This is a genomic window from Pseudomonas sp. 10S5 (genome assembly GCF_035019745.1).
In the GTDB taxonomy this organism is placed as follows: Bacteria; Pseudomonadota; Gammaproteobacteria; order Pseudomonadales; family Pseudomonadaceae; genus Aquipseudomonas.
The window spans coordinates 1-57,671 of the sequence record NZ_JASJVL010000012.1; the positions used below are offsets into that span (position 1 = coordinate 1).

Sequence of the window (57,671 nt, forward strand, 5' to 3'; positions counted from 1 at the left end):
AGCGGCTATGTGACGAAAACCTTGACCGCGCTCAAGGAAAGCATTGATGGCGGACCGCTTGAACTGCGTTGAATATTGACCCATGAAAAACACCCCGGTAGTTGGATGGGTGTCCAACATTTGGGGCGCAGTTCAGGATCACAGATTTTCGGTTAGCCGGGATTCTGTGGGAACAGGCGCTCCTGCGAAAGATTGGCATAATCTTCGTGCCAGTCGGCTGTGTGTAAAAACTTTTTGAAACAGCAAGAACCAAACTCGATAAGTTATGTAATACTATAACAAATCGTGTCAGGTTCTCATTCCGTGAAAGCACCTCTTGCTCCTTCCATTGCCAGCTCTGTGCTGGCTCAATCCGCCTGGAAACGTGTGCTTCTGGCGCTGGCCATGCTAGTGCTGTTGTGGGTGGCCATCGTTTGGGCGGTGGCCGTTCCATGAGCGCCGCCATTGTTTTGGACAATCTCACCGTCGCTTACGAGCGTCGTCCAGCTGTGCACCACATCAGCGGGTGCTTCGAGGCAGGCAGCCTGACGGCCATCGTTGGTCCTAATGGCGCGGGTAAATCGACCTTAATCAAAACCATCGCAGGCACCATGAAACCGGCGGCGGGACGGGTCGACCTCGGCAAAGTGGCCACTCGCACGCTGGGTTACTTGCCGCAAGCGGCCGAGATTGATCGCAGTTTCCCGTTAAGCGTCTCTGACACCGTGGCTATGGGAGCGTGGCGCAGCATTGGCCCTTTCCGTGGTCTCAGTCGCGATCAAAGTAAACTCACCCAAGACGCGCTACTGGCGGTTGGCCTGGAAGGGTTTGAGACACGCAGCGTTGGCTCGCTGTCTTCGGGACAGTTTCAACGGGTGCTGTTTGCGCGGTTGCTACTGCAAGATGCTGCGGTAATCCTGCTGGACGAGCCATTCACCGCTATTGATGCTCGTACCACACGCGATCTGTTGGAGCTGGTGCGCGTCTGGCACGGGCAAGGACGTACGGTAATTGCTGTTCTTCACGACCTGGAGCAAGTTCGCCAGCACTTCCCGCAAACATTATTGATGGCTCGGGAGAGCATTGCTTGGGGCGCCACCGCAGAAGTACTTAGCGTCGAAAACCTGCGTAAGGCCCGTAATATGGCCGAATTCTGGAGTGCTGACGCTGACCTGTGCGATACCCATGAAGATAATGCCGCAGGTGGTCGGTCATGATGTTGTACACGACGTTGGTCGAACCCTTTGTTGAGTTCGGTTTTATGCGCCGCGCACTGGTCGCGTGCCTGGCACTGGGAATCGGCTCGGGGCCAGTGGGTGTGCTCTTGATGTTGCGGCGCATGAGTCTGGTCGGCGATGCCATGAGTCACGCAGTGTTGCCGGGAGCGGCGGTGGGCTTTTTATTCGCTGGCCTCTCTTTGCCCGCCATGGGCTTTGGCGGATTAATTGCCGGCTTGGCAGTCGCGTTGTTGTCCGGATTGGTCAGCCGACTTACCGCTTTGCGTGAAGACGCAAGTTTTGCCAGCTTCTACCTGACCTCGCTGGCGGCAGGCGTACTGATCGTTTCCCTCCACGGTTCCAATGTCGACTTACTGCACGTGCTGTTCGGCACCATTCTCGCCATCGACTCCAACGCAATCTACATGGTCGGCGCGATTGCCTCCTTCACCCTTATCCTGCTCGCACTCATCTATCGACCTCTGGTGTTGGAGTGTTTTGATCCCGGTTTCCTGAGGGCGGTGGGCGGTCGAGGCTCGCTTTACCATGTGCTCTTTCTGCTGTTAGTGGTGCTCAATCTAGTCGCCGGATTCCAGGCGCTAGGCACCTTAATGGCGGTGGGAATGATGATGCTTCCGGCCACGGCGGCGCGCTTCTGGGCCACATCCTTGAGCGCATTGATGATGATTTCGACACTGGTGGCGACGCTCTCCGGTCTCATTGGCCTGATCGTGTCCTATCACTTAGGCGTCGCTTCGGGTCCAGCCATCGTGCTGACTGCAAGTGCGTTTTATGGCTTCTCGTTGTTGTTCGGACGCAGCGGTATTCTGCGCCGATTGTTCCCCAAACCTCACTTGGCTAACTAACCCAACGTCCTAACGCTGTTTCTTAACGCACTTCGAGGATCAACATGAAACAACCAATGCTATCGGGCGCCGTGGCAGCCATTATGCTGTCCGTTTTTTCTAGTTTCGTTTCGGCCAAACCGCTAGAAGCGGTGGCTTCCTTCACTGTCATTGCCGATATGGTGCACAACGTTGGCGGTGATCGGGTTCACGTCACTTCGCTGATTGGCCCCAATGGCGACCCGCATGTGTACGAGCCAACCCCGGCCGCCGCTCAGGCACTGAAAAACGCCGATCTGGCGTTCGTCAGTGGTTTGAATCTGGAAGGTTGGCTGGATCGCTTGATAAAAGCGTCTGGTTATCGCGGTGAGCCTGTGGTGCTATCTACCGGCATTAAAACCCGCAGCATGGAAGAAGACGGCAAGCGCGTCACTGACCCGCATGCTTGGAACAGCGCAGCCAATGGTGTGGTTTACGCACGCAATATCATTGCTGCGCTGAAGAAGGCAGACCCTGATGGCGCCAGTGTGTATCAAGCCAACGGCGACCGTTATATCGCCCAATTGCAAGAGCTCGATGCCTACGCTCGCGCTCAAGTCCGAGCGATTCCTCCGGCTCAGCGCAAAGTTCTGACTTCCCATGACGCATTCGGTTATTTCGGCGATGCGTACGGCGTGACCTTCCTTTCACCAGTGGGTTTTTCAACCGAAGCGGAGCCGTCGGCGGCCGACGTTTCAAAGTTGATTCGTCAGATCAAGAGCGAGCACGTCAGCGCTTATTTCTTCGAAAACTCTGGTGATCCGCGCCTAGTCAAACAAATCGCAGCCGCCAGCGGCGCCCAACCCGGCGGTGAGCTTTACGTCGAAGCACTATCCCCTGCGGATGGCCCAGCGGCGACTTATGCACAGATGTTTCGCTACAACGTGGATAAATTAACGGCGGCTATGCGGGGCAAATAACCTGCACAAAATCGACCCTCGCGGGCTACGGTTTCACACAGTCGGCGTAGGGTCTCGCTCATTGGCTTCGAAAATTTTGTCATCCGCAAAGTGGATACGCGCGACGATAGCTGGATGCGGTGCCGCTTTTAAAATATTAAAAACGAATGTGCTTATACCTGCTGCTCAACTTTTGGAAACAGCGCATTGCCGCAACGAGCGCAGAACGACGCTTCATTTTCGTGGTTGGATTTGGCACACACCGGGCATTGATGTTCAAGGTCGCCACCGCGCATGGCGTTGGCCAGTTCGGCAGTGAAAATGCCAGTGGGCACGGCAATGATTGAATAACCGGTAATCATCAACAGCGACGCTAACATTTGTCCTGCTGGCGTCTTCGGTACGATATCGCCGAAGCCGACGGTGGTCATCGTGACAATGGCCCAATAGATGCCGACCGGAATACTGGTGTAACCATTCTCCGGCCCTTCGATCACATACATCAACGTGCCAAATATGATCACCAAGGTGGAAATCGTGGCGAGAAACACAATGATTTTTTGCTTGCTGCCGCGCAATGCCAGCAGCAAGAAGTTGGCTTGTTTCAAGTAGGGACTAAGCTTGAGCACTCGAAAGATTCGCAGCATCCGAATGATTCGAATGATCAGCAAATATTGTGCATCAGCGTAATACAGCGCAAGGATTCCCGGCAAAATTGCCAGCAGATCGACTAGCCCATAAAAGCTGAAGGCATAACGCATTGGTTTCGGTGAGCAATACAACCGCAGGGCATACTCGATAGCGAATACGATGGTAAAGCCCCACTCGATATAGGAAAAGAAATCGATGTAGTGGCGATGAATGCTGTCGATACTGTCGATGATGACGATGAATAGGCTGCATAAGATGATCAGCAACAAGGCCGTGTCGAAGCGACGGCCCGCGGCAGTGTCTGTGTGGAAAATGATGATGCGTAGCTGTTCCCGCCAGCCGGTGTTGCTGTCCATGGGTCAATTCCAAAGTGAATATTCGCAAAGCCTGGAGCTTTCGGCTCACCAGCGCAAGCGGTGATCGGACGCCGACTGTCGCAGCAAGCGAGCGCTTGCCTGAACCAGCCAGCAGGCAAGCACAAACGGAGCGGTCAAGGTCGGTAGTCCCAACTGTGAAAATCCCGGCTGCAAGACAATCGCCAAAGCGATGGCGAATATAGGCAGCCATGGTCTATTGCGCTGATGACTGAACGCCAGACCGGCCAGTGCCGGGTTATAGCTGGCAAGCCCTAACAGCGCGCTAGAGGGTTCATTTTGTAAAAGCGCGACGGCGATTCCACCGATGCAGCCAAGCAAGGCCCAAAAGGCTGCGCGTCGATCAGCAATGAGCAGTCCAGCGCCGATCATCAGCCCTGCCAGTGGCTGATCGAGCAAAAATACTTGGCCCAGGCCCTGAGGCACGGCGTTTAGTAATGTGCTGCCAGTGTTTTCTGCGGGTATATGCGGCATCACAAAAGCGAGTAGCAGCCAGCTGATCAGCACAAACGGCGTGGTGTAAACCTTCAGGCAGTGCGCCTGCTTGGTGTGCTCCAGCCAGTGGTGCATGAACATTGCGCTCAAACCGCCGCAGGCAATAATCAGCAATGGCACCAGGGGTGACCAAGGCAGTTGATGGCACAGCAACACGCCTATCAACACTCCGTTATAACTGTAGAGCCCGGCCTGGCGCTCGGCTTTATCATAGCCGCGCTGTTGTGCGGTGAGTAAACCAGCTATCGCACCGAGTAACGCGCCGCCGAGCAACGCGGGTGCGGTGAGAAGAATTGCAAGGAGGCAAAGCAGTCCGCAAGAAGGATGACGTTGTAGTAGAACTTGGCTGAAGCCATTGAGGATGGCTTCAGCCCAGTCCGGGCAAGAAATTTGGTTCATGAGATATTTTTTTGTGATCAATTATTTTTATAGTTGTATACAATATTTGTCGTGGGCGAAGTGTATTCACGACCAGTCACCTTGGTCAAACCATTTTTCTGTCTGTGAAAATGCTGCCCCGCCTGCAACACCGCGTGTTCACGCAGTAAACACAAGGCCTCGAATCTTAGCCGTCGGCAGCTCCTACAAAATTATCTTTTAATCAATAAGCCTATTTGTCGAGCTCACAACCCTTGAGCACCAACCTGATGATGGTCTCGGCGGCGGCGTCATAGTCGCTGTCTTCGAGTTTTGGTTTGCCGGTAACCGTGGAGATTTGCCAGTCGAAGTCGGCGTAGGTTTGGGTCGCCGCCCAGATGGTGAACATCAGGTGGTGGGGGTCCAGCGGGGCAATTTGGCCGCTGTCGATCCAGGACTGGATGCATTCGATGTTGTACTTTGCCTGCTCGTTGAGCTGCCCGACTTGTTCGGCGGTCAAGTGCGGGGCGCCATGCATGATTTCGCTGGCAAATACTTTTGAAGCGTGGGGCAGGTCGCGGGAGATCCGAATTTTCGAGCGGATGTAGCCGCTGAGTACCTCGGCCGGCACACCGTCCCGATTAAAGGGCGTTGAAGCTTGCAGGATAGGCTCAATGATACTTTCGAGCACCTCGCGGTAGAGGTTTTCTTTGGATTTGAAGTAGTAGTAAACATTGGGCTTTGGCAGCCCGGCCTTAGCCGCGATGTCGCTGGTTTTAGTGGCGGCGAAGCCCTTGTCGGCGAACTCTTCACTGGCTGCGTTAAGGATCAGTTCTTTGTTTCGCTCGCGAATGCTGCTCATAAACCAGAAAATTCCTTGCCAGTGCCGACGGTTGCGCATGGTAGCACCGGCTTTACGGCAGTCTCAAGAATGCCCGGCACTGCGCGTCGCTCCCAACTTAGAATTTCCCACAGTTTGCGTAATGGCACGCATCCTGTGGGAGTCGGCTTACCTGCGAAATGGCGTCAGGAATCAGAACATCACTTTAACCAATAAGCTCGCTGTGTTTTGGTTAGTATCGAAATTCTTGCTATTTTCAATCCCGTATTTGTTGCTCCAATAGTCATATTCGACACCGACATACAGCTGCTTTTCGCCCAGGCTCATGGCTTTACCCAAGTCATATTTAATCTGCGGATTGAAGTGCAAGTTAGCGTGGTAAGTACCGCGAGCGTTGTTGTCGTTATCCACGACCCAGTCCATGAAACCATCAATTAGTATGTCCGACCCGCGTACTGGAATGGTGTAGGACCAAACAGGCGTTATCTGCCACACATTGTTCCCCGGCCGCGTACCGTCAGGATGACGCTGGAAGAAGTTCAGTTGAAAGTAGTCGAAGCCCGGAATCGCCAGGTCGAAACCCGGACCTATCAGATAGGACTCGACGTTGCCTTTGCCAAACTCATACGTCATCGCTAGCAGCACGTCTTTGATCGGACCGAACTCGAATTTCTGACCAAAAATCTTGCCCAGTGACAGGCGCGGGGTGAACTCGCCATACATCCCGAAATGACCGACTTGGCTGTCCGGTTTGCCGTTGTAAAACGTGTTGTCGACAAACAGAAAGTTATCGCCGTACTTCCAGCCGTCAGCATGTTCGAAGGTGAAGGTCTGTTGTGTTTCCGGGTTGACGGCGTAGTTCTGGCCCCACAGATACGTCAGGCTGTTGCTTTGCCATTGCACAAGGTCGCCGGCCATGGTTTGGCCGGCAGCGAACAGGATACCGGCAGCGATCAGGCTGCTGGCGACCAGGCGAGAAAAAATAAGAGTCATGCGGGTTGCTCCCAGGGGTTGAGTGGCTTGGTTTTTATTAAGTAGCGCTCTGTGACGGCGCTTTTTTTCCGCTGTTTCAAGGGTGAATTTTTGACATGGCTTCGCCATGACCGACGGACAAGCAACGGTCCGTCAGCCGAGGCGATCTGTTTCAGGTGGTTTAGCTAGAGGCGATCAATGCGGGTGCGCAGCCTTGTTCATGGCTTCGCGCTCAGCCCCCCCGAGTACGTTGAACAGCAAGTTCAACAACACTGCACTGAGTGCGGCGAGGGCGATGCCGCTGTGGGTAATCGGCCCCATCCATAATGGCAGGTGCGCGAAGAACTCCGGTCGTACCACTGGGATCAAGCCCATGCCGATGCTGACGGCGACCAGTAATTGGTTACGTCGGTCACCGATGTCGGCTTCTTGAAGGATCTTAATCCCTGTCGCAGCCACCATGCCAAACATGGCGATGGCCGCGCCGCCTAGCACCGCAGGTGGAATGGATGCCACCAGAAACGCCGCTTTCGGCAGCAAGCTCAAACTGATCAGGAAGCCGCCCGCCACCACCGTCACGTAGCGGCAGCGCACGCCAGTCATTTGCACCAGACCGATGTTTTGGGCGAACGACGAGTGGGTGAAGGTATTAAGAAAACCAGCGAGAAACGAGGCCGCCGCGTCGCACATCAGGCCGCGTCGAAGCATGCCGGGGGTGACTTCGCGGTCGGTGATTTTGCCCAGCGCGAGAAACATTCCAGTGGACTCGACGAAGATAATTACCACCACCAGGCACATGGACAAGATCGGTGCGAGGTGAAATTCCGGCATGCCGAAATGCAGCGGTGTGACCACCCTGACCCATGGCGATTGAGCCAGGCCCGTGAGGTCGACCATGCCAATCAAACCCGAGATCACATAACCCATGCCCATACCGATCAGCACCGAAATGTTGACCCAAAAGCCCCGCATGAAGCGGTTGATCAGCAGGATAGTCGCCAGCACCAAGGCCGCTACCGCGAGGTAGACCGGTTCACCGAAGCTCACCGCTTTGCTGCCACCCCCGGCCCAGTTTACGGCGACCGGGAACAAGGACAAGCCGATGGAGGTAATGACGGTACCGGTCACCAGCGGCGGAAAGAAGCGCACGATTTTCGACATGAACGGGGCGATCAGCATCCCGAAAAAACCGGCGGCGATGGTCGCGCCGAAGATCCCGGTGAGGCCAACGCCGGGCATGCCCGCCATGGCTACCATGCTGCCGACGGCGGCGAAACTGGCGCCCATCATGATCGGCATGCGAATCCCCAACGGCCCAATGCCCAGCGACTGCACCACCGTGGCAATACCGGCAACCAATAGGTCGGCGTTGATCAAAAAGGCGATTTCTTCACGGGACAGACCAGCCGCCTGGCCGATGATCAACGGCACCGCAACAGCGCCGCCGTACATCAATAAGACGTGTTGCAAGCCCACCAGAATCATTTGCAGCAGGGGCAAAGGCTGTCGTGGCGGCGCGGTTGGAATCCGCGCGTGATTTGACTCGGACATGCAACACCTCGTTATTTTTATTTTGGGGAGTGGCGGGGTAGCGGAGCGCTAAGCGGCAAGCGTTCCAATCTGTAGCGCTCTTGCCGCTTGCAGCTTAAAGCCTAGTGCTCCTTCAGTTCGTCCTTGCTCCCTGATCGATCCACGCGCCGAGCAGATCGCGTTCTTTTTGGGTCATTTGCGTGATGTTGCCCAGCGGCATGACTTGCGAAATAACTGCCTGAGCTTGAATGCGCGGGGCCATTTGCTGGATTTGTTGTGCGGTGTCGAACATCACTCCGGCCGGTGCCGCGCTGAACAACGGGCTGGTGGGGTTGGCAGAGTGGCACACGGCACAGCGCTCTTTGATCACGCTGTGAACAGCGTTGAAATCGGGTCCAACTGCTTGGGTCGCGACGGGTGCTGCGGCGACGGCTGCAGCAGGATCGGCTCTATGGCCCCCCAACGCGGTTTCTGGTAGAGGTTGGTATTCGATTTTTGCCGGACCCGCCACGTCTGGGGCTTTCGATATCGGCGTCGGCCCCGTGACATAGGCCATGCAGATCATGCCCAGCGCCGCTACCGGTAAGGTCCAGGCAAATTTATGGCTGTTGTGACGGGTGTTGAAATAGTGACGCACTAACACCGCCATCACCGCGATACCGGCCAGGATCAACCAGTTGTACTGGCTGCCGTAGGTGCTCGGAAAGTGGTTGCTGATCATGATGAACAGCACGGGCAAGGTGAAATAGTTGTTGTGCCGCGAGCGCAGCAAGCCTTTGGCTGGCAGGGCAGGGTCCGGGGTGCGGTTCTCGGCGATGGCCGCGACCAATGCTCTTTGCACCGGCATGATGACGCGGAACACGTTACCGACCATGATCGTGCCGATGATGGCGCCGACGTGCAGATACGCACCGCGTCCGCTGAATATTTTGCTGAACCCGAACGCAGCAGCAATCAGCAGCACGAACAGCACTAGGCCGAGCAGGGCAGGGCGTTTGCCCAACGCAGAATCACACAGCGCCTCATAAATGAACCAACCGGCGATCAGCGAACTGATGCCGATAGCCACGCCTTCAATGCCCGTCAGGCCACTGCCGGGGGCCAGCAAATACAGGGTCGGGTTGGCGTAAAACACCACGCACAGCAACGCGATTCCGGACATCCAAGTGAAATACGCTTCCCATTTGAACCAGTGCAAGTTATCCGGCATGGTCGGGGGCGCGAGTTTGTATTTTTCCAGGTGGTAGATGCCGCCACCGTGAATCGCCCACAAGTCGCCTGCCAGCCCGTCACGCGGGTTAACCCGGTTCAGGTTGTTTTCCAGCCAGACAAAATAGAACGAGGCGCCGATCCAGGCCACGCCGGTAATCATATGAATCCAACGCACGCTTAGATTCAGCCATTCCATCAAATGTGCTTGCACGGTATCTACCTCTGAATCTTGCCGGCCACCACTACGGGTGTTCAGGCCTTTCTTATTGGTGGGCGAGGATCAATTTCTGACCCTCCTCGAAAAAATGCTCGTCGCAGTTATTGCCTGTTCCACTGCGATCAACCACCAGGAAGTCATCCCGCTTTTCGATCGTCAGCACCGGGTGGTGCCAAACGCCGCGATGGTAATTAATGCCCTGCCTGCCATTACTGACAAAGGCGCGGACCAACTCTGATGCAGGTGCATCGCCAACCGGCGCGACCACGATCAGAAAGGGGTGGCCGAGCAGCGGTATGAACGCTTGGCTGCCCAGCGGATGCCGTTCCAACATGCACACGGTCAACGGCATCGGCAGCGCTTCGGCGCGGAAGATACTGATGATCGCTTTATCCTCCGGCGTGGCGGTTTCGACGTCTGCCAGCCTGTGAAAACGCATGGTCGTGCCGTTGTTGATCATGAAGTGATCGCTGCCATCGGTTTCGATAACATCACCGAATGGGGCGAAAGCTTCTTTGGTCAGGGGCTCGATCACTAAGGTGCGCATGGTGGTTTTATCTCTGAATACGTTGTTGTTTGTTCAATTTATTCGCGGGGCTCGACGCTATTTCGCCACTTTACCCAGCACCCGCAACCGACTCACACCCCCATCCGGGAATACATTCAGGCGGATGTGGGTGATTGGGCCCAGGGCCTTGATCTGTTCGGCAAAGCTGTGTTCGGCGTGCATTTCCAGTTTCTGTGCCGGCAGCAGTTCACGCCAGAACAAGCTCTGGGTTTCGATCTGACTGTCGGTACCGCCTTTGACGAATGCGCCTTGAATCGAGCAGGTGTCCGGGTAATTACCCTTGAAGTGCAGGGTGTCGACAACCACTTGCTCAATCATCCCAGCATGGCCCAAGGCAATGATCACCCAATCGTTGCCCGGTGTCCGACGCCGTGCGGTCTCCCAGCCGTCGCCCATGTTCACGCCACGGCCAGGATTGAGAATGTTGCTCATGCGCCCGAAGTGTTCATCGGAGCAGGCCAGCGCCCGACCGCCGTTCAATGCTGCGGCGAGGTCGATCTGTTCGCTATCACCGACGGTTGACCAATCACGAAACGGCACGCCATACACCCGCAAACGCGCCACACCGCCGTCCGGGTAAATATTGAAACGCAAATGGCTGTACGCCTGATCATTGTTGATGGCGTGGTAGTGATGGCTGTCGCCTTTGAGCTCGACAGCGGGCAGCACTTCAGTCCATTGGGTTTTTTCGTCCGGCTCGCCGGAGGTCAAGAAGCAGGCTTCCAGTGAGGCCGATGGCGGATAATTGCCGGTGAAGAATGCGGTGTCGATGTCCACGCCTTTAATCGAGCCGGGCACACCCAAGCGAATGATCGCGGTGTCGTAACCTTCAAAGCGTTTGCGGCGTGACTCCCAGCCGTCCATCCATTTGCCGTTGTCATCAAACACGCCTTCTTTCCACACCGCAGGGGTGGGCTGGAACAAGCGGTTGGCGTCGGCGAACCAGTCATCGGTCACCGAGACAATGGTGGTGCCCAGACGGGCATCGGCCAGGTTGACGAACTTCTCGAACGGTGCGGCGTAAGCTTTCATTGATCTTGTCTGCCTTTTTTAGAATTGGCGTGGGATAGGCGCGGTCAGAGGGCTTGCAAGCGGAACATCGCGATCTTGTTGATCTCGGCCAAGGCGCAGGCGAACTCAGTCTCGACCGAGTGATGGATGCGCGTTTCGAAGGCGGCGAGGATCTGATGCCGGTCACTGCCTTTCACCGCCATGATGAAGGGAAACGCGAACGAGGCTTTGTAGGCGTCGTTCAGCTCGGTGAAGCGTTGGAACTCTTCGGCCGAGCATTGGTGGATACCGGCGCCAGCTTGCTCGTGGGTGCTGGCTTCGGTCAGTTGGCCTTGCACGGCGGCTTTGCCGGCAAGGTCCGGGTGAGCGTTGATCAGCGCCAGTTGCCGGGCGTGATCAGCACTTAACAGGATGTCGCTCATGCGGGCGTGCAGGGTTTCGATCTGGTCCAGATCGGCGTCGTGACCCAGGTCGTAGGCCATTTCCGCAACCCACGCTGAATGCTCGTAAACGTCAGCGAAGGCGGCGACGAATTCATCGCGGCTCAGGGTCGACGGTGTCAGGGTTTGGAAATGAGTCATTTCGCTGTCTGTCCTTTTTTACAGGCTGTCGCTTGATACGGATGTTCAGCGTGCCAATGGCGCGCGATGTCTACCCGGCGACTGAACCAAACCTGCTCGTGACCTTTGGCGTACTCGAGGAAGCGTTTCAGCGCGCCCAAGCGGGCCGGGCGCCCGATCAGGCGGCAGTGCAAACCGATCGAGAGCATCTTCGGTGCCTCGGCGCCTTCGGCATACAGCACATCGAAAGCGTCCTTGAGGTACTGAAAAAACTGCTCGCCGTTGTTAAAGCCCTGGGCCTGAGTAAAACGCATGTCGTTGGTGTCGAGGGTGTACGGAATTACCAGGTGCGGCTTGTCAGTGGGGTTGTTCGGTTCCCAGTAGGGCAGGTCATCGTCATAGGTGTCCGAGTCATACAAGAAGCCGCCTTCCTCCATGACCAACCGACGGGTGTTAGGACCGGTACGACCGGTGTACCAACCCAGCGGACGCTCGCCGCTGATCTCGGTGAGGATGCGGACCGCTTCAAGCATGTGTTCACGCTCTTGGGCTTGGTCCATGTACTGATAGTCGATCCAACGGTAGCCGTGGCTGCAAATCTCATGACCGGCTTCAACCATGGCGCGGATCACCTCCGGATGACGCTGCGCGGCCATGGCTACGGCAAAAACAGTCAGCGGAATATCGAACGCCTTGAACAGCTTGAGCACTCGCCAGACACCCGCGCGGCTGCCATATTCGTAGAGCGACTCCATGCTCAAGTTGCGCTCGCCCTGCAGCGGTTGCGCCGAGACCATTTCCGACAGGAAGGACTCGGATTCGCTATCGCCGTGCAAAATATTACGCTCGCCGCCTTCTTCGTAATTCAGTACGAACGACAAGGCGATGCGGGCATTCCCTGGCCAGTGGGGATGGGGTGGGTTATTGCCGTAACCGATCAGGTCGCGTGGATAATCAGCACTCACTGCGCTCTTCCTTCTGTACGTGTTGTCAGTGGCAGTGGTTGCCGGGTCAATCCGGGATGAGCCACCGCGATGGATCGATTGTATACAACTTATTGATCGTTTTGTAAGCCCGACTTTTCATCTTTTTCAGAATAATCTGTTTGCAAGAAACTTGCCTAATCGATCAGCTTCTAGTCCTGCGATGCTTGAACCGCTTGATTTAAGGCCAAAACGGCAGCTGTGTCGAAGTAGCAGGCGACTCAGGAAAAGGTGTGGTTTTTATTGTGTACAATTTTTATAAAAAATGTCTTAATTCCACATCGTCGCCCCGGTCAGCGCACTAGAACGGGGCGGTATTTATCCTTTAACAGACCGCGCAGGGCAGACAAACAATGGGACGACTGACGACGCATGTACTGGACGCCGCACACGGCTGCCCCGGCAGCTGCATCAAAATTGAACTGTACCGAGTCGAAGGTGACCGCCTGGAGTCAGTCGCCAAGGCCGTGACCAATAGCGACGGCCGCTGCGATGCGTCGTTGTTGGAAGGTGACGACTATCGCACTGGGGTTTATCAATTGCAGTTCCAGGCCGGTGAATATTACCGGGCTCGAGGTACGACGTTGCCCGATCAAGCCTTTCTCGACGTCGTGGTACTGCGGTTTGGCATCGACGCTACGCAAGATCATTACCATGTGCCGCTGTTGATTTCGCCTTACAGCTATTCGACCTATCGCGGTAGTTAACTACCGCTGGTCAATCTGTTTCATTTCCTCTTGCCCGCCCACACTGCGGGCTTTTTTTGGTGCGAAAAACGGTCACTGGCTTCGAGTTATCGGGCGACGGCTAACAGATCTGCCTTCACCCGATGTCGTGTGCTGCTTACAGGAATACGAACTTGGCGATGAAAATCACACACAGCGCATACAGGCTGACGGAGATTTCCTTGTGCTTGCCGGTGCCGACCTTGAGCACCACGTAGGTGATAAAGCCAAGGGCAATGCCGTCTGCGACCGAGAACGTCAACGGCATCATGATCACGGTGACGATGGCTGGAATGCTGTCGGTGGCTTCGTCCCAGTTGATGTGTGCCATGCCACCCATCATAAGCATCGCGACGTAGATCAGCGCCCCAGCAGTGGCATAGGCGGGGATCATCCCGGCCAGCGGTGCAAAAAACATTGCCACGATAAACAGCACGCCAACGGTAACTGCGGTGAGCCCGGTACGTCCTCCTGCCGCAACACCTGCGGCGCTTTCGACATAGCTGGTAACGGGAGGCACGCCGACCAGGGCGCCAAATACGCTGGAGGCACTGTCAGCCTTCAGCGCTTTGGACAGGTTTTCAATTTTTCCGTCAGGCTTCACCAGTCCTGCGCGCTGAGCAACGCCCATCAAGGTGCCTGCGGTGTCGAACATGTGCACGAACAGAAACGCCAACACCACGCTGATCATGCTGACGTTGAACACGCCCTTGACGTCCATTGCCAGCCAAGTCGGGGCCAAGCTCGGCGGGGTAGAAAAAATGCCGTTGTATTGCACCAACCCCAAACCCCAGCCGGCGAGTGTCACCGCAATAATACTGATCAGAATCGCACCGAAAACGCGGTGGTAGCTCAGCACGGCAATCATCAGAAAACAGATCGCAGCCAATAACGGCCCAGGTTCACGCAGCGAGCCAAGCTTGATCAACGTGCTGGGGCTGGCGACCACGATACCGGCGGTTTTCAAGCCAATGATGCCAAGAAACAAACCAACTCCCGCGCCCATGGCGAAACGCAAACTGATCGGGATGCTATTGAGCAGCCATTCGCGAATGCGCGACAGGGTCAGAAACATGAAGATCAAGCCGGAAATAAACACAGCACCCAGCGCGGTTTGCCAGCTGTAGCCCATGGTGCCGACCACGGTGTAGGTAAAAAAGGCATTCAAGCCCATACCCGGCGCCAAACCTACGGGCCAGTTCGCGTACAACCCCATCAACAGGCAGCCTAGCGCGGCGGCGATACAGGTAGCGACGAACGCTGCCCCGTGGTCGATGCCGGCGTCGGCCATGATATTGGGGTTGACGAAGATGATGTACGCCATGGTGATGAACGTGGTCAGGCCCGCTAGCAGTTCGGTTCTGACGGTTGTGCCATGCACACTTAGCTTGAAGACACGTTCAAGCAAGCCTGTGCTTGGCGGCGTAAGATCCAGCGTTGTTGCTTCGGATTTTCGACTTTCCACAGCAGGGGTACTCCTCAAGACTTTTATTGTTTTTCCCACGCCAGTAATAGCGCAGTGAGGTGGTGCGTTTGAGTTGATGGTTTTTTTGACCATCAAGTCAGGAATTTGCACGAGGCCGATTATGCTTTTGTATACAAAAAAAGCAAATAATGTTTTTTACGCTGTTGGCTAAATATTTAGAACTGTATGCATAACGCTGTCGATATAGCTGTCGCTATTCAACGCCAATGCACTGTGTACAATGTCCCGGTACTTTTCTGTGACTTGCCCTCGAGAACCCATGAACGAACAGTTGCAGCCCCTCAAAAAGCATCCGCGTACCCTCAAGACTGGCCGCACCGGAACCCAGGACGATATCGTTTATGCGCATATCTTTGAGGCTATTTTGGAGCAACGTCTGGCACCCGGTACGAAACTGAGTGAGGAAGCGCTGGGGGAAATTTTCGGTGTCAGCCGCACGATTATTCGTCGTGCGCTATCACGTTTGGCCCACGAAGGGGTCGTGCTGCTACGGCCAAACCGTGGCGCGGTAGTGGCCAGCCCGAGTGTGGAAGAAGCGCGTCAGGTGTTCTTTGCGCGGCGCATGGTGGAGAAGGCGATTACTGAACTGGCCGTCGAGCATGCAACGCCTGAGCAACTCGCCGAACTGCGACAGATGGTCAGCGACGAGCGCGACAGTTTTTCCCGCGGGGATCGCGGCGCGGGGATTCGTTTATCGGGGGAGTTTCACTTGAAATTGGCCGTAGCGGCGAAGAATGCGCCGCTGATCAGCTTCCAGCGCAGCCTGGTGTCGCAGACCTCATTGATCATCGCGCAGTACGAAAGCGGCAATCGCTCACACTGCTCTTACGATGAACACAACCAGTTGATCGATGCCATAGAAGCGCGCGACGCGGCATTGGCGGTGAACCTGATGATGCATCACATGGACCACATCGACAGCAAGCTCAACCTCGACGAAGACAGCGCCTCCGACGACCTGCACGCAGTGTTCTCGCACTTGATGCTGACCAAGAAAAAACCGGGTAGGAATCAGGCGGTTTAAGTCAGGAGTCCCTGTAGGAGCCAACACGTTGGCTCCTACAGATCCGCGCTGTATCAGGAGTTAGCTGAGGAATCGACCGGTTGAAATCCTGTGGGACCGAATTTATTCGGGAAGACCACGCCGCGGTCCTTCAGAAAAATCCGCGTCGGTGACTAGTCGCGCTTGTGCACTCGCTGCCCGGCCGAGTAGGTCTCCAGCACGGTTCGGTCATCCCCCAGGGTGGTCAGCACGAACAACTTCTCCTCGATATCCTTCGCCTGTTTCAAGCGGTAGGCGAGGAGCGGCGTAGCGGTGCAATCAAGCACCACGAAGTCTGCTTCGGTTCCCGGATACAACGTGCCGATCTTGTCTTCAAGACGCAACGCCCGTGCGCCGCCCAACGTCGCCAGGTACAGCGATTTGAACGGGCTCAGTTTGGCGCCCTGGAGCTGCATCACCTTGTACGCTTCGTTCAGCGTGTGCAGCAGCGAGAAGCTCGTGCCCGCGCCGACATCGGTGCCCAAACCGATGTTGAGCTTGTGCTTCTCCGCCATGGGCAAATCAAACAAACCGCTGCCGAGGAACAGGTTAGACGTCGGGCAGAACGCCACCGCCGAACCGGTTTCCGCCAGCCTTGCGCATTCGTCGTCGCACAAGTGCACGCCATGGGCAAATACCGAGCGTTTACCGAGCAATTTGAAGTGGTCGTACACATCCAGATAATTGCTGCGTTCCGGGAACAACGCCTTCACCCACTCAACTTCTTGCAGGTTCTCGCTGATGTGCGTTTGCATATACACGTCTGGGTATTCGTCGAGCAGTTGCCCGGCCAGCGCCAATTGTTCCGGGGTGCTGGTGGGCGCGAAGCGCGGCGTTACGGCGTAGTGCAAACGACCCTTGCCGTGCCAGCGTTCGATCAACGCTTTGCTGTCGACGTAGCTGGACTCTGCGGTATCGGTCAGGTAATCCGGGGCATTGCGGTCCATCATCACCTTGCCGGCGATCATCCTCAAGTTGAGCTTCTCTGCCGCGCTGAAAAAAGCCTCCACCGAGGCCTTGTGCACACTGCCGAATACCAGCGCGGTGGTGGTGCCGTTGCGCAGCAATTCCTTGATGAAAATCTCTGATACTTCGGCCGAATGCGCCGCGTCGGCAAACTGCTTTTCGCAGGGGAAAACGTAGGTGTTCAGCCAGTCCAGCAACTGCTCGCCATAGGACCCGACCATCCCGGTCTGCGGCAAATGGATGTGGGTATCGATGAACCCGGGGGTGATCAACGCGTCCGGGTATTGCGTGACCTCGACATCACTGCCGAGCGTGCCAAGTAAATCTGCAGCGTGCCCAAGGGCGACTATGTTGCCGTCCTCGACCACCAGTAAGCCGTCGGGAAAATACTCATAGGAGGCCTCGATCACAACTTCCGCCGGATCAGCGATGCTGTGCAGAATCGCGGCGCGGTAGGCTTTTTTGATGGTGCTTGCATGGGTACTGACAGACACGGACTTCATAACACTCTCATTTATTGTTGTGCTTGGCTGCGGCGGGAGACCGGCAGCAAGTGGGCAATCGGCACGGCGTCGGCGCTGTGCTGGCCGAAATTAGCGTTGTAGGTGGCGATTACTTCAGCGGCGATGGACACGGCAATTTCGATCGGCAATTTGCCTTTGACTTCGGCCAAGCCCATTGGGCAACGAATGCGTTGCAACAGCGCGGTATCGAAACCGCGTTCACGCAAGCGATGCTCGAACTTGATGCGTTTGGTTTTTGAGCCGATCAAGCCGAAATAGGTGAAGTCGTTGCGCTTTAGGATCGCCGCCGTCAGTTCCAGATCCAGCTGATGATTGTGGGTCATGACGATGCAATAACTGCCCTTGGGCAACTGCTCGACTTCATCCACAGGCTCTTCGTTAACGATGCGTGACACACCTTCGGGAATCTGCGCAGGGAACTCATTTTCCCGGGAATCAATCCAACGTATCCGGCACGGCAGGCTCGCCAACAGCGGCACCAACGCGCGCCCCACATGGCCTGCACCAAACACTGCGATCTGCGCTTGTGGATGGCCCATGGGCTCAAACAGCAACACATTTACCCCACCGCAACACTGGCCCAGACTTGCACCGAGGCTGAAGCGTTCCAGGCGGGTGTGTTGACTGCCGCTGGCGAGCATCTCACGGGCTATTTCCATCGCCTTGTATTCCAGATGCCCGCCACCGATGGTTTCGAAGATCCGCTCGGCACTGACCACCATCTTCGAGCCAGCATTGCGCGGCGTCGAACCGCGCTCATCGATGATGGTCACCAACACACAGGGCTCGCCTTGATTTTGCAAATCGGCGAGGGCACTGATCCAGTTATCCATGTTTCTCTCCTGATCGTCTTTCAACGCCGCCAAACAACCATCTGCGGCGACACAATCGTCTGTAGGAACCAACTTGTTGCGAAGGTTCTGAGCGGTATGTCTGAACCGCCTCGCCAACACGTCCGCTCCTACAGGCAGGTTGGACTCAGATTAATTCGTGCGCGACATCCAATGCTTCCTGAACCGATGCATTCAATTTTCTCATCTGCTCACAGCCCCACAGCACCCGCTCCGGGGTCGCGGGCGCATCAATCTTTGGCTGATGCCGATAATCGGCGACGCTGGCCACGGCGTCTTTGATTGCGCACCAGGCGGCGATGCCGAGCATGAATGGCGGTTCGCCCACGGCCTTGGAGTGGAACACCGTGTCTTCCGGGTTTTTGCGGTTTTCCACCAGCTTCACCCGCAGGTCCAGCGGCATGTCGCTGACCGCCGGGACCTTGTAGCTGGCCGGACCGTTGGTCATCAGTTTGCCCTTGGCGTTCCACACCAACTCTTCCATGGTCAACCAGCCCATGCCTTGAATGAACCCGCCCTCTACCTGACCCATGTCGATGGCCGGGTTCAACGAGGCGCCCACGTCATGGAGGATGTCGGTGCGGAGCATTTTGTATTCGCCGGTCAAGGTGTCGATGATCACCTCACAACAGGCCGCGCCGTAGGCAAAGTAATAGAACGGATGGCCACGGGCCTGGGTGCGGTCGTAGTAGATCTTCGGTGTCTTGTAATAACCGGTACTCGATAGCGAGACCTGGCCAACCCACGCCTGCATCGCCAACGATTCGAACGACAACACAAACTCGCCGACCCGTACATGGCCGTTGCGAAACTCCACCTGGTCTTCAGCGACTTTGTACTGTTTCGCGGCAAATTCGACCAAGCGCTGCTTGAGGATTTCAGCGGCGTTTTGCGCTGCCTTGCCGTTCAAATCCGCACCGCTGGATGCGGCCGTCGGTGAAGTATTCGGCACCTTGTCGGTGTTGGTTGCGGTGATCTGAATTCGGTCGATGTCCACCTGAAACACCTCGGCCACCACTTGCGCGACCTTGATGTTCAAGCCTTGGCCCATCTCGGTGCCGCCATGGTTCAGGTGAATGCTGCCGTCGGTGTAGATATGGATCAACGCACCGGCCTGATTGAGGAAGCTGGCGGTGAAGGAAATACCGAACTTCACCGGGGTCAGCGCCAGGCCTTTTTTCAATACCGGACTGCTGGCGTTATAGGTGCGAATCGACTCGCGGCGCTCGGCGTACTGGCAGCTTTCTTCTAGCTCGGCGGTCATCTCTTCGAGCATGTTGTGCTCGACGGTTTGGTAGTAGTGGGTGACGTTACGCTCGGTCTTGCCGTAGTAGTTAACCTTGCGCACCTCCAACGGGTCTTTGCCGAGGTGACGGGCGATGTTGTCCATGACTTCTTCGATAGCGACCATGCCTTGTGGCCCGCCGAAACCGCGATACGCGGTATTCGACGCCGTGTTGGTCTTGCAGCGATGACCATTGATGGTGGCATCGCCCAGGTAATACGAGTTGTCAGCATGGAACATCGCCCGGTCGACGATGGAGTTGGACAAGTCCGGCGAGCAGCCGCAGTTGCCGGCCAGCTCCAAACGAATCCCGTGCAGGCGTCCGCTGTTATCGAAGCCAACGTCGTACTCGATGTAGAACGGGTGGCGCTTACCGGTCATCAGCATGTCTTCGACCCGTGGCAGGCGCATTTTGGTCGGTTGTCCGGTCAACATTGCCACCACCGCGCACAAGCACGCCGGGCTGGCTGCCTGAGTTTCCTTGCCGCCGAACCCGCCGCCCATGCGGCGCATGTCCACCACGATCTTGTTCATGGAGACACCGAGCACTTCGGCCACCAGTTTTTGCACTTCGGTGGGGTTTTGCGTCGAGCAGTAAACGATCATGCCGCCGTCTTCAGTGGGCATCACCGACGAGATCTGGGTTTCCAGGTAAAAGTGTTCCTGGCCGCCGATGTGCAAACTGCCCTGCAAGCGGTGTTCGGCGCTGTCCAACGCGCTGACAGAATCACCGCGTTTGTGGGTGTGGCTGTCGAGGACGAAGTGCTTATTGCGGAACGCTTCAACCACGTCCAACACCGGCACCAGGTCTTCGTATTCGATGATCGCGGCCATGGCCGCTTTGCGTGCGGTTTCCAGATCACGGGCGGCGACAGCCATCACCGGCTGGCCCACAAACTCAACGGTATCGATGGCCAGCAACGGGTCGCCGGGCAGCAGTGGACCAATGTCCTTGAGGCCGGGAATGTCTTCGTGGGTGATCGCTATACGTACGCCCTCGAAGGCGTAGCACGGCGCGGTGTCGATGCTGATGATCCGCGCATGGGCACGGTCAGACATCCGCGCATACACGTGCAGTTGGTTGGGGAATTCCAGGCGGTCGTCGATGTACACCGCTTCCCCCGACACATGCTTGTCGGCGCTGTCGTGCTTGACGCTGCGGCCGACGCCGGTCTTCAGGTCTTGCTGAAACAGCGCGATCATTTCGGTCTGGGTTTTTTCCGGGGCGTGATTAGACATAAGAAGTCACCCGCGTTTCGATATGAGGCGATTGCAGCTCGATGAAGTACTTACGCAGCAGGTTTTGCGCGCTGAGCAGGCGGTATTCCTTGCTGGCGCGGAAGTCTGAGAGCGGGGTGAAATCATCCGCCAATGCCACGCAAGCGCGCTCCACAGTGGCCGACGTCCACGGCGCACCGATCAGCGCCTGTTCGCAGGCCGCTGCACGTTTCGGAATCGCGGCCATGCCGCCGAAGGCGACGCGTGCTTCAACGATAGCGCCGTTTTCCACCTGCAAGCGGAAGGCGGCACAGACGGCGGAGATATCGTCGTCCAAGCGCTTGGATACTTTGTACGCGCGAAATACCTGCCGGGCGTTGGCCTTGGGCACGATGATTTTCTCGATGAATTCGCTGTCCTGCCGCGCCGTGACCCGGTAATCGATGAAGTAATCTTCCAGCGCCAGGGTTCGACGGGTCTGGCCTTTGCACAGGACAAGTTGGGCGCCGAGGGCGATCAGCAGTGGGGGCGAATCACCAATCGGTGAAGCGTTGCCGATGTTGCCGCCGAGGGTGCCTTGATTGCGGATTTGCAGCGACGCGAAGCGCTGCAACAGCTCGCCGAAGTCCGGGTATTGAGCACTGAGTGCGACGTAACAGTCGGTGAGCGAGGTCGCGGCGCCGATTTCCAGGCGGTCGTCGAAATGTTCAATGCGTTTCATGGCTTCGATGTTGCCGACATAGATCATCACCGGCAGCGTGCGATGGAACTGCGTCACCTCCAGCGCCAGATCGGTGCCGCCCGCCAGCAAACGCGCTTGTGGGTATGAGTCATACAGTTCGGCCAAGTCGCTGACGGTCAGCGGCACCAGGCAACGTTTGTCGCCGCTGTTGAGTTCAGCGGTTTCCTTCGGCGCGATGGCGCGCAGGCGGGCAATGGTCGCGGCCTCGCGCTGATCGAATTGATCAGGTTGGCGTTGATCGCCGCACGCTTGCTCGGCGGCGGCCAGAATCGGGCGATAACCGGTGCAGCGGCACAAATTACCGGCCAGTGCTTCGTGGGCTTGATGACCGTTGGCTTCAGTGCTGTTCTTTTGCAGCGCGAACAGCGACATGACAAACCCTGGTGTGCAGAAGCCGCATTGCGAGCCATGACAATCGACCATGGCTTTTTGCACACTGTGCAGTTGACCTTGATGCTTTAGGTCTTCAACGGTGATCAGTTGTTTACCGTGCAACGAGGCGACGAACGTCAGGCATGAGTTGAGGCTGCGATAACGCAGATGTTCTTGGCCGTCGTCGAGATTCAATTCGCCGATCACCACCGTGCAGGCGCCACAGTCGCCACTGGCGCAGCCTTCTTTGGTGCCGGGTTTACCCAAGTGCTCACGTAAATAATTGAGCACCGTCGAATTCGGGTCCAGGACGTGCTCAGTTCGCAGTTCCTGATTAAGTAAGAATTGGATCACGGAGGCCTCTCTGCACTATTTTTATAATCGAACACAGGGGGTGAATTTATCAGCTCTGACTTTATGGTCAATAAATTTCTGACCTTAAAGTCAAGAAAACCCGAATTTTCCCTATTTGCCGATTAACGGTGTGCCACGCCAGCGGTTAGCTTTTTGACTGCTGTTTAAATAATTGCTTATTTCGTGCCAGATTCAAGTCTTATGGCCGTGCGCCATGCGATACACTGCGCGGCTCGTAGGATTGAGCTGAAGTTGAAGGAAGATCATGACGTTCAAGGCGCCGGACAGCCTCGCCGAGCAAATCGCTCGCCACCTTGCAGAGAGAATCATCCGTGGCGAATTGAAGCCAGGGGAACGCATTCAAGAGCAAAAGGTAACGACCTCACTCAGTGTGAGTCGTGGTTCGGTGCGTGAAGCGTTGCTGATTCTTGAACGCCGCCATTTGATTGTTATCCTGCCGCGCCGTGGTGCCCAGGTGACGGAGATCACCGCACACAATGTTCAAAGCCTCTGCACGCTGATGAGTGAGCTGTACATTCTGCTTGCTCTTGCTGTGGCTGATCGCTGGGAGGCGCCGATTGATCTTGCGCCATTCGTACAGATTCAACAGCGCCTCAAAAACAGCCTTGAACGCCAAGATGTGAAGGCCTTCGTCGAAGACAGCTTTAACGTCATGCGCGCGGCGTATCCATTCGCCGACAACCCATACCTGCAAGAGACTGTTGAAAATCTGCAACCGTCCATGAGCCGTAACTATTACTTGGCACTGGATCAGCGTAAGGCAGAAATGGGGGAATCCTTCAAGCACTTCGGCCAACTGCTCGATGCGGTGGTGGCGCGCGACGTTGTGCAAATTCGCGAAGTACTGGGCAGCTATGGTGAGCGCAGCTGCAAGTTGATTCTGTCCGCACTGGCAGTTGACTGACCTATGCGTCTCAAGTGCATCAAACTGGCCGGGTTCAAATCGTTCGTCGATCCGACCACGGTTAATTTTCCGAGCAATATGGCGGCGGTGGTCGGTCCCAACGGCTGCGGCAAATCCAATATCATTGATGCTGTGCGCTGGGTGATGGGCGAAAGCTCGGCGAAAAATCTACGCGGCGAGTCGATGACCGATGTCATCTTCAATGGCTCCACCACTCGTAAACCGGTGAGTCAGGCCAGCATCGAGTTGGTGTTCGATAACTCAGACGGCACCTTGGTCGGCGAATACGCCAGCTACGCGGAAATCTCCATTCGGCGCAAAGTCACCCGCGACAGCCAGACCAGCTATTACCTCAACGGTACCAAGTGCCGTCGGCGGGACATCACGGACATCTTCCTCGGCACCGGCCTTGGTCCGCGCAGTTACTCGATCATCGAGCAGGGGATGATCTCCAAGCTGATTGAGTCCAAGCCCGAAGACCTGCGCAACTTCATCGAAGAAGCCGCCGGCATTTCCAAGTACAAAGAGCGTCGGCGCGAAACTGAAAACCGCATTCGCCGTACTCACGAGAACCTAGCCCGCCTGACCGACCTGCGTGACGAGCTGGAACGCCAGCTTGATCGACTGCACCGTCAGGCCCAGGCCGCTGAGAAATATCAGGAATACAAAGGTGAGGAGCGTCAGCTCAAGGCGCAACTGTCAGCCCTGCGCTGGCAGGCGTTGAATGAGCAAGTCGGCCAACGCGAAGCCGTCATTGGCACCCAGGAAATCGGATTCGAAGCCTTGGTCGCCGAGCAACGTAACGCGGATGCCGGCATCGAACGCTTGCGCGACGGGCACCATGATCTGTCGGAACGCTTCAATGTGGTGCAAGGACGCTTTTACTCGGTGGGCGGTGATATTGCCCGCATCGAGCAGAGCATCCAGCATGGCCAGCAACGCCTGCGCCAACTGCAAGAAGATTTGCGCGAATCCGAGCGCTCGCGCCTGGAGACCGAATCGCATTTGGGCCACGACCGTACGTTGCTTGCGACCCTCGGCGAAGAGCTGGAAATGCTCGCGCCGGAGCAGGAAATCACCAGCGCAGCTGCTGAAGAATCCGCTGTGGCACTGGAAGAGTCCGAAGCCACCATGCACGGCTGGCAGGAGAAGTGGGACACCTTCAACCTGCAATCCGCCGAGCCGCGACGTCAGGCCGAAGTGCAGCAGTCGCGCATCCAGCAGTTGGACAGCAGCATGGAACGCCTGGGCGAACGGCAACGGCGACTGACCGAAGAGCGTCAATTGCTGGCAGCCGACCCGGAAGACGCAGCGATCTTGCAGCTCAGCGAAGACCTTGCCACCCGGGAAATGACCCTCGAAGAACTGCACGCCAGCGAAGAGCAACTGGTCGAACGCCTGGAGCACCTTCGCAGCGAACTGCATCGCGCCAACCAAGCGCAACAACAGGCCCAAGGTGAGCTGCAGCGTCTGAACGGGCGGCTGGCTTCCCTGGAGGCGTTGCAACAGGCGGCCCTCGATCCGGGCACCGGCACGGCTGAATGGCTGCGTGACCAGCACCTTTCTGAGCGGCCGCGTCTGGCAGAAGGTTTGCGCGTTGAACCCGGATGGGAGCTGGCGGTAGAGACCGTGCTCGGTGCCGACCTGCAAGCGGTGCTGGTGGACGGTTTTGCCGGACTGGATTTAGCCGGTTTTGAGCAAGGCGACCTGCGCCTGATCAGCCCTTCAATAGACGTTGCGCGTATTCCTGGCAGCCTGTTGGACAAGGTCGAAACATCCGTTGATTTGTCCGCTTGGCTGGGCGATGTGCAGCCGGTGGAACAGCTTGAGGATGCACTGGCTTTGCGAGCGCAGCTCGGAGCAGGGCAGAGCTTGATCAGTCGCGACGGCTATTGGGTCGGGCGGCATTTCCTGCGCGTACGCCGGGCGAGTGAAGCGCAAAGCGGTGTGCTGGCCCGTGGTCAGGAATTGATTCGGCTGGGCCTTGAACGCGATGAGCGTGAAGCCAACTTGGCCGCCCTCGAAGAACAGCTCCTCACACAGCGCGAACAGCAAGTTCAGCAAGAGGACGCCCGCGAACAGTTGCGTCGTCGACTCCAGGACGAAACGCGCCAGCAAAGCGAACTCAAGGCTCAACTGTCGGCGAGCAAGGCCAAGGTCGAGCAATTGACCCTGCGCCGTACCCGCCTTGATGAAGAACTGACTGAGCTGGGGGAGCAGCGCGCCATTGAACACGAGCAGTTGGGCGAGTCGCGCCTGCATTTGCAGGATGCGCTGGACAGCATGGCCCTGGACACCGAACAACGTGAATTGCTGCTGGCCCAGCGCGACAGCCTGCGCGAGCGCCTTGATCGGGTGCGTCAGGATGCCCGGCAGCATAAAGACCATGCGCACCAACTGGCGGTGCGTCTTGGCTCGCTTAAAGCGCAGCACGACTCCACTCGGCAGGCCCTTGAACGTCTGGAGTTGCAGTCCGAGCGCCTCACCGAGAAACGCGAACAACTGAACCTCAATCTGGAGGAGGGCGAAGCACCGCTCGAAGAGCTGCGCCTCAAGCTCGAAGAGCTGCTGGAAAAACGCATGGCGGTGGACGACGAAATGCGTCTGGCCAAGCTGGCGCTGGAAGACGCCGACCGCGAGCTGCGTGATGTCGAAAAACGTCGTAGTCAAGCCGAACAGCAATCGCAACTCGTGCGCGGCCAGCTTGAACAGCAGCGCATGGAATGGCAGGCACTCACCGTGCGGCGCAACACCTTGCAGGACCAGTTGCTGGAAGACGGCTATGACCTGCACGGCGTCCTTGCGACACTGACCCGTGACACCAATGAAAAGTCCGCCGAAGACGAACTGGAGCGCATCGCCGGACGTATTCAACGCTTGGGTGCGATCAACCTGGCAGCTATTGACGAGTACCAGCAGCAATCCGAGCGCAAGCGTTATCTGGATGCCCAAAATGCCGATTTGGCGGAGGCCCTGGACACCCTTGAAAACGTGATTCGCAAAATCGACAAAGAAACGCGTAACCGATTCAAAGAGACCTTCGATCAGATAAATAACGGATTGCAGGCCCTTTTCCCAAAAGTTTTCGGTGGCGGCAGCGCTTATTTGGAACTGACGGGCGAAGATCTACTCGATACAGGTGTGACAATTATGGCGCGTCCACCCGGCAAGAAAAACAGCACCATTCATTTGCTCTCTGGTGGTGAGAAAGCCCTGACCGCCTTGGCACTGGTATTTGCCATCTTCAAACTGAACCCGGCACCGTTCTGCATGCTCGACGAAGTTGACGCGCCGCTCGATGACGCTAACGTTGGACGGTACGCGCGTCTCGTGAAAGAAATGTCCGAAACAGTGCAATTCATCTACATCACCCACAATAAAATTGCCATGGAAATGGCGGATCAATTGATGGGCGTGACTATGCACGAGCCAGGGTGTTCGAGGTTAGTGGCGGTAGACGTGGAGGAGGCGATGGCGATGGCTTTGGTTGAAGGCTAGCGTTTTAGGCTGAAGCGATCATATGAGTGGCTATTTGACAGCTAGCGGCGTGCTTGATATCCGTTACAGTGGCCAAGTGGCTGAAACAGACGGTGTAAAGTTATCTTTGGTCGTGCTAGCTTAGTCAACACTTTTCTATTCGCGTGGGTAAAACGCCTGTCAGAACATAGAGTTGGCGCCACGTTTTAAAGGGGTTTCGGCCCTTATTTTCAGCATTTTTATTAGAGGCAAGGGATTACATGGAAATCGGTCTGCGCGAGTGGCTGATCGTCATCGGCATTATTGTCATTGCCGGTATACTTTTTGATGGCTGGCGCCGTATGCGCGGCGGCAAAGGAAAACTGAAATTCAGGCTCGATCGAAGTTTCTCAAACGCCGCAGACGACGACGAAACCTCATCGGCTGAGGTGCTGGGTCCGCCGCGTGTGCTGGACCAGAAAGAACCCAAATTGGACGAGCATGATTTGCCGTCGGTGAGCATGGCGCCGCGTGATGCCAAGCGTAAACGCAAAGACGAACCGCATCAGGGCGACCTCAATCTGAACCTCGACCTCGACGGGCCAAGCCTGTTCACCGGTCGCGATGAAGATTTTCCTGACGATAAGGCCGGACGTCGCTCGGAAGAACCAGCGCGCCGCACTGAAGACTTGCCGGCGGTCGAAGAAGTGTTGGTGATCAGCGTGATTTGTCGTGACGAGAGCGGCTTTAAGGGCCCTGCGTTACTGCAGAATATTTTGGAAAGCGGTTTGCGGTTTGGTGAAATGGACATTTTTCACCGCCACGAAAGCATGGCGGGTAACGGCGAAGTACTGTTCTCCATGGCGAACGCAGTCAAACCGGGCGTGTTCGATCTCGATGACATTGATCACTTCAGCACTCGTGCGGTGAGCTTCTTTCTCGGGTTGCCGGGTCCGCGTCATCCGAAACAAGCGTTCGACGTCATGGTGGCTGCGGCCCGTAAATTGGCCCACGAACTGAACGGTGAGTTGAAAGATGACCAGCGTAGCGTCATGACTGCGCAAACCATCGAGCACTACCGCCAACGCATCGTCGAGTTCGAACGTCGTGCATTGACGCATCGTCGTTGATCGCACAGGCACTGCGCGTCTGATCGCGGACAAGCCCGCTCTTACGGGATTTTGCATTACTGTGTAGGCGTAGGCCTGATCGTGATGGGGCCGTAAGGCCCGCTAAGCCGAACCAATATTGAGCAGCTTCGGCTGCTCTTTTGCTTTTTGAGAGAACACCGTATGAACGCCGCTGAAACCCGCATCCTCGAACTGCGTGCCGAGCTGGATCAGCACAACTACCGTTACCACGTGCTTGATCAGCCGAGCATCCCGGACGTTGAATACGACCGCTTGTTTCATGAACTCAAGGCGCTGGAAGCCGAAAATCCGCATTTGGTCACTCCCGACTCACCGACTCAGCGGGTCGGCAGCGCGGCGCTGTCGGCTTTTACTCAGGTGCGCCACGAAGTTCCTATGCTCAGCCTTGGCAATGCATTCGAAGAAAACGACATGCGCGAGTTCGACCGCCGTGTGACCGAGGGGTTGGATTTACCAGCGGGCGATCTGTTCGGCGAAGGCGCGCAAGTGCAATACAGCTGCGAACCGAAACTCGACGGCCTTGCCGTCAGTTTGTTGTATCGCGATGGCGCGTTGGTACGCGGCGCAACCCGTGGCGACGGCGCCACCGGCGAAGACATCAGTGTCAACGTGCGCACCGTGCGCAACATCCCGCTCAAACTCCATGGCAGCGGCTGGCCAGCAACGCTGGAGGTTCGCGGTGAAGTGTTCATGTCCAAAGCCGGCTTCGAACGGCTCAATGCCAGCCAATTGGAAATCGGTGGCAAGACTTTCGCCAACCCGCGTAACGCAGCTGCGGGCAGCTTGCGTCAGTTGGATTCGAAGATTACCGCTAACCGGCCCTTGGAATTCTGCTGCTACGGCCTGGGCCAGGTCTCTGACGTGTTTGCCGACACCCATATTGGCAACTTGGAAAAGCTCAAGCAGTGGGGCGTGCCAGTCAGTCGTGAATTGAAGCTCGCCAACGGCATTGGTGAATGCCTGGATTACTATCACGACATCGGCGAGCGACGTCTTTCGTTGCCCTATGAAATTGATGGCGTGGTGTTCAAAGTCAATGATTTAGCGTCCCAGCGCGAGCTGGGTTTTCGTGCCCGTGAACCGCGTTGGGCCATCGCCCATAAATTCCCGGCGATGGAAGAGCTGACCGAATTGCTCGACGTTGAATTCCAGGTCGGGCGCACCGGTGCCGTCACCCCAGTTGCGCGCTTGAAACCGGTAAAAGTTGCCGGTGTCACCGTTGCCAACGCTACGCTGCACAACATGGACGAAGTGGCGCGTTTGGGCTTGATGATTGGCGACACCGTTATCATCCGTCGCGCCGGTGACGTGATCCCGCAAGTGGTGCAAGTCGTTCTCGAACGCCGCCCGGACAATGCTCGCCCGGTGCAGATTCCGGAAAAGTGCCCGGTGTGCGGTTCCCATGTCGAGCGCACGCAACTGGTCAAGCGTAGCAAAGGCAAAGAAACCATCAGCGAAGGCGCGGTCTACCGCTGCGTCGGTCGACTGGCCTGCGGCGCGCAACTCAAACAAGCCATCATCCACTACGTCTCACGGCGCGCCATGGACATCGAAGGTCTGGGTGACAAGAGCGTCGAACAACTGGTCGACGAAGGGCTGGTGGCTTCTCCGGCAGACCTTTACACGCTGGCCTTCGAACAAGTCGTCGACCTGGAGGGCTTTGCCGAAGTCTCCAGTAACAAGCTGCTTAAGGCGATCCTCGACAGCAAGCGCCCGACCCTGGCGCGCTTCATCTACGCACTGGGCATCCCCGATGTCGGCGAAGAGACGGCCAAAGTGTTGGCGCGTTCGCTGGCTACACTGGAGCGGGTCAAACAAGCGCAGCCGGAAGTCCTCACCTACCTGCCGGATGTCGGGTTGGAAGTGGCTCACGAAATCCATAGCTTCTTTACCGACGCGCACAACATCACGGTCATTGAGCAACTGCTCGAGCGCGGGTTGGAGATTCAAGAACAGGGTGAGTTGGGCGCGGAGTTCGCAGCCAGCACCACCTTGGGCGGGATGATCGACAAGCTGCACATCCCGGCCATCGGCCCCGGCGCCGCGCAGAAATTGGCCGACAAATTTGGCACCTTGCAGGGCATTCTCGACGCTGACTGGCTGGACATGCGTCAGGCGTTGGCCGAGAAGCAAGCGAAAGCCGTACGTGATTTTTTCGATATCAAAACCAATGCCGAGCGTGCGCTGGAAATAGAGGCGCAGTTGAAAGCGTTCGGCATGCATTGGCACAGCGAGAAAAAGGTCGTCGAAGGTTTGCCGCTGGCGGGTCAGACCTGGGTATTGACCGGCTCGCTAGAATTGATGAGCCGCGACATCGCCAAGGAAAAACTCGAAAGCCTCGGTGCCAAGGTGTCCGGCTCGGTTTCGGCAAAAACCCAGTGCGTGGTTGCAGGTCCGGGTGCCGGCTCAAAGCTGACCAAGGCCAGCGAGCTGGGCCTTAAAGTGCTGGATGAAGAGGCGTTTGTGGTGTTCTTGAACACCCACGGTATCGACGTGAATTGATCAGCGTTTGCGGCCCACGGTAGGTGCCGTAGGCCTCACCCTTGCGCTTGATCAAATACACGGAACCCCCGCAGCGACACGTGATCTAGTGCTGGCACCCACAAGGAGATCGTCATGTTCCGCTTTTTCGAACAACTCAGCTCACGTATCTGCGCGCCATTTGTGGGTGAGACCAAGCGCAACAGCAAGGTTTGGCAGTGTCACTGCGGGCAGTCGATCTTCTTTGCCAATACTCAGTGCCTGGCCTGCTCGGCCGCCTTGGGCTATCTGCCAAAGCAGGGCAGGTTGGTCACGCTGGAGCCCGGCCCGCAGCTCAATACCTGGCGCCTGACCGACGAGCCTCAAGCAGGGCTTTACCGACGCTGTGCCAACGTCGATACGCCGGCGGCCTGTAACTGGCTGTTCCCCGACAGTGAACCGGGCGAATTCTGCATTGCCTGCAGCCTTAACCGGACTATCCCCGATCTCTCGATCCCGGAAAACGCCGGGCGCTGGTGCAAAGTAGAAACTGCCAAACGACGCTTGGTCGCGCAGTTGATATCGTTGGGTTTGAAAGTGATTTCGAAATCCCAAGACGAAGACACCGGCTTGGCGTTTGATTTCGTCGGCGTCGACCTTGAAGGCAAACTGCCCACCACCGGCCATGCCAACGGCCTGATCACCCTTAACATCGAAGAAGCAGACGACGCCCACCGCGAAGCCATGCGCGTCCAGCTGCATGAACCGTATCGCACCTTGCTTGGGCATTTTCGGCATGAAGTCGGCCACTATTATTGGGACCGGCTAATCGCTGACACCCACTGGCAGGACAATTTTCGCAACCTGTTCGGCGATGAACGCGCCAGTTATTCGGACGCACTTGAACATCACTATCAAAGCGGCACTCCAGCGGGCTGGCAACAAAGCTTCGTTAGCGCCTACGCGACCATGCACCCCTGGGAAGACTGGGCAGAAACATGGGCGCATTACCTGCACATGATGGATGCGGTCGACACCGCGCTCGGCTTCGGCATGAGCGCCCGGGACATGGACTTCGATTATCAGCCGTTCACACTGGAAACCCTCTACGACCCCCAGCACCCCGGTGGTCCGGCGTTCCTGTCATTCCTCAACGCCTGGATCGAACTTGCCGGCATGCTCAACGAACTGTCCCGCAGCATGGGTCAACCGGATTTCTATCCGTTCGTCCTGTCCCCTGCGGTGATCACCAAGCTGCATTTCATTCACCTGGTTATTCAACAGGCTGGCGGTAAGGCGGATGAGGCGCTGCAAGCGCAGTAGGTTTGATTAGCAGGCCCCAATCCTGAACCCTAAAGCGTCAACGCCAACCGCCGCTCATATCCAATCCTGCCTCGATACGCTTCGCCGGTATCCACCCAGCCGTGACTCAAATACAAACCTAACGCCGTCGTATTATCTTCATCCACCGACAACATCAGTTGCTTGATATCAGGCCAAACTCGCCGCGTCGTGTTCGGGAGGGCCTGTAGACAAGCCTTGCCCAATCCTTGGCCCTGCTTGCGCCGATCAATCTGTAACGCATGCAACGTTGCCGCATCAGCATCCGCCCACGCCGGTAGATAAATGCCGCGCTTGAGCAGCAAAAAACCCACCGGCACCGCGTTTGTCAGCAACGCAAACCCGCGGATGTCCGACGTGGCGTTGACTAACAGTGAGTTCAATGCCCCGTGGATGTCACCGGAAAACGACCGCTGGGCGTCCATCACCTTAACGTTCGTTAACTGCTGTCGCTGAATGTCTGACAGGTCTTGATAGCAGACCAGTTCAATGTGCATCGATGAAATCCTTCAAAAGCGCGTTACGTTTGCTCAGGACGGGGAGTTTACCGGGATTTTTCGGCAGCTGGTCTACATGCAGGGTGTCTTGGCTCAACCCTTGTCGTACAAGTGCCTGAGCTCCCTCGTATTTTTAATCGCAAGCAACGGTTGTAAGTTACCGCCAGACCGGTACAATGGCGCCGTTCACCGTCAGGTGAGCGTCGTTATGGTGACCCTATCGGTCCCCCCGCAACGATTACCCGTGAACCTGGTCAGATCCGGAAGGAAGCAGCCACAGCGGGAACATTGTGTGCCGGGGTGTGGCTGGTGGGGTTGCCTCCAATCTCCAAGTCCTTGATTCTGCAAGGATTTTTCAGTCAAAAATCTCGAATTGTGACAGCGTCTTGGTACACCTAAGTGGTGCACTTTACTGTGCATTCTAGTCGGCCGATATTTGATCGCCAAGTCTATTCCTTAGAGCCTCGCTTCAATTGCTTGATGCCGTAGCACTGATCTCCTTGGGCTATGGGTCGTATTTGCATGATTAGGGGGCCAACAGGCCCGCTCATGGCGCGTCTTGTCGTCCTTTTCGGTGGGTGTGTAGCTCGTCTCGGACTGTTGAACTGGTCTATAGGAGGGCCAGGTTATTTAATGGTTTCGCTTGGACTTTTCCTAATGACCCCGGTAGTCGTTTACTGAGCATGCAGTCGGTTTCAAGTATATTTCCCAGGCCGGCCCAATCATTATTTTCGGCAAGATTCGCTTGATCGCTCCAAGAGTTGCACTGCGTTTTAGGTGGCGGGGGCGCCCTGGCTAGACGGGTGTGAAGTCGTAATGCCATTATGGTCGAATCCCAACTTGTCCTAGGGTGGGGGGCGCGATTTAATGCCGAAAGGAGATTTTTATGCAGTGGATTTGCGACACGTGTGGTACGCCAATCAGCGAAGTCAAAGATGGTTGGGTTGAATGGCAGACGCGCAACGATGACGGTGTTTGGATCAAGCATTCGCCAAGAATAGTGCATCACCGTCCCGCGTCACCAAGGGCTCATGGCTGTCAGTATGATCAAGATGATATCTATGCGAGCGGCGGGAATATTGTCGGTGATTTGCCGTTAGATCTCCTAGTTGGTGCTGATGGTCTGATCACTCTTTTGAGTTTCGTATCCGATGGCTATTTCGGATTAGAGCCTAGCCTCGACCTTATCCAGAGGTTGCAGGTGCCAGATTACGACTTGGTACGCCGCCACTTCGATGAGGCGATTGGGGAGGGTGTTTTCGAGCCCAACAGTAAACCTGGCTACTATGATGTCCATCAAATTGAAGCGGTAAAGGATTGGCTGAAAACTAGAGGCTGATTCGATTGCTAGCTGATCTAGTGACGTAATTGGTGAGCCACTTAGCTCAATCAGACTTGGTGGTTCGTCGTCAGCTCTTACCGTACAGAGCAGAGTAGAGGCGTTGCATGGCTACTAATCAAGAGCGGGCGGATGAAGTAAAGAAAGAGCATAGGAGAGGGCATCTTGTGTGACTATCACATCAAGCTTGGCATCAATGCAGAGGCCCGCCATGTGTGACTCAGGCGGGGCAACGATTGGACAGTGGATGGAGGTTGAAACGCTTGCGGAGCATCTGACGCCGCTGCTTGCGCTTTATGACGTCAAATGGCGTGGGCATGGGGTCATCTATGTCGACCATGAGCAATACAACATCATCACCGCCCACAGGATCCTTGCGGATTTAAGTGTCAGTCTCGGTGTGCCCATTCAACTGGTCCGCTCCAGGTTGGTCGATTTAGGTTGGTTCAACGATGTCCGCAGTACCTTGCCGGTCCGTGATGGCATCGCGCGCATCATTGATAAACTGCCGTCATGGGAGGCGGATGAACCAGAGGAAGATGACTCTGAAAGGGATGAAGAGTATGACCAGGATTAATCTTTTGATGTGCCTGTTTTGGCTATGAGGTTGCATGCTCCCGGAACATTTTGACTTATCCAGCCCTGTTTTCTTGCCCATTACAGATGAAACCTGTGCGGGCTTGCTGCTTGCCGATGGCGCAAAAGCGCTTAGCGTCCTCACGGATCCAGAGCTGGCAGCAGTGTTGGTCATTCAGAATCTGGCTCAAGCGGCAGAAAAAGATCTTAATGCTGGTGCGGCAGAGAAGGTTCTGTCCAAGCTCATTGCGTGGGCCGTCGATTCCCGACAGTCAGCTGCCGTAGGGTTGTTGTCAGAGGCGCAGCGGCTGTTCGATCCCCGGAAGTTGTACTTCGGTCTAAACGTCATCAAAAATTTGAACCTTCGTTTTCTTCTAGCCGAAGAAGTTTCGGCGCAGGATTACCTGTTACCCGATGGGAAATGGGATGTCGGGTACAGGGTTCGCCACCATTTGGGTAACAACCCATTCAGTCAGCAGATGGTGACGCTCAAGCACCGTGAGCATTGGTTGACCACTGCACAAGACAAGCTGGTCAGAACCTTCCGGGCCAATTTGGACGAAGATCTGCATGTTCAAGGTTACGCGGGGATAGGCAAGAGTCACTTGATAGGTGCCTTGATGGAGTGTCTGCGACCCGGAGGGACGTTGGTGCTGGCATACACGTCTGAAAAGCTGGCGACTCTTCAAAAGCGCATCGGGGTTGCGAGCGACAGGAACACGGGTACGACCTTCGAGGCCTTTGCGAAGGCCCTATTGCACGGTCCTAGGCCTCAACTCGCGACTAAGCTGGTCAGGGTACCGAGCAAGCAGGCACTGTCGCAGGAGCTGAATATTCTCGGTTTTCGTGGCCACGATGCGCAGACGACACTTGAAGCCTGTCTTGGGGTGCTCAAGCGCTATTGCCATTCCAGGGATCACAGCATATCTGCCAAGCATCTACCTCATTTCAAGCAAGCCTTGTCCAGCCTGGATGCCAGGGTGATTCTTGAGTATTCGAGTCGATTGTGGTCTTACCTTGAGGTAAACCCTGCATGGGGTAGTCGGACTGGGTTCGAAGAGTTATTGATGATAAAGCGGGCATGTCTGGCGGGTTGCGTCGTGCCTGCTCGTTATACGCACGTTCTCATTGACGAAAGCCAGGATGTTTCCCCATCGCTGCTACAGATCATCGAGAGGGGCCGCCAGGTGTTGATTACCCTGGGAGATGAGTATCAGCAGGCTAGTGGCGAGATTGTCAAAAGAAAGCGAGAGGTACGGCAAAGCGATGTTAGTTACTCCGTTCGTTCAGGCCGCAATATTGAGCGTCTGGTCAACCCGCTGATCTGCCTGCACTCGGAGAAGAGCAAAGTCCCGTTCGAAGGTGCTCGTGATGCCGACGTCGGTATCGAGCACTATCCGGAGGGCTTCGTTCCGCCCGAGGGCTGCGTGGTGCTGACTGCGTCCCGCTGGGACACGATGAAGTGGATGATCGAGCTGCAAGATGCCCGCTGTCCGTTCAGTTTCTCGGACAAAAAAGCGGAGTCGGATCTCAAGCGCTTCATGACCACTGCCATCGCGCTGTTCAAACCAGAATACTATGATGCCGAGAACAGCACTGATGGGCTTCATCCGTATTTTTGCGAGATGACCGACTGGCAACAGGTGCGTGATGCCAATCAATTCGATGAGTCATTTCTCTGGGTCGAGTCCGAGTTTGAAAAAGGCTTCAAGATCGCCGATGTGACTCGATTGAACAGGATGATTGGTAGCCTCGGCAAGAGCTGCATGCTTATGATGGCAGAAGATGCGGGGGGGATGGAGTTCGACCGCGTGCTGCTGACGCCCGAGCTGCTCACAAATGTGAAGTTCAAAGACGCCTATGAGTTCGATCAGCGGATCTGTGTCGTGTACATCGCTATCTCCCGTGCCAGGCAACAGCTTTACCTTCCTTACGATGTGATCGAATGGGTCGAGTACCATAACTACCAAAAATACCGCGAGTCGCACGGCTACTGATTAATCTCGCCCTGATGGAATCAACATACAATTGTTCTGCGACTACAATCCCATCCTGATTCAGCGCAATGACTTGTGACGAGTCCGTGGATGGAGGGGTTATCTCCTGTCTCTAAGTTGTTGATTTAAAGGTAATTTATTAGCGAAAAACTCTAAGTGTGACGGCGTTTACGTACACATAAGTGGTGCACTGTAGCGATATTTAGCTCGTAAGCTCGTTCCGATTCTGCCTCTATTTTCAATTTCTGAACCTTGCTTCCGTTAATGGCATTTCGGTATCACGATTACGCTGATAGTCTCTTACGAGGCGGGTGCGTGCAGTGCTTAGGCCGCACCTTTTTGTATGGCATAGACGCTACGGCGCGTGGGCAGAGGCATCTGAATGGAATCGGTGGCTTACATACTGGACAGCTCCAGCTGCACAGTTATTCTTTACCAACAAGACCCTGACAAGTATCGGGGAAACATTGCCTGCTCCTGCAAAGAAAAAGCATGGTTCGTGAAGGGTTTCTCTACCGAAAAATTCAACCGTGCACCTTGTTTCGCTGCTCATCACACAGATAATTGCGATTTTAAAATCGAATTGATTCCCGACGAAAGTGGTGAGGTTGCCGTCGCTGATCATACAGCTATCCATATTGATTTGGATAAGCAGCGAAAACAGTCAATTGAAGTGTTAGTACCAGAACAAAACCCAGCGAAGGTCTCGCAATGGGGTACTACCCGAAGACATTCAAGTATCGGTGACTATCCAGAGAATAAATCACTGCGGCAAATTCTAACCAGCCTCTCGCGCAATCCAAATTATCCGCAAGATGAGGCGGCTGTGAAAATGGTAGCTGATGGAGGGCGGATTGTACTTCAAGGCGAGTTGGCCGACCTTCTTATACCCCAGAAAGATATAATGGCAGCCCCGCTTGGTGAGGCGAAAATATTCTGGGGGCGAATTAATAATGTGAATAAAAGCCAAGGAGTGCTATGGCTTAATTGTGGAAATTATAATAGTGAGCCCAGCATCCTGATTGATGATGATGACTTGGAAGCTGATTTGCTGCTGGACTTCAAGTTGAAAGATACAGATGATCTTCAGGGGGCAGATTTTATTGTTGTTGGTGTGCCTTTTAGAGCGAAAAATGGGAAGCCTTATTTGAAGTTTGGATTCACCAAATACATTGCATTTCGTAAATATAAGCTTCAGGATGGTGTAGCGGAATAGCTTGAGTAGTGTTGTATCAGTGCGTATCTTTCAAATAATCTGTTGGTAAGTGCGGCATGTCAGACTTATCTTGTAAGAGCTTCGTTATGATACATGCCTGTTGGCCATTAGCGTGCGGCTAGTTGGTAGGCAGCTTTATCTTGGCAGGCAAGGCATCGTTTCTGAACGACACATGGGGCGCAATTATGGAAGCACGGGCGCTGAAACCCGCACTGGTGTCATTACCAGCGGCTGCCGTCTGACACCTCTAAAACTCCAAGGTTAAACGTATGCAATCCATGAACTCCACATACCGCAAGAGTGCCGGTTCGTTTACCTTGGAACTGCTCACCGGAAATGACACGGTAAACCGTTACCCCATCCTGAAATAGGTATCAGCCGAAGACTGCGATCACTCAGAAGGACCTCCGCCAACACCTTGGCTCCCACGGATAGCCGCGCCCTTATTGATAATCCCCCTGACTCTTCCAATGCGTCGAATCCGAAGGACCACTGGCGTCCAGCTCAGCAAGGCCACGGGCGCCGGCTTGTATTTGCTCGCGGCGGGATTTGGCACTTAAGTTGCCGAAGGTCTGAAGTGCTGCATTGAGCAAGGTTTCGTGTGCTTCGCCGCGTAACAGGTGCGCGGCGACATACCAATGCTGATACAGCTGCTCTTCCAGCGACAGCGGCCCAAGTTCGCTGGCATTCATCACGGCCCAAAACGCCAGCGATTCGCTGTCTTTGGTGTCCAGTTCGAACATCGCTTCCAAGTCCATCCCTGCCTGTTTAAACAGGTTGTGTGCCTTGTGCGTCATCCGGTGAAACTCCGGGGGCGCGAGGCCATTGTCATGTTCAGGCGAGGCGTTGTGCAGAATCGTCGCTGCTGCCCCCACCAGCGTATGGATCGCCACTGGGTCGGCGCTGGCGAATAATAAGCGAATGGCAAGGTTGAGTTGCCGATGGGCGGCGTCGAGTCTGGATACGCGGAAGGAGGCGGTCATGGCGGCAGCGACTACTCGTGGTAAGTGGGGCGTGTGTCGGCGTTTGGTCAGTTTAGGCCAGGCGCCGAAGATGAGAGGATGCTACCGGAATAACTCATCTGACATCCGGCAGGCTGTTGATATGGTGTTTGTCGATTTGTTCGACGTCGATCTGCAGGCATAAAAAGCTGAGCAAGTCGCTGTCCGCATAATCCGGGTTCGCGTCACACATGACAAGACCGCTCTAAGTGGTTACTTATTGCGGTTAAAAAACTTGCGAACGACCCCCACTGCAACCATCAGCCCGACCACCAAGAACTTCTTCGCCGCTAGCAAAAGCACTCCAATTTTGGCGAACAGCCCAGCCTTGGCGGCTAGCCCACCGGCAACCAGGGCCGCCAAGCCATATTTGGCCAGTTTGTCGGTGCCTGGTTCGTAGTCGGCATAGCGATTGCCGTCGGTGAAGTTGGTGAACGCCAGGACGTGAGGCATTTCCCGCTGAATGGTTGCAAGATCGCTCATTGAGGCGACGGCATTCAGCTCTAGCACGCCTTGGCGACCGAGCACGCGGATGCTGTAGTTGAGAGTGTTTTCGTCGGTGTTGTCAGCTTTCAGTTCGCGCGCCCAATACATCTTATGGCTCTGATCGTCATAGTGCGGCGGTTCGGCCCAGCCCAATAGTTGCAGGCCGGCGTAGCCTTGTTTGCGCCGCTCGTTGTTGTTCTCTACATCGTCTTCCTGCATTTGCTTAAGCATTTCGGTGTAGTCGATCTTGGCGGCGTCCTCATCGGATACGTGCCCATCGTCTTTGTAACTGACCAGTACGCCCCAGCCACCGCGGGACATCGGACTGGTGGCTTGCGGTACGATCATGCCCAACGTTGTATGGCCCGGTGGATTGCCCCAGCCTTCAACGAGCAAACGCTCAGTGTCTTGCGGGGTGAGGTAATAGAAATCGTCGTTCAGGCTGAGTGTGGCGACGCCGCCTGGCAGATCAACAGTGCCGTGCTGCGGTTTCAGCGTTGCCATGAACTGGGCGGCGGTTTGCCGAGGTTTGGCAGACTCGCCAGAGGTGGGAGTTGCAGCGTCTGCGCGTGTGGTTAAGGCACACAACACGACAGCCGCCATCAGCAAGCGCACGCAATTCATCGTAGTCCTTTACATTCAGTAATGAGTTTGGCGGCAGCTTAACGAAGCGGGGGGCAAGGCACCATAAAAAAACCGCCATGGGCATGGCGGTTTTTGGGTATTGCCATCAATCAGCCAAAAAATTGCAGCGCGTTGGTCAGGTCGCCCATGGGCTCTTGGCCTCGGGTTGCCATCGCTTCGTCTCGCATCTTTAGCCCGTCCAGCTTTTCAAGACCATGCACCCGGGTAATCAAGCGCAAAATCGAAGCGGTGTCATACGTGGTGTGGTCCACCGTGCCCCGTCGGGCAAATGGCGAGACCACCAGCGCCGGAACCCGAGTGCCAGGGCCCCAGCGATCACCTTTGGGTGGAGCAACGTGGTCCCACCAGCCACCGTTTTCGTCAACGGTGATGACAATCACCATGTTTTCCCACTGCGGACTGTTACGCAGCACTTTAATGACGCGGGTGATGTGGCGATCACCCGCCGCTACGTCGGTGTAACCGGCATGCATGTTCAGGTTGCCCTGAGGTTTATAAAACGTGACGGCGGGCAGCTTGCCGGCCTGGGCATCCGCGAGGAATTTATTGGTGCTGGATTCATCGCCTAAGCCTGCGTCACGCAGGCGCTTGCTGCGTTCACCCGGGTTTTCCGGTCCTTGTTTCTTGAAGTAATTAAACGGCTGATGGTGGTACTGGAAACTCGGGATTTTCGGAATGCCCGCCGAATCTTTGAACTGGTCGATGGTGGCCTGCCACGCGCCGGCATACCAGGCCCAATCGACGTTTTTCTTCGACAGCTTGTCGCCGATGTGGTCGTGGTTTTGCGCCACCAGCACATTAGCCACGTCCGCTTTCGCATATTGCGGGCGGTCGGGGTCACGAATCCAGGTCGGCCAATACGGCGGGGCCATGGTGTTGACGGCATAGCCATCCGGCGTCAGCAAGCTGGGACCAAATTGGGGCGGCCCGGTCATGGCGCTGGCGGGAGATTTCTCTAACGGCTTGAGTCGAGTGTCACGGGGGTTGTCAGTTTGTAACGTGGCAATCTGCTGTTTAGCCGGGGAGTTGGCTACGTCCGGGTAGAACGGTACGGCAGCGGAGATCAGGTATTGATGGTTAAGGAACGAGCCGCCGAAAGCACCTTGGAAAAAGTTGTCACACAAGACGAACTCAGACGCCACGTCCCACAGACGTAAGGAGTATTCGGTCTGCCCGTAGTGGCCCATGGTCAAGCCACCGGAATCCGCCCACGCGACGAAGCTGTCATTTTTGCCGTCGTTAATCTGCATTTGGTTTTGGTAAAACACATGCCACAAGTCGCGGGTCACCAGGCTCAGTGGCAGGTCTTCGCCGTCGGGGCCTTGGAGCGCATAGGGTTGGTTGAGCAGGTGTTCCTGGAATTGAGTGCCGGCGGGGTAGGTCACGCCGTCGACGGTCTGCGGTCCGATTTGCAATACACCGCCCCATACTGGGGGCAGGCCTTCCAGCACCTTGCCGTCGCGGTCACGTTGTTGGTACTCGACAGGATCAAGGTCTGCCATCGGCTTTTCAACGCCGGGAAAGTTGCCGAACAAGTTATTGAAGCTGCGATTTTCGGCGTAGATCACGACGACCGTTTTCACGTTGTCACGCAACGCCTGGTCTAGAGCTGCGCCGGTTAATGGCGGGGCATCCAGCGCAATGGGTTGCTCTTCAGCGCGGACATAAGCGCTGAGGGTTGCACCTGCGCCAAGCGCTGCGACGCCGCCGAGAAAACGCCGTCTGCTGACGTCAGGAGGATTGTCGCCAGCAAGTGGTTGCGAGGTTTCTTCTTCTTTTTTGTCGCTCATGACAGGTTACCTGCGTACTTGACTGAGATCGTAAATGCTGATTTCGAAGGAGCGTAGCGAGGCAATGTGACGGTGATGCTACAGCGCAGAGTGAGGATGTATAAACGCTAAAACACGGCATTCAGCGAGATTGCGACTCAGACACGGGTCTAACGGCCAACGGCGCTGGAGCGCCATAACGTTCTAGAATCTGATCTATCTCGCCGGACATTTTCATTCGCAGCAAGGTTCTCAGAATTCGCTGTACTGGGACACTGGGGTCGTTGCGAAGGACGCAGCCTACCGGTTGTTCCTGAATGATGGCAACCTCGCGTAGCTGTTTGTCAGGTGCAAGGCTGCGGTTGAACCAACGCATCGACCATTGATTGGCCACCGCATAGCGGTAGCGCCCGGCGATAAGTTTTTGCAACACCAGGTCTTGGCTGCGAGCATCTTCGCGCACCAATTGGTGGCTATTAAACAGCGTCTGCAGGGTAGGGTAGACGTAGCCCAGCACGGTGCCGACGCTTTCTTTCGCGAGTTGTTTGGGGTCGACTGGCGTTGGGTTGTCTGCGGTGCTGATCAATAAATCGCGCTGAGTTATCAGCGGCAAGCTCCAGATGTAGTCGCCGGACATGTTCGGCACCCAGGACTGCGCCGCGTAGCAACGAATATCGACCTCGCCATTCTCCAAAGCGCTTTGCACGCGTAGACGCGCCAGAACGTGATATTCGGTGGGCAAGCCCATGTGGCGGCCTAGGCTTTCCATGATGTCGAACAAAAAGCCGCCGCGGGGTTTGTCGCCGTCAATAAGCACAATGGGCATAGACCAGCTGTCGGCAATCGAGAAGCGCAACGGAGCATCCGCCGCGAAACTTGAGCAGGACGCTAGCAACAAGACACTCAATAGCAGCCGCATTCGGTTTATCGGCGTGAGCATTACGATGCTATTCAAGTCAGACCCAACTCCTGGACGCATTCAATTGATGAGCGTAGCTATATTAGCGCCGGACACCGGATGCAATTTTGCCCCTGCTCCGCTAGCATTAGCGGTCTTCCGCTTTCAGTCGCGATGGTTATCGATGAGTTATCAGGTTCTTGCACGCAAATGGCGTCCGCGCTCATTCCGCGAAATGGTCGGCCAGACCCATGTGCTCAAGGCCCTGATCAATGCGCTGGATAGCCAACGGTTGCATCATGCCTATTTATTTACCGGTACGCGCGGTGTGGGTAAAACCACCATCGCTCGCATTATCGCGAAATGCCTGAATTGTGAAACAGGTATTACTTCTACTCCCTGCGGCACCTGTTCAGTGTGTTGTGAAATTGACGAAGGGCGTTTCGTCGATTTGATCGAAATCGATGCGGCAAGCCGGACCAAGGTCGAAGACACCCGTGAACTGTTGGAAAGCGTGCAATACGCGCCGAGCCGCGGACGCTTCAAGGTCTATCTGATCGACGAAGTGCACATGCTTTCTACGAGCTCGTTCAACGCCTTGTTGAAGACCCTGGAAGAGCCACCGCCCTACGTCAAATTTATCCTGGCAACCACCGATCCGCAGAAGCTACCGCCGACCATCCTGTCGCGTTGTTTACAGTTTGCCCTGAAAAACATGACACCGGAGCGTGTGGTCGAACATCTGACCCATGTACTGGGTGTCGAAAATGTGCCGTTTGAAGCCGATGCGCTATGGCTGTTAGGTCGTGCGGCCGATGGCTCGATGCGTGACGCCATGAGCTTGACCGATCAAGCGATTGCGTTCGGTGAAGGCAAGGTCATGGCGGCGGATGTTCGGGCCATGCTCGGCACGCTGGACCACGGGCAAGTCTATGACCTGTTGCAGGCATTGCTCGACGGCGATGCGCGGGCAATGCTCGAAGCCGTGCGCCATTTGTCCGAGCAAGGGCCGGACTGGAATGGCGTGCTGTCGGAGATTCTTAACGTACTGCACCGCGTAGCGATTGCTCAGGCCCTGCCCGAAGCGGTTGATAACGGTCATGGTGACCGTGATCGAGTGTTGGCATTGGCGCAAGCGTTGCCCGCCGAAGACGTACAGTTTTATTACCAAATGGGCCTGATTGGTCGTCGCGACTTGCCCCTGGCGCCCGACCCGCGAGGGGGATTTGAAATGGTCCTGTTGCGAATGCTGGCGTTCCGCCCGGCAGACAGCAGTGATGCACCCAGGCAACCACTAAAGACAGTGGGGATCAACCCGGCCACGGTTGATTCCATACAACCCGTGGTCGGTGCGATGCCCGATGTACCGGTAACTGTTGCCACTCCAGTGGCTGTGCTGGCGCCGGTCGTGGCAATACCTGAACCGGCTATGGTGCCGGTAGCCGTTGAGCCTGTCGCGGTTGCTGCAATTGAAGTTGATCTGCCGTGGATCGAGCGCGCGCCGAGTCCACCCGTGGCGGTCGAGCCAGAACCAGAACCAGAACCGGTTGCCGAGTCGATACCCGAGCCAATGCTCGATACCGTCGCTGAGCAACCCGATCTGACGCCAATGCCTGCTCAGGCACCGGCCAGTCCAGTCCCGGATGCTCCCGATGTGGTTGAACCTGCCGCGCCAGTCGCAGAAGTGACGCCGGCCATGCTTGAACAGATTCCAGATGCATCGTCGTCGGTCTTGGCGCCGATGGAGCGTGACGATGAGCCGCCCGACGACGACAATTTCGATGGTGAGCTTGATATTGATCCGGCGTCCTACAGTTATCTGGATGAGTTGGCCCACGACAGTGTGGCGGACGTCGTCGAACCTGAGCAGTTACCTGCGCTAATGCCCGCGACCGGGCTGGCGCTGGATTGGCTAAACCTGTTTCCGAAGCTGCCCATCTCAGGCATGACCGGCAGTATCGCCGCCAACTGTACGTTGATGGCAGTGGACGGCGATCATTGGTTGATGCACCTGGACCCGGCCCACAGCGCGCTGTTCAACACCACTCAGCAACGTCGGCTCAATGACGCCCTGAATCAATACCATGGGCGCACGCTGACCCTCACTATCGAGCTGATCAAGCCCGAACAGGAAACCCCGGCCCAGGCAGGTTCGCGCCTGCGCGCCAAGCGCCAAAGCGAAGCAGTCACATCGATCCATTGCGATCCGTTCATCCAACAAATGTTGCAACAGTTTGGTGCGGTGATCCGAGAGGATACGATTGAACCTGTAGATACTCCGGTGGCTCAGACCCTTTAACTAATGCGCGTGGTGCCCGCAGGGTGTTGCGCAGACAAACCCCACAACGTTCGAGGTGAATTCTCATGATGAAAGGTGGCATGGCCGGCCTGATGAAGCAGGCACAGCAGATGCAAGAAAAAATGGCCAAGGCGCAGGAAGAGCTCGCCAACGCCGAAGTTACTGGCCAATCAGGCGCTGGTTTGGTCAGTGTAGTCATGACCGGTCGTCATGACGTCAAACGTATCAGTCTCGACGACAGCCTGATGCAAGAAGACAAAGAAGTTCTCGAAGACTTGATTGCCGCAGCGGTTAACGACGCCGTGCGCAAAGTCGAGCAGAACAGCCAGGAAAAGATGTCCGGCATGACCGCTGGCATGCAGTTGCCTCCAGGCATGAAGCTGCCGTTCTAAGTTGCTTTGGTATTTATGAGAAGCCAGGCCCAGTGTCTGGCTTCTTTGATTTTTTGCTAACTCCAACACCTTTAGAGCCAACTTGTTGGCAGAAGGGTCAAGCGTGGCGTGCCCGATATGCCACCCTCGCCAACACGCTGGCGCTACAAAAATCGAACCGAACCCCCAAGCGCCCAAACGGTCTGCTTTCTATGATCCCAACTTATTGCTGAAGGAACCGCTTCGATGCCGCCAGAACTGATCCTCAATCAACGCATTGTTCTCGCCTCGCGCCCCAACGGCGCGCCGACCCCAGAAAATTTCCGCTTGGAGCGAGAAGCGTTGCCTGACCTGGAAGAGGGCCAAGTGCTGCTGCGCACCTTGTATCTGTCTCTGGACCCATATATGCGCGGCCGGATGAACGATACGCCGTCCTATGCCGAGCCGGTTCAGGTCAACAACGTCATGACCGGGGGCGCCGTCAGCTGTGTCGAGCAATCACGCAACGTCCGCTTCAAACAGGGTGATCTGGTTGTGGGTATGACTGGCTGGCAGACCCATAGCATTTGCGATGGCACCCAAGTGCTGCCGTTGCCAAAAGACTTGCCCAGCCCCTCCATGGCGGTGGGCGTGTTGGGCATGCCGGGCATCACGGCCTATATGGGCCTGATGGAAATTGGCAAACCCAAAGCCGGTGAGACATTGGTAGTGGCTGCAGCCTCGGGTGCTGTGGGTTCGGTGGTGGGTCAAGTGGCGAAGCTCAGAGGCCTGCGGGTGGTGGGCATTGCCGGTGGTCCCGATAAATGCCGTTACGTGGTTGACGAGTTAGGTTTTGACGCCTGTATCGATCACAAGAGTGAGCACTTTGCCCAAGAGTTGGCCGATGCCTGTGGCAATGGTATCGACATCTACTTCGAGCTGGTCGGAGGCAAGGTTTTCAGCGCTGTATTGCCGCTGCTCAATGCTCGTGCACGTATTCCGCTGTGTGGGTTGATCGCGCAATACAACGCGCAGGCGTTACCTGAAGGCACCGATTACTTGCCATTGCTGATGCGGACATTGCTGACCAAGCGTGCGCGAATTCAGGGGTTTATCGTCTTCGAAGAATACGGTGATCGTCATGCGGAGTTTCTTGCGGCCATGGTGCCGTTGGTGACAGAGGGCAAAATCAAATTCCGTGAGGACGTGGTGGACGGCCTGGAGCAAGCGCCAGAAGCGTTCATCGGCATGCTGCAAGGCCGTAACTTCGGCAAGCTGGTGGTCCGGGTCGCTGACGCTTGATTGACGCTAACCGGAGGCGCGGGTATAAACCGCGTCTCGTTGTTTTGTCGGACCTTTCTCCATGAGCTTCAGTCCCCTGATTCGCCAATTGATCGATGCCTTGCGCACATTGCCGGGTGTCGGTCAGAAAACCGCCCAGCGCATGGCCCTGCAATTGCTAGAGCGTGACCGCAGTGGCGGCTCGCGTTTGGCATTGGCCTTGAGCCAGGCCATGGAAGGCGTTGGCCATTGCCGACTATGCCGCACGCTTACTGAAGATGACTTGTGTCCACAATGCTCCGATGTACGCCGCGACGACACGATTCTGTGTGTGGTCGAAGGGCCCATGGATGTCTATGCCGTGGAACAAACGGGTTACCGTGGCCGTTACTTCGTGCTCAAAGGTCATTTGTCGCCGCTTGACGGCCTGGGTCCAGAGGCCATTGGGATACCACAGCTGGTTGCGCGCATTGAAGAGCAAGGCTCATTTACCGAAATCATTTTGGCCACCAACCCCACGGTCGAAGGCGAAGCCACGGCGCATTACATTGCTCAGCTGCTGAGTAATAAAGGCTTGATTACCTCGCGAATCGCACACGGCGTTCCGCTGGGCGGAGAATTGGAATTGGTCGACGGCGGCACCTTGGCGCATTCATTCGCGGGACGTAAGCCCATCGCGTTGTAGTTAACGCTAAGCAACAGAGGCGCACCGTTTTCAACGCGGTGCTGCTGCGCATCCAATTCCAATCCAGTTCCCACAGGTTTATTTGTCGCTCAATGCAAAACGGGTCAGGCAAAACGTCGGGATACCCATACCTTCCAGGCGCTGTGAACCGCCCAATTCAGGCAAATCGATAATCGCAGCGGCTTCATAGACGTGCGCACCCATGCGCCGGACCAGATTGGCAGCCGCAATCAGGGTGCCACCTGTGGCAATCAAGTCATCGAACATCAGGATCGAATCGCCTTCGCACAGGCTGTCGGCGTGTACTTCCAAAAAGGCTTCGCCATATTCGGTTTGATAACCTTCGGACAGCACGTCTGCGGGGAGTTTGCCTTGCTTGCGAAACAGGATCAGTGGCTTGTTCAGTTCATAAGCGACAATCGAACCAATTAAAAACCCCCGTGCGTCCATCGCGCCGATATGGCTGAAGTCAGCTTCGATATAGCGTTGGACGAAGCTGTCTATCACCAGCCGCAGTGCTTTTGGCGATTGAAACAGCGGGGTGATGTCGCGAAAAATAATGCCGGGCTTAGGGAAGTCCAACACAGGGCGGATAAGAGATTTAAAGCTGAATTCGTCGAAAATCATCGAGAGGATCCTGGGCAGGGTGGCTGGGCGCTAGTCTAACGCTCAGCCGCCAGGAATCCCACGTTTCAGCCTTCCAGCGAGCCGCCTGCCAGTGCGCAAAGCTGGATCGGGTCGAGAATCTGGATTTCTTTACCTTCGGCGCAAATCAGGTTGCTGCCTTGGAAGCGGGTAAAAACGCGGGACACGGTCTCTACCGCCAACCCGAGAAAGTTACCGATTTCATTGCGCGACATGCTCAATCGAAATTGATTGGCAGAGAAACCGCGCGCATGGAAACGGGCCGAGAGATTGACCAATAACGTGGCAATACGCTCGTCGGCGGTTTTTTTCGACAGCAGCAACATCATTTGCTGATCGTCGCGAATTTCCCGGCTCATGATGCGCATTAATTGTCGACGCAACTGGGGCAGTTGCACAGACAAGTCATCGAGACGCTCGAATGGAATTTCACACACCGAAGTGGTTTCCAGAGCCTGGGCGGAGACCGGATAAGCCTCAGTGTCCATACCGGATAAGCCAACCAGTTCGCTAGGCAAGTGGAAGCCGGTAATTTGCTCTTCGCCGCCGTCGCTCAGGCTGAAAGTTTTTAGTGCGCCAGAGCGTACTGCGTAAACCGAACCGAACGGGTCACCCTGTCGAAACAGAAACTCGCCCTTTCTCAGCGGGCGGCCTCGTTTAACGATTTCATCAAGGGCATTCATGTCTTCCATATTCAAGGAAAGTGGTAGGCACAAAGGGGCGAGGCTGCAGTCCTTGCAGTGGGCCTGACTATGAGCGCGCAGTTTGACTGGCTCTGACATCGCAAAAATCCTTTTGGGAAACACGCATAGGTTGTGAGGGTAACCCAGCGTGAGTAATTCTTGCCAGCGCGGATGTAATCTCTTGCGACAGTTAATGCGATTATTCACTTTACTTTGAATTAAGTTTCTAGAAGTCCCGCCGATATGCCGTTGGCACGTAGTTCGTCAAGAGCGCGGCAGAGCCAAACGCCCCAACGCTCAGTGTCCGCCAGGAGGTGGCGAAGAAGGAGGGTGCTGCCTCGAAATGGGGCGGGGCAGTTATTAGATTATCCGAGAGAACAATTGGCGGTTATGCGGATTCAGGTATGCATCAAAGACCATGCATATCGAACGTACTAACAGGCGTCCTGCGGGTAAAACAGTTATACCCACATGATCAACAGCGATCAGCCCATCACTGGCCATGCCATCGAGTTGTGGCCATACCTCGCTGAAATAGCCTCTGAAATCAATATTGAACGCGTATTCGATGCCTGCGAAGTTTAGACTGAAATGGCAGATCAATTGTTGAATCACCGCCCTGCGCAAGCGATCGTCGGCGTTGCACAACAAACCGCGCTTAGTCGCCAGTTGATCGCTGGCCAACAAGGTTTGATAGTCATTTAAGTCGCTGCTGTTCTGGCAGTATAAATCGCCGATCTGACTGATAGCTGATACGCCCAGCCCCACCAAGTCACAATGACCGTGAGTGGTATAGCCTTGGAAATTGCGTTGCAGCGTTGACTCTTCCTGCGCGATGGCCAATTCATCGTCCGGCAGGGCAAAGTGGTCCATCCCGATGTAGCGATAGCCCGCGCCGGTCAACTGATCGATGGTGCGCTGAAGCATTTCCAGCTTTTGTCCGGAAGAAGGTAGGTCTTCAGCGTTAATCCGTCGCTGTGGCATAAAGCGTTCTGGCAGATGGGCGTAGTTGAATACAGACAGGCGGTCTGGTTGCAGCGCGATAATCTCATCGACGGTGCGGGCGAAAGACTCGGGTGTCTGTTTCGGCAAACCGTAAATGAGATCGATGTTTACCGAGCGAAACTGCAATGTGTGTGCCGCATCGACAATGGCCCGGGTCTCTTCCAGGCTTTGCGGGCGGTTGACCGCACGCTGAACGTCCGGGTCGAGGTCCTGCACGCCGAGGCTGACCCGGTTGAAACCGAGTTCGCGCAGCAGGCCCATGGTTGCCCAGTCGGCCTCGCGCGGGTCTATCTCAATGCCGTAGTCACCGGAATCGTCATCCAGCAAGTTGAAGTGCTTGCGCAGATGCGCCATCAGTTGACGCAGTTCGTCATGGCTGAGGAACGTCGGCGTACCACCGCCTAAATGCAGTTGTTCGACAAGCTGCCGAGGGTCAAGGTGACAAGCGATCATCTCGATCTCCTGCTCCAAGTGCTGCAAATACGGCAATGCGCGACCACGGTCTTTAGTGATGACTTTGTTGCAGCCGCAGTAGTAACAAATGTTGGCGCAGAACGGCACATGCACGTACAGCGACAGAGGGCGCAGGGCTTTTCGGCTGTCGCGAAGGGCGTGCAGCAAATCGAAAGCGCTAACCTTTGTCTGAAATTGCACCGCAGTTGGGTAGGACGTATAGCGTGGCCCCGCCAGATCATAGCGGCGGATCAGATCGGAATCCCAATGGATGGCATCGAGCATGCGGACATTTCCCCGAAAAGGCTGGCAGTGTCCGGAGTCTAGGGAAGAGTGGTTTTATTGATGTTGATATACATCAAACAGGCGTGAAGTCGTGCCAAGGCTAATGGCCCATCAGCCAATGCTGATGGGGTCCGGGCAAGGTCCAGAGGCCAAACAGGATGACCAGCACGCCGCCCGCCATGCGCACGCCACGTTTGCGCAAAATGGCCGTGGTGCGTTCGGCGGCCAGGCCTGTGGCAAGTAATACGGGCCATGTACCGAGGCCAAAGGCGAGCATCAGCAATGCGCTGTCGATGGCATTGCCTTGGCTGGCCGACCACAACAGCGTGCTATAGACCAACCCGCATGGCAGCCAGCCCCAAAGCGCACCCAGCAGCAAAGCCCGAGGCAGGCTTGACACGGGAAGCAATCGGCTGGCAACTGGCTGTATATAGCGCCACAGGCCGCGTCCGAGGCTTTCGATACGGGTCAGACCGCTCCACCAGCCAGCGAGGTACAGACCCATGGCAATCAGCAGTAAGGCAGCGATCACTCGCATGATCATCGCGCCAGGGCTGTTAGCGACGGCCCAGCCTGCCAGCCCGATCAGCAGACCAGCTGTGGCGTAGCTGAGAATTCGTCCCAGGTTGTACGCCAGCAGCAGGCGGAAACGGCGGCTGCGTTGTTCTTTGGGGATCGCCAGGGTCAGCGCGCCCATCAGGCCGCCACACATGCCCAGACAATGACCGCCGCCGAGCAGCCCCAGGATCAGCGCTGACACTAAAAGGGGCGCCAGCTCAAGCATGAGGTGGTTTCTCGCCGTTGTTATTGGCGTTATCGGCGTCAGGTAACGGCTTGTGAGTTTGGGCTTGCTCCATGGCGGCCAGGTGTTGTGGGTCTTGATCGTCGAACAAAACACTGTGGGCCGGGCCGTCAAGGTCGTCGTACTGGCCGCTGTCAACGGCCCAGAAAAAGATGTAAATGGCAACCGCAACAATCAGCAGCGCTGCTGGGATCATCACATAAAGAGCCGGCATGAAGCCTCCGAAGCCGATTGCCGAATCATGTCGGCAGCGGGCGATTATGGAAGTGCGGTGTTTGGTCTGGCAGCGCTTTTACGCGGGTCAGGCGCAACGCATTGAGGACCACGGTCAATGAACTGATGGACATGCCAATCGCCGCCCAGATTGGAGTGATCCAGCCAAGGGCGGCGAATGGCAACATGAGGCCATTGTATAGAGTGGCCCACATCAAGTTCTCAATGATTACCCGACGAGTGCGCCGTGCCAGCGTGAAGGCTTGTACCAATACCTGCAAACGATTGGATAACAGCACCGCGTCGGCGCTGGTTTTGGCCAGGTCGGTGGCCGAACCCATGGCGACACTGATGTCGGCGGCAGCGAGTACCGGCACATCATTTACGCCGTCACCGAGCATCATCACCTTGCGGCCCTGTTGATGCAGTCCTTGCAGAATTTTGAGTTTGTCGTCCGGGCGCAGTCCGCCGTGGGCTTCGTCGATGCCCAGTTCGGCGGCGACGCTGGCAACCATGGGTGAACTGTCGCCGGACAATAATAAAGTCCTCCAGCCGCGTGCCCGGCACGCTTCCAGCAGCGCAGGGGCGTCAGCACGCAAGCGGTCGTCCAGGACGAACCACGCCAGCGCCCCCTGAGTGTCGCCCAGTAGCAGCCATTGGCCCGCATCGTCAGGTAAGGATGGAGCAGCGCAACCGCTGAGTTCACAGACGAATGCCGGTTGACCGATACGCACGCGCTGCTCGCCAACAAGACCTTCCAGACCCAGCCCCGGTGTGCTGTGAACATCTTCTGCCGCGACCGGCGCCCGACCGAAAGCCCGAGCAATCGGATGTTCGGAGCGGTTCTCTAAGGCGGCCGCCAGCCCAAGGCAAAGATCGGCGTCTAACATTCCCAAGGGCAGAATCTTGCGTAAGGCCAATCGACCTTCGGTGAGGGTGCCGGTCTTGTCGAAAATCACTGTATCGATTTGATTGAGACCTTCAAGCACATGGCCGCGGGTCAGCAAAAGCCCGAGCTTGTGTAACGAGCCGGTGGCAGCGGTCAGGGCCGTCGGGGTCGCTAATGACAGCGCGCAGGGACAAGTTGCGACCAGCATGGCCAGCACAATCCAGAACGCCCGCGAAGGGTCGAGCTGCCACCAGACCAGGCCAATGACCGCCGCCGAAACCAATGACAACAACAGGAACCACTGCGCGGCGCGATCAGCGATTTCCGCCAAGCGCGGCTTTTCGGCTTGGGCGCGTTCCAGCAAGCGGACGATGGCCGACAGCCGGGTGTCATGCCCTAACGCCAGCACCTGCACCGTCAGCGCGCCCTCGACGTTGAGCGTGCCGGCAGTGACCGAATCGCCTACGCATCGTGGCTGCGGCAGGTATTCGCCGGTCAGCAGTGACTCATCAATGCTGGAGATACCTTCAAGAATACGGCCATCCGCTGGAAGTACCGCGCCGGGGTGTACCAATACACGGTCATGGAGACGCAGTTCACTGAGCAAAATGCGTTCGCTTTGCCCGTCATTGCTCAGTCTCAGGCAGGAGGCCGGTAACAGGTTCACCAACTGTGCCGTCGCCGCCGCCGTGCGCTCGCGAGCACGCCGTTCCAGGTAGCGTCCGGCCAGCAGGAACAGCGCAAACATGCCGACGGCATCAAAGTACAGCTCCCCAACTCCGGTGATGGCTGTCCAGATACCTGCTATGTAGGCACTGCCGATGGCCAGCGACACCGAGACATCCATGGTCAGGTGCCGGGTACGGAAATCCCGTAGGGCGCCACGAAAAAAGGGGGTGCAACTGTAGAACACAATGGGCGTTGTGAGGAACATCGCGACCCAGCGCAAGATGGTGTGCATCTGCGGGCTGAGGTCCATGTTGAACTCTGGCCAGGTGGCCATGGTTGCCATCATGGCCTGGAACCACAGCAGGCCAGCGACCCCAAGTTGACGCAAGGCGAGGCGGTTTTCACTGGCCAGCTGTTCGGCCGCGCGGTCTGACTGATAAGGGTGCGCGGCGTAACCGATGCTGCGTAATTCGCTGAGCACTTGGCTCAAGGCCAATTCGCTGTGGGTCCATCGCACCTGCAGCCGATGGTTGGATAAATTCAATCGAGCTTCGGTGACCGCAGGCAAACTGCGCAAGTGGCGTTCGATCAACCAGCCGCACGCCGCGCAGCTGATGCCTTCCATGAGCAGGGTAGTTTCGACCTGCTCACCCTCATGGCGCACGAACGGCGCTTGAACGTCTGGGCGATCATACAGTGCAAGTTCGTCGATCAATTGCACGGGTAATTCGGACGGGTTGGCCGACGCCTCGCTGCGATGGCTGTAATAGCTTTCCAGGCCGCCCGCCACGATGGCTTGGGCCACCGCCTGACAACCCGGACAACAGAGCTCGCGGGTTTCTCCGAGCACAACGGCGGTGAAGCGCTTGCCGGTTGGGACCGGCAACGCGCAGTGGTAGCAGGGGATGAGGGTGGACATGGATCAGTTTTTCATGTCTTCCGCGCCTTGCAACGGCTCGTCGCCCAAGGTCAGGTCTTTGTCGTGGTTGATCTGCTCTTCTTCAAACAGGCGCCAGGTCTGACCTTGCTCTTCGCCCAGTACTTCAACGAAGCGCCGACCCTCAATCTTATCGGGCAGTTGACCGATGTAGCGACCCGGCTGTGAAGCGCTGCGAGTCAGCGCCACCTTGCGGTCTTTTTCTGGTTGGGTGGGCGAGATGAGGTTCAGCTCCAATTTTTCCGGTTGGCTACCGCCGGTCAAGCGCAGCACGGTTTCACCGGTCACTTCGTCGAGATGAATCGCCGCGTGCATTTTCATGTTTTGAGCCAATATTTCGCGGTCCAGCGATCGGTTGATGCCCTTGCCAGCCTCGTAATAGTTATCGTTGACCAGGTTGTCCGGATTCTTCACGGCGATGGTGACCATCGCCAGCGTCAAGGTCGTTGAAAACGCAAGGATTCCGATGATGATCCATGGCCAAATGTGCTTGTACCAAGGGCTGGACGCTGTTGCTACGGGCATGACAATTGTCTCTTATCGAATTTGTGGACCGATGAAACGGCTCTTGGCTTGAACGTGGGTGCTGCTGTTATCGGCGTCTTTGAGGGTGAAGGTCACCTCGTTGGTGCTCGATGGCAATTGCTCCGGAGCGCTCGATAACTCGAACGGCATGGTGAAAATCTCACCTGCGGCTACCTTGAACTCGCGGCGACCCTGCAGTTTCAGGTCGGGTAATCCAGATGCGTCGAGCACATAGCTGTGGTCGACTTGATCTTTGTTCATGACTTTTAGGCTGTAGACGTTTTCGATCCGGCCTTCAGCGTTTTCCCGGTACAGAACCCGGTCCTTACTCACGTCGAAACCGACCAGGGACCGCATGAAGAACGCGCTCGCAAGGAGCCCCATCATGATTAGCAGCACCACTGCATAGCCGATCAAGCGAGGTCGCAGTTTATAAGTTTTTTGCCCTGACAGGTTGTGTTCAGTGGTGTAACTGATAAGCCCGCGGGGGTAATTCATTTTATCCATGATCGTGTCGCACGCATCGACGCACGCGGCGCAACCGATGCATTCAATTTGCAAGCCGTCACGGATGTCGATCCCGGTCGGGCAAACTTGTACGCACATCGTACAATCGATGCAATCGCCCAAGCCTTGCGCTTTGTAATCGATGTCCTTTTTCCGCGTGCCGCGCTTCTCACCGCGACGAGGGTCATAGGAAACGATCAGGGTGTCTTTATCGAACATCACACTTTGGAAGCGCGCATACGGGCACATATAGATGCACACTTGCTCGCGCAGCCAGCCAGCGTTGCCGTAAGTGGCAAGGGTGAAAAAACCTACCCAGAAATACGACCAGCCTTCCGCCTGCCCTGTGAAGAACTCGAGGGTGAGTTCCCGGATCGGCGCGAAATAACCCACGAAAGTCAGGCCGGTAACGAAACCAATCAATAGCCAGAGGCTGTGCTTTGCGGCTTTGCGCAGGAGCTTGTTGGATGATATCGGTGCTTTATCCAGCTTGATGCGCTGGTTGCGGTCACCCTCGGTGACTTTTTCGCACCACATGAAAATCCAGGTCCAGACGCTTTGCGGACAGGTATACCCGCACCAGACACGACCGGCGAACACGGTGATGAAGAACAGACCAAAAGCACTGACGATCAATATGCCCGACAGCAGAATGAAGTCCTGCGGCCAGAAGGTTGCTCCAAAGATATAGAACTTGCGTTCCGGCAGGTTCCACCAGACCGCTTGATGCCCGCCCCAATTCAGCCAAACCGTGCCGAAATACAATAGAAACAACCCGGCCCCGCCGGCCATTCGCAAATTGCGAAAAAGACCGGTAAAGGCGCGCGTGTAGATTTTTTCCCGCGAGGCGTAGAGGTCGACAGTGCTGTTGTCGTTTTTAGACGGCGGAGTAACGTTGTGTACCGGAATCTGATTGCTCATTAGTGCGTCCCACGGCAGTGGAAAAATGCCTTGGCCAGTGCGTGCCAGCCGAGGTCAGAAGTAGTGTCGCCAAGGCATCAATGATACGCCTGTCGCCCAAGTCTAAGTGTGCGGCCTTTGGTCGCGTTGGGCTAACACGAATGTTGGTGTAGGTGATCTGAGTCAATGAATGGATGAATTATGGACGATTGGTAGTCCTTTGCCCGATCCAATAAGGGATTGTCGCCTGTCGGCCGTAAGATCGGGATGAAAGTTTCGAGAACTTCATAGGTCTCTGGACGGCGCTGTTACTCATCTATCTACTGTCCTGGAGTCAATGGATAACGCCGTTGATTCTGTATTTTGAAAACTTTAGGAAAAGGATTTCCATGCCCAATTCATCTTTTAACTTACCGCCCACTACAAAGCGCTTGGCGTGTATTGCATTGCTGTTATGCGCCGTTGTTGTGCCAGCTACGTACGCTGGCGATACACCCACTCACATGGTGTTTGCGTCAGATCCTCAATACCCGTGGACTGACAAATCAGAGGATGGTAGCAACGAATCGAGTTCGGTCAGGGATGCTCGATCGGCCGCTTTCATCGTTGCGCAATACACCAGTATTCAAACGTTTCGCGACCAGCATGGTGGCGGCAATGCAGTACCCGTAATGATCAACGGTGACATGACGGCTTACGGTCACGCGTCCGAGCGTAGCTACGTGCGTGAGACGTTGGCGAGCTTGCTGAACAATCAGTATGACTACGGGTTAGGCAACCATGACTATGCCAACAATGTGGATGACTGTTTATTCAATGCCTGCGCAGGCGGGAGTGTGAGCGATTTCATTGATCGCTACTGGGGCAAGGTCGATAATATGGACCTCGCCGCCAAGGATGCTACGTTTGGCAGGTCTTACTACGGCAGCCTGGCGTATTCACGCACCATGGGGCAAGTCCATTGGGTGCAGTTGAATAACGAGCCTACTTACCACGTTAACTTCACTGCCGGTAACGCGTTACTGTTTAACAAACGCGAGTATGAAATCACCCACGCGCTGGACTGGCTCGAACGCGACCTGCAAGGCGCACGGGCGAGTGGCAAAATCATTATTTTGAATATGCATAAACCGGGCAGATGGAGTGGCGATGACCATTTGGTCCAGCGATTCAGGGATATGATCCAGCGTTATGGGGTGGTAGCGGTATTCGCCGGGCATAAGCATTTAGAGTTGGGTCAATACGATGGTGATCTCCGGCGGTTTGGCGAAGTGCCGGTATTTTTGAGCGGCGCGGCATTTCGACAAAGTTACCTCATAGCCACGCTGTCCGACGACAAAACTTCGTTAACTGTCAGCGTGGTGGAGAAAAACGACTGGCGAGCTCGTCGTCCCGTTGCAACGCTGAAGATTCACTAGAGTTGACCCGCACAGGGCAGACTTAATAATGAGCGAGCATACTCAAAAGGCAAAACGGCCCCGTCAACTTTATTGACGGGGCCGTTGCGTGCCGCCCTCGAGCGTTAGTCGGCAGTGGCTGCTTTTTCTCCATGGGAGAGGCTGTAAACGTAAGCAGCCAGCAGGTGAACCTTGTCGTTACCTTGCAGCAATTCCTGAGCAGGCATCTGGCCCTGACGGCCGTAACGGATAGTCTGCTGCAATTGCGCGAAGCTCGAACCGTAGATGAACGCCGCCGGATGAGTCAGGTTTGGGGCGCCCATTGCTGGAGTTCCTTTTCCTTCTGGTCCGTGGCACGCAACACAATTGGTGGCGAACAATTTTTGGCCCGCAACTGGATCTGCGTTCGAATCGGCAGGCAGTTTACGACCGTCCAGTTGTGTGGTGACGAATGCAGAAACGTCCCGTACCCCCTGATCACCGATCACCGGACCCCATGCAGGCATTACCGCATGGCGGCCACCCATGATGGTGGTCTTGATGGTTTGCGGGTCGCCACCCCAGCGCCAATCTTCGTCGGTCAGGTTAGGAAAACCGTAAGCACCTTTCGCATCGGAACCGTGGCAAACCGAGCAGTTGGAGGCGAACAAGCGGCCCCCCATCTTCAAGGCTTGCGGGTCTTTGGCTACTTCTTCGATGGGCATCGACGCAAACTTAGCGAAAATCGGACCAAATCTAGCGTCCGATTTGGCCATCTCCTTCTCCCATTCGTGAACGCCAGTCCAGCCGCTTTGGCCATTGGCGAACTCGGTCTTTTTGTCGTTGTCCAGGTAACCGTAGCCTGGTAACAGGCCTTTCCAGTTGCCTAGGCCTGGGTACAGCGCAAGATAGCCCAATGCAAAAATAATGGTGCCGAGAAACAGCATGAACCACCATTTAGGCAGCGGGTTGTCGTATTCCTCGATGCCATCGAAGGAATGGCCCACTGTTTCTTCAGTCTGCTCGCTGCGCTGGCCCTTGCGGGTCGACATCAGCAACCAGGTCAGGGCAAAAATGGTACCCAAACTGAGAACT

General features: G+C 56.1%; 49 protein-coding genes and 1 other RNA gene (1 of these 50 running past the window's edge). 21 read left to right on the forward strand and 29 right to left on the reverse strand.

The features are described 5' to 3' along the window. Positions 1 to 303: 303 nt before the first annotated feature. From QN378_RS14465 to QN378_RS14480, 4 genes are read left to right on the forward strand one after another with little or no spacing between them, the layout of a single operon-like run. Entirely contained in the window at positions 304 to 435 is a 132-nt protein-coding gene (locus QN378_RS14465; RefSeq protein WP_322204640.1) for a hypothetical protein, read from the forward strand. Continuing rightward, positions 432 to 1,196 carry an ABC transporter ATP-binding protein gene (locus QN378_RS14470; protein WP_322204638.1) on the forward strand — a complete coding sequence of 255 codons (765 nt, stop codon included), beginning with the start codon at positions 432 to 434 and terminating at the stop codon, positions 1,194 to 1,196. Before QN378_RS14465 ends, QN378_RS14470 begins: the two co-directional genes overlap by 4 nt. Continuing rightward, positions 1,193 to 2,062 carry a metal ABC transporter permease gene (locus QN378_RS14475; RefSeq protein WP_322204636.1) on the forward strand — a complete coding sequence of 290 codons (870 nt, stop codon included), beginning with the start codon at positions 1,193 to 1,195 and terminating at the stop codon, positions 2,060 to 2,062. Before QN378_RS14470 ends, QN378_RS14475 begins: the two co-directional genes overlap by 4 nt. Positions 2,063 to 2,106: 44 nt before the next feature. Continuing rightward, entirely contained in the window at positions 2,107 to 3,000 is an 894-nt protein-coding gene (locus QN378_RS14480) for a metal ABC transporter substrate-binding protein (protein WP_322204634.1), read from the forward strand. 152 nt (positions 3,001 to 3,152) lie between these two features. Here QN378_RS14480 and QN378_RS14485 read toward each other — a convergent pair whose 3' ends face one another. The 10 genes from QN378_RS14485 to puuE form a co-directional block, all read right to left on the reverse strand. Further along, the gene (locus QN378_RS14485; RefSeq protein WP_323547342.1) at positions 3,153 to 3,986 is read right to left on the reverse strand and encodes an ion transporter; all 834 of its coding nucleotides are present in this window, start codon (positions 3,984 to 3,986) and stop codon (positions 3,153 to 3,155) included. 45 nt (positions 3,987 to 4,031) lie between these two features. Then, the gene (locus tag QN378_RS14490) at positions 4,032 to 4,898 is read right to left on the reverse strand and encodes an urea transporter (protein WP_322204631.1); all 867 of its coding nucleotides are present in this window, start codon (positions 4,896 to 4,898) and stop codon (positions 4,032 to 4,034) included. Between the two features lie 211 nt (positions 4,899 to 5,109). After that, positions 5,110 to 5,718, reverse strand: a complete 609-nt coding sequence (locus QN378_RS14495; protein WP_322204630.1) for a TetR/AcrR family transcriptional regulator — start codon at positions 5,716 to 5,718, stop codon at positions 5,110 to 5,112. Between the two features lie 171 nt (positions 5,719 to 5,889). Beyond that, entirely contained in the window at positions 5,890 to 6,690 is an 801-nt protein-coding gene (locus QN378_RS14500; RefSeq protein ID WP_322204628.1) for an outer membrane protein OmpK, read from the reverse strand. Positions 6,691 to 6,864: 174 nt separating this feature from the next. Continuing rightward, positions 6,865 to 8,220, reverse strand: a complete 1,356-nt coding sequence (locus tag QN378_RS14505; protein ID WP_323547345.1) for a nucleobase:cation symporter-2 family protein — start codon at positions 8,218 to 8,220, stop codon at positions 6,865 to 6,867. A gap of 112 nt (positions 8,221 to 8,332) precedes the next feature. Continuing rightward, entirely contained in the window at positions 8,333 to 9,622 is a 1,290-nt protein-coding gene (locus QN378_RS14510; protein WP_322204625.1) for a urate hydroxylase PuuD, read from the reverse strand. Positions 9,623 to 9,674: 52 nt separating this feature from the next. Beyond that, positions 9,675 to 10,175: an ureidoglycolate lyase gene (locus QN378_RS14515; protein WP_322204623.1), complete on the reverse strand. Its 501-nt coding sequence runs from the start codon at positions 10,173 to 10,175 to the stop codon at positions 9,675 to 9,677. 57 nt (positions 10,176 to 10,232) lie between these two features. Beyond that, complete coding sequence (alc, locus tag QN378_RS14520) at positions 10,233 to 11,228, reverse strand: allantoicase (protein ID WP_322204620.1); 996 nt, start codon at positions 11,226 to 11,228, stop codon at positions 10,233 to 10,235. Between the two features lie 44 nt (positions 11,229 to 11,272). After that, entirely contained in the window at positions 11,273 to 11,788 is a 516-nt protein-coding gene (gene uraD / locus QN378_RS14525; protein ID WP_322204619.1) for a 2-oxo-4-hydroxy-4-carboxy-5-ureidoimidazoline decarboxylase, read from the reverse strand. Next, on the reverse strand, positions 11,785 to 12,732 hold the full coding sequence (gene puuE / locus QN378_RS14530) for an allantoinase PuuE (protein WP_322204617.1): 948 nt from the start codon (positions 12,730 to 12,732) through the stop codon (positions 11,785 to 11,787). Before puuE ends, uraD begins: the two co-directional genes overlap by 4 nt. A gap of 371 nt (positions 12,733 to 13,103) precedes the next feature. Here puuE and uraH point away from each other — a divergent pair, with 371 nt between their 5' ends. Beyond that, positions 13,104 to 13,457: a hydroxyisourate hydrolase gene (gene uraH / locus QN378_RS14535; protein ID WP_323547348.1), complete on the forward strand. Its 354-nt coding sequence runs from the start codon at positions 13,104 to 13,106 to the stop codon at positions 13,455 to 13,457. A 136-nt stretch (positions 13,458 to 13,593) separates the two neighbouring features. Here the strand turns inward: uraH and QN378_RS14540 are convergent, their stop codons facing one another. Then, the gene (locus QN378_RS14540; RefSeq protein ID WP_322204613.1) at positions 13,594 to 14,940 is read right to left on the reverse strand and encodes an NCS2 family permease; all 1,347 of its coding nucleotides are present in this window, start codon (positions 14,938 to 14,940) and stop codon (positions 13,594 to 13,596) included. 280 nt (positions 14,941 to 15,220) lie between these two features. Here QN378_RS14540 and QN378_RS14545 point away from each other — a divergent pair, with 280 nt between their 5' ends. Then, entirely contained in the window at positions 15,221 to 15,985 is a 765-nt protein-coding gene (locus QN378_RS14545; RefSeq protein WP_322204611.1) for a GntR family transcriptional regulator, read from the forward strand. Between the two features lie 152 nt (positions 15,986 to 16,137). Here the strand turns inward: QN378_RS14545 and guaD are convergent, their stop codons facing one another. The 4 genes from guaD to xdhA all read right to left on the reverse strand — a co-directional run bounded on the left by guaD (position 16,138) and on the right by xdhA (position 22,315). Further along, the gene (gene guaD / locus QN378_RS14550; protein WP_323547350.1) at positions 16,138 to 17,472 is read right to left on the reverse strand and encodes a guanine deaminase; all 1,335 of its coding nucleotides are present in this window, start codon (positions 17,470 to 17,472) and stop codon (positions 16,138 to 16,140) included. A gap of 11 nt (positions 17,473 to 17,483) precedes the next feature. Further along, positions 17,484 to 18,326 (reverse strand): xanthine dehydrogenase accessory protein XdhC, encoded by an 843-nt coding sequence (xdhC, locus tag QN378_RS14555; protein WP_322204607.1) that lies wholly within the window; start codon positions 18,324 to 18,326, stop codon positions 17,484 to 17,486. Between the two features lie 145 nt (positions 18,327 to 18,471). Continuing rightward, the gene (gene xdhB, locus QN378_RS14560) at positions 18,472 to 20,868 is read right to left on the reverse strand and encodes a xanthine dehydrogenase molybdopterin binding subunit (RefSeq protein ID WP_323547352.1); all 2,397 of its coding nucleotides are present in this window, start codon (positions 20,866 to 20,868) and stop codon (positions 18,472 to 18,474) included. Continuing rightward, positions 20,861 to 22,315, reverse strand: a complete 1,455-nt coding sequence (xdhA, locus tag QN378_RS14565) for a xanthine dehydrogenase small subunit (protein WP_323547354.1) — start codon at positions 22,313 to 22,315, stop codon at positions 20,861 to 20,863. Before xdhA ends, xdhB begins: the two co-directional genes overlap by 8 nt. A 265-nt stretch (positions 22,316 to 22,580) precedes the next feature. Here xdhA and QN378_RS14570 point away from each other — a divergent pair, with 265 nt between their 5' ends. The 5 genes from QN378_RS14570 (at position 22,581) to QN378_RS14590 (ending at position 31,630) form a co-directional block, all read left to right on the forward strand. Further along, positions 22,581 to 23,240 carry a GntR family transcriptional regulator gene (locus tag QN378_RS14570; protein WP_323547356.1) on the forward strand — a complete coding sequence of 220 codons (660 nt, stop codon included), beginning with the start codon at positions 22,581 to 22,583 and terminating at the stop codon, positions 23,238 to 23,240. Between the two features lie 3 nt (positions 23,241 to 23,243). Beyond that, the gene (smc, locus tag QN378_RS14575; RefSeq protein ID WP_323547358.1) at positions 23,244 to 26,738 is read left to right on the forward strand and encodes a chromosome segregation protein SMC; all 3,495 of its coding nucleotides are present in this window, start codon (positions 23,244 to 23,246) and stop codon (positions 26,736 to 26,738) included. Positions 26,739 to 26,977: 239 nt separating this feature from the next. After that, positions 26,978 to 27,826, forward strand: coding sequence for a cell division protein ZipA (gene zipA / locus QN378_RS14580; RefSeq protein ID WP_322204597.1), 849 nt, complete (start codon positions 26,978 to 26,980; stop codon positions 27,824 to 27,826). A gap of 162 nt (positions 27,827 to 27,988) precedes the next feature. Beyond that, a complete protein-coding gene (ligA, locus tag QN378_RS14585; RefSeq protein WP_322204595.1) occupies positions 27,989 to 30,349 on the forward strand; it encodes an NAD-dependent DNA ligase LigA in 2,361 nt (786 codons plus the stop codon). Positions 30,350 to 30,463: 114 nt separating this feature from the next. After that, positions 30,464 to 31,630, forward strand: a complete 1,167-nt coding sequence (locus QN378_RS14590; protein WP_323547361.1) for a zinc-binding metallopeptidase family protein — start codon at positions 30,464 to 30,466, stop codon at positions 31,628 to 31,630. 29 nt (positions 31,631 to 31,659) lie between these two features. Here QN378_RS14590 and QN378_RS14595 read toward each other — a convergent pair whose 3' ends face one another. Continuing rightward, positions 31,660 to 32,145, reverse strand: a complete 486-nt coding sequence (locus QN378_RS14595) for a GNAT family N-acetyltransferase (RefSeq protein WP_323547363.1) — start codon at positions 32,143 to 32,145, stop codon at positions 31,660 to 31,662. A gap of 218 nt (positions 32,146 to 32,363) precedes the next feature. Between QN378_RS14595 and ffs the strand changes: the two genes are divergently transcribed. The 5 genes from ffs (at position 32,364) to QN378_RS14620 (ending at position 37,273) form a co-directional block, all read left to right on the forward strand. Continuing rightward, an RNA gene (gene ffs / locus QN378_RS14600) (signal recognition particle sRNA small type) lies at positions 32,364 to 32,460 on the forward strand. 571 nt (positions 32,461 to 33,031) lie between these two features. Further along, entirely contained in the window at positions 33,032 to 33,484 is a 453-nt protein-coding gene (locus QN378_RS14605) for a hypothetical protein (protein ID WP_323547365.1), read from the forward strand. A gap of 247 nt (positions 33,485 to 33,731) precedes the next feature. Next, positions 33,732 to 34,061: a hypothetical protein gene (locus QN378_RS14610; protein ID WP_323547367.1), complete on the forward strand. Its 330-nt coding sequence runs from the start codon at positions 33,732 to 33,734 to the stop codon at positions 34,059 to 34,061. Between the two features lie 34 nt (positions 34,062 to 34,095). Beyond that, positions 34,096 to 36,057: a hypothetical protein gene (locus QN378_RS14615; protein WP_323547369.1), complete on the forward strand. Its 1,962-nt coding sequence runs from the start codon at positions 34,096 to 34,098 to the stop codon at positions 36,055 to 36,057. Between the two features lie 382 nt (positions 36,058 to 36,439). Continuing rightward, entirely contained in the window at positions 36,440 to 37,273 is an 834-nt protein-coding gene (locus QN378_RS14620) for a hypothetical protein (RefSeq protein ID WP_323547370.1), read from the forward strand. 443 nt (positions 37,274 to 37,716) lie between these two features. On the opposite strand, the gene QN378_RS14625 is transcribed toward QN378_RS14620, so the two are convergent. The 4 genes from QN378_RS14625 to QN378_RS14640 all read right to left on the reverse strand — a co-directional run bounded on the left by QN378_RS14625 (position 37,717) and on the right by QN378_RS14640 (position 42,093). Beyond that, positions 37,717 to 38,256 (reverse strand): hypothetical protein, encoded by a 540-nt coding sequence (locus QN378_RS14625; RefSeq protein ID WP_323547372.1) that lies wholly within the window; start codon positions 38,254 to 38,256, stop codon positions 37,717 to 37,719. 231 nt (positions 38,257 to 38,487) lie between these two features. Next, positions 38,488 to 39,384: a DUF2167 domain-containing protein gene (locus QN378_RS14630; RefSeq protein WP_323547374.1), complete on the reverse strand. Its 897-nt coding sequence runs from the start codon at positions 39,382 to 39,384 to the stop codon at positions 38,488 to 38,490. 110 nt (positions 39,385 to 39,494) lie between these two features. Next, complete coding sequence (locus QN378_RS14635; RefSeq protein ID WP_323547376.1) at positions 39,495 to 41,195, reverse strand: acid phosphatase; 1,701 nt, start codon at positions 41,193 to 41,195, stop codon at positions 39,495 to 39,497. Between the two features lie 121 nt (positions 41,196 to 41,316). Continuing rightward, positions 41,317 to 42,093 carry a transporter substrate-binding domain-containing protein gene (locus QN378_RS14640; protein ID WP_322206894.1) on the reverse strand — a complete coding sequence of 259 codons (777 nt, stop codon included), beginning with the start codon at positions 42,091 to 42,093 and terminating at the stop codon, positions 41,317 to 41,319. A 163-nt stretch (positions 42,094 to 42,256) separates the two neighbouring features. On the opposite strand from QN378_RS14640, the gene dnaX reads away from it, so the two are divergent. The 4 genes from dnaX (at position 42,257) to recR (ending at position 46,687) form a co-directional block, all read left to right on the forward strand. Next, positions 42,257 to 44,371, forward strand: a complete 2,115-nt coding sequence (dnaX, locus tag QN378_RS14645; protein ID WP_322204583.1) for a DNA polymerase III subunit gamma/tau — start codon at positions 42,257 to 42,259, stop codon at positions 44,369 to 44,371. 65 nt (positions 44,372 to 44,436) lie between these two features. Beyond that, positions 44,437 to 44,763: a YbaB/EbfC family nucleoid-associated protein gene (locus QN378_RS14650; RefSeq protein WP_299831232.1), complete on the forward strand. Its 327-nt coding sequence runs from the start codon at positions 44,437 to 44,439 to the stop codon at positions 44,761 to 44,763. A 225-nt stretch (positions 44,764 to 44,988) separates the two neighbouring features. After that, positions 44,989 to 46,023, forward strand: coding sequence for an NADP-dependent oxidoreductase (locus QN378_RS14655; protein WP_323547379.1), 1,035 nt, complete (start codon positions 44,989 to 44,991; stop codon positions 46,021 to 46,023). Between the two features lie 61 nt (positions 46,024 to 46,084). Continuing rightward, positions 46,085 to 46,687, forward strand: a complete 603-nt coding sequence (gene recR, locus QN378_RS14660) for a recombination mediator RecR (protein ID WP_322165081.1) — start codon at positions 46,085 to 46,087, stop codon at positions 46,685 to 46,687. A gap of 78 nt (positions 46,688 to 46,765) precedes the next feature. On the opposite strand, the gene QN378_RS14665 is transcribed toward recR, so the two are convergent. The 8 genes from QN378_RS14665 to ccoG all read right to left on the reverse strand — a co-directional run bounded on the left by QN378_RS14665 (position 46,766) and on the right by ccoG (position 55,221). Further along, positions 46,766 to 47,314 carry an adenine phosphoribosyltransferase gene (locus tag QN378_RS14665; RefSeq protein ID WP_322204579.1) on the reverse strand — a complete coding sequence of 183 codons (549 nt, stop codon included), beginning with the start codon at positions 47,312 to 47,314 and terminating at the stop codon, positions 46,766 to 46,768. A 65-nt stretch (positions 47,315 to 47,379) separates the two neighbouring features. Then, positions 47,380 to 48,114, reverse strand: coding sequence for a fumarate/nitrate reduction transcriptional regulator Fnr (gene fnr, locus QN378_RS14670; protein ID WP_322204577.1), 735 nt, complete (start codon positions 48,112 to 48,114; stop codon positions 47,380 to 47,382). A gap of 261 nt (positions 48,115 to 48,375) precedes the next feature. After that, positions 48,376 to 49,758, reverse strand: coding sequence for an oxygen-independent coproporphyrinogen III oxidase (gene hemN, locus QN378_RS14675; RefSeq protein WP_322204575.1), 1,383 nt, complete (start codon positions 49,756 to 49,758; stop codon positions 48,376 to 48,378). A gap of 100 nt (positions 49,759 to 49,858) precedes the next feature. Beyond that, positions 49,859 to 50,542, reverse strand: a complete 684-nt coding sequence (locus QN378_RS14680) for a sulfite exporter TauE/SafE family protein (protein ID WP_322204573.1) — start codon at positions 50,540 to 50,542, stop codon at positions 49,859 to 49,861. After that, positions 50,535 to 50,774 carry a cbb3-type cytochrome oxidase assembly protein CcoS gene (ccoS, locus tag QN378_RS14685; RefSeq protein WP_322204571.1) on the reverse strand — a complete coding sequence of 80 codons (240 nt, stop codon included), beginning with the start codon at positions 50,772 to 50,774 and terminating at the stop codon, positions 50,535 to 50,537. Before ccoS ends, QN378_RS14680 begins: the two co-directional genes overlap by 8 nt. Before the next feature lie 25 nt (positions 50,775 to 50,799). Further along, complete coding sequence (locus QN378_RS14690; protein WP_322204569.1) at positions 50,800 to 53,250, reverse strand: heavy metal translocating P-type ATPase; 2,451 nt, start codon at positions 53,248 to 53,250, stop codon at positions 50,800 to 50,802. Between the two features lie 3 nt (positions 53,251 to 53,253). Continuing rightward, a complete protein-coding gene (locus tag QN378_RS14695; protein WP_322204567.1) occupies positions 53,254 to 53,793 on the reverse strand; it encodes a FixH family protein in 540 nt (179 codons plus the stop codon). Between the two features lie 12 nt (positions 53,794 to 53,805). Next, complete coding sequence (gene ccoG / locus QN378_RS14700) at positions 53,806 to 55,221, reverse strand: cytochrome c oxidase accessory protein CcoG (protein WP_322204565.1); 1,416 nt, start codon at positions 55,219 to 55,221, stop codon at positions 53,806 to 53,808. 368 nt (positions 55,222 to 55,589) lie between these two features. On the opposite strand from ccoG, the gene QN378_RS14705 reads away from it, so the two are divergent. Beyond that, positions 55,590 to 56,618, forward strand: a complete 1,029-nt coding sequence (locus QN378_RS14705; protein ID WP_322204563.1) for a metallophosphoesterase family protein — start codon at positions 55,590 to 55,592, stop codon at positions 56,616 to 56,618. A 104-nt stretch (positions 56,619 to 56,722) separates the two neighbouring features. Here QN378_RS14705 and ccoP read toward each other — a convergent pair whose 3' ends face one another. Next, a protein-coding gene (gene ccoP / locus QN378_RS14710; RefSeq protein ID WP_322204562.1) for a cytochrome-c oxidase, cbb3-type subunit III crosses the window boundary here: on the reverse strand, positions 56,723 to 57,671 show its 3' portion. The gene runs 29 nt beyond the window's last position; 949 of the gene's 978 nt are visible here — the last part of the coding sequence; its start codon lies off the right edge, out of view; its stop codon occupies positions 56,723 to 56,725.

Bases quoted from the DNA above. Each gene is read 5' to 3' on its own strand.
- QN378_RS14655 (WP_323547379.1), top strand. From the start codon at position 44,989: ATGCCGCCAGAACTGATCCTCAATCAACGCATTGTTCTCGCCTCGCGC.
- alc (WP_322204620.1), bottom strand. From the start codon at position 11,228: ATGAAAGCTTACGCCGCACCGTTCGAGAAGTTCGTCAACCTGGCCGAT.
- QN378_RS14500 (WP_322204628.1), bottom strand. From the start codon at position 6,690: ATGACTCTTATTTTTTCTCGCCTGGTCGCCAGCAGCCTGATCGCTGCC.
- QN378_RS14650 (WP_299831232.1), top strand. From the start codon at position 44,437: ATGATGAAAGGTGGCATGGCCGGCCTGATGAAGCAGGCACAGCAGATG.
- uraD (WP_322204619.1), bottom strand. From the start codon at position 11,788: ATGACTCATTTCCAAACCCTGACACCGTCGACCCTGAGCCGCGATGAA.
- QN378_RS14545 (WP_322204611.1), top strand. From the start codon at position 15,221: ATGAACGAACAGTTGCAGCCCCTCAAAAAGCATCCGCGTACCCTCAAG.
- QN378_RS14605 (WP_323547365.1), top strand. From the start codon at position 33,032: ATGCAGTGGATTTGCGACACGTGTGGTACGCCAATCAGCGAAGTCAAA.
- ligA (WP_322204595.1), top strand. From the start codon at position 27,989: ATGAACGCCGCTGAAACCCGCATCCTCGAACTGCGTGCCGAGCTGGAT.
- QN378_RS14495 (WP_322204630.1), bottom strand. From the start codon at position 5,718: ATGAGCAGCATTCGCGAGCGAAACAAAGAACTGATCCTTAACGCAGCC.
- QN378_RS14615 (WP_323547369.1), top strand. From the start codon at position 34,096: ATGCTCCCGGAACATTTTGACTTATCCAGCCCTGTTTTCTTGCCCATT.
- ccoS (WP_322204571.1), bottom strand. From the start codon at position 50,774: ATGCCGGCTCTTTATGTGATGATCCCAGCAGCGCTGCTGATTGTTGCG.
- QN378_RS14515 (WP_322204623.1), bottom strand. From the start codon at position 10,175: ATGCGCACCTTAGTGATCGAGCCCCTGACCAAAGAAGCTTTCGCCCCA.
- QN378_RS14635 (WP_323547376.1), bottom strand. From the start codon at position 41,195: ATGAGCGACAAAAAAGAAGAAGAAACCTCGCAACCACTTGCTGGCGAC.
- zipA (WP_322204597.1), top strand. From the start codon at position 26,978: ATGGAAATCGGTCTGCGCGAGTGGCTGATCGTCATCGGCATTATTGTC.
- QN378_RS14480 (WP_322204634.1), top strand. From the start codon at position 2,107: ATGAAACAACCAATGCTATCGGGCGCCGTGGCAGCCATTATGCTGTCC.
- QN378_RS14680 (WP_322204573.1), bottom strand. From the start codon at position 50,542: ATGCTTGAGCTGGCGCCCCTTTTAGTGTCAGCGCTGATCCTGGGGCTG.
- xdhB (WP_323547352.1), bottom strand. From the start codon at position 20,868: ATGTCTAATCACGCCCCGGAAAAAACCCAGACCGAAATGATCGCGCTG.
- QN378_RS14610 (WP_323547367.1), top strand. From the start codon at position 33,732: ATGGAGGTTGAAACGCTTGCGGAGCATCTGACGCCGCTGCTTGCGCTT.
- guaD (WP_323547350.1), bottom strand. From the start codon at position 17,472: ATGAAGTCCGTGTCTGTCAGTACCCATGCAAGCACCATCAAAAAAGCC.
- hemN (WP_322204575.1), bottom strand. From the start codon at position 49,758: ATGCTCGATGCCATCCATTGGGATTCCGATCTGATCCGCCGCTATGAT.
- fnr (WP_322204577.1), bottom strand. From the start codon at position 48,114: ATGTCAGAGCCAGTCAAACTGCGCGCTCATAGTCAGGCCCACTGCAAG.
- uraH (WP_323547348.1), top strand. From the start codon at position 13,104: ATGGGACGACTGACGACGCATGTACTGGACGCCGCACACGGCTGCCCC.
- ccoG (WP_322204565.1), bottom strand. From the start codon at position 55,221: ATGAGCAATCAGATTCCGGTACACAACGTTACTCCGCCGTCTAAAAAC.
- QN378_RS14470 (WP_322204638.1), top strand. From the start codon at position 432: ATGAGCGCCGCCATTGTTTTGGACAATCTCACCGTCGCTTACGAGCGT.
- QN378_RS14665 (WP_322204579.1), bottom strand. From the start codon at position 47,314: ATGATTTTCGACGAATTCAGCTTTAAATCTCTTATCCGCCCTGTGTTG.
- QN378_RS14590 (WP_323547361.1), top strand. From the start codon at position 30,464: ATGTTCCGCTTTTTCGAACAACTCAGCTCACGTATCTGCGCGCCATTT.
- QN378_RS14595 (WP_323547363.1), bottom strand. From the start codon at position 32,145: ATGCACATTGAACTGGTCTGCTATCAAGACCTGTCAGACATTCAGCGA.
- QN378_RS14505 (WP_323547345.1), bottom strand. From the start codon at position 8,220: ATGTCCGAGTCAAATCACGCGCGGATTCCAACCGCGCCGCCACGACAG.
- QN378_RS14490 (WP_322204631.1), bottom strand. From the start codon at position 4,898: ATGAACCAAATTTCTTGCCCGGACTGGGCTGAAGCCATCCTCAATGGC.
- QN378_RS14705 (WP_322204563.1), top strand. From the start codon at position 55,590: ATGCCCAATTCATCTTTTAACTTACCGCCCACTACAAAGCGCTTGGCG.
- recR (WP_322165081.1), top strand. From the start codon at position 46,085: ATGAGCTTCAGTCCCCTGATTCGCCAATTGATCGATGCCTTGCGCACA.
- QN378_RS14630 (WP_323547374.1), bottom strand. From the start codon at position 39,384: ATGAATTGCGTGCGCTTGCTGATGGCGGCTGTCGTGTTGTGTGCCTTA.
- QN378_RS14690 (WP_322204569.1), bottom strand. From the start codon at position 53,250: ATGTCCACCCTCATCCCCTGCTACCACTGCGCGTTGCCGGTCCCAACC.
- QN378_RS14475 (WP_322204636.1), top strand. From the start codon at position 1,193: ATGATGTTGTACACGACGTTGGTCGAACCCTTTGTTGAGTTCGGTTTT.
- QN378_RS14485 (WP_323547342.1), bottom strand. From the start codon at position 3,986: ATGGACAGCAACACCGGCTGGCGGGAACAGCTACGCATCATCATTTTC.
- dnaX (WP_322204583.1), top strand. From the start codon at position 42,257: ATGAGTTATCAGGTTCTTGCACGCAAATGGCGTCCGCGCTCATTCCGC.
- QN378_RS14625 (WP_323547372.1), bottom strand. From the start codon at position 38,256: ATGACCGCCTCCTTCCGCGTATCCAGACTCGACGCCGCCCATCGGCAA.
- QN378_RS14620 (WP_323547370.1), top strand. From the start codon at position 36,440: ATGGAATCGGTGGCTTACATACTGGACAGCTCCAGCTGCACAGTTATT.
- smc (WP_323547358.1), top strand. From the start codon at position 23,244: ATGCGTCTCAAGTGCATCAAACTGGCCGGGTTCAAATCGTTCGTCGAT.
- xdhC (WP_322204607.1), bottom strand. From the start codon at position 18,326: ATGGATAACTGGATCAGTGCCCTCGCCGATTTGCAAAATCAAGGCGAG.
- QN378_RS14570 (WP_323547356.1), top strand. From the start codon at position 22,581: ATGACGTTCAAGGCGCCGGACAGCCTCGCCGAGCAAATCGCTCGCCAC.
- QN378_RS14695 (WP_322204567.1), bottom strand. From the start codon at position 53,793: ATGCCCGTAGCAACAGCGTCCAGCCCTTGGTACAAGCACATTTGGCCA.
- QN378_RS14640 (WP_322206894.1), bottom strand. From the start codon at position 42,093: ATGCGGCTGCTATTGAGTGTCTTGTTGCTAGCGTCCTGCTCAAGTTTC.